The following is a 57,671-nucleotide window of genomic DNA, read 5'->3' on the forward strand; positions in this document are numbered from 1 at the left end:
ACTACATAACCTATTATAACAACGATAGAATAAAGTCGAATTTAAACAAAATGAGCCCGATAAAATATCGAGCTCACCATTATCAAATTTAATTGTAAATTTGTCTAAACTTTTGGGTGCAGTCTACTTCTAAGAGTTGCGTTTTTTTTATATTGATATTGGCTGCGATTCTATAATATTCAATTAGCAAAATTATTTAAGGTTTCTAAAATGCGATTAGCACTTTATTTGAAATTAAAAAAATTTAGTTATAGAAAAAAAATGTGGAGCCAAACAAAAATGACTAAAAAACCCTGTCTATTTGATATAAAAAAACAGGATTTTAACACATTTCTACTTCTTTTTATTTTCTTGATTAATTTGTCTTTGTTTTTGTTGTTCTTGGGCTTGCTCCATCATCTCTTGCATTTTTTGCTGAAATTTACTTTTTGGTTTCTCCTTGGTTTTGTTTTCCTGAATTTGAGCGTGAATTTTGTCTTCCTTGATAATGTAGTTTTTGATAACTAACATAATTCCGATGGTAATTGTATTAGAAATAAAATAATACAAACTCAAGCCTGACGCATTATTATTGAAGAAAATCATCATCATTAACGGCGAAATATAAATCATCATTTTCATGATTTTGCTCATATCCGGCATTCCTTCTTGTGGTGGAGCTGACATGGTTTGATCGCCAGTTGTCATTTTCATGTAGAAGAAAATGGCGATTGCCGCCAAAATTGGGAACAAACTGATATGGTTACCGTAGAACGATGAAATGACCGGAATGTGTTGTTTCCAGGAGAAAATGGCATCGAAGGACGACAAATCTTCTGCCCAAAGGAAGGATTTTTGACGAAGGTCGATGTTAGACGGGAAAAATTGGAACAATGCATAGAAAACCGGGATTTGCATCAATGCTGGAAGACATCCTGCCATTGGATTTACGCCAGCTTTGCTATACAACTTCATGGTTTCCTGTTGTTTTTTCATCGGGTCTTTCTTGAACTTTTCGTTCAATTCTTGAATTTCCGGACGTAAAACTTTCATTTTGGCCTGCGACAAATATGATTTATAGGTAATAGGCGACATGAGCAAACGCACCAAAATCGTGAAGACGATAATTGCGATTCCGTGTGCCAAAAATCCACCTAATAGGTTGTATAAAGGAATGAATAAAAAGCGGTTGATCCATCCAAAAATTCCCCAACCAAGCGGTACAATTTCGTCTAGATTTTTATCGTAATTATTTAAAACTTTATAATTCGTTGGACCGTAGTACCAATTCATGTTGTAATTGATTTCGCCTCCCTTGAAAGCCAATGGCATTGTCGCTTTGTAATGTTTGGTGAAAATGGTGTCCTTCTCAATGTCGTGAACCAAGTTGTCCGACTTTAATTCTGCAGTTGTAAAAGGCGTATCCGTCAATAAGATTGAAGTAAAAAAATGTTGTTTGAACGCAACATAGGTCACGTCTTTTGCATTTTCTACATCGTTGGATTGGTTCAGGTAATCATCTTTTCCATCTTCATATTCATAAACCAATTCCGAATAACGGTTTTCATACGAAACACTTTTTTCGTTTCGGTAGGTTTTCATTTCCCACTCTAAAGGAAGCGCTTCGGACGTATTTAAAATTTGAGCCAAACCTTGGGTTCTGATGGAAAAATCCATCATATAATCTTTTGGTTTGATCACATATCTGTATTCTAAAAACTGCTGATCGGCTGCTTTTAAACGCATCGTCAACACTTGGTTGCCATTTTCTGTGGTAAGATTTGGTTCGAAAAATAAATCTTTTGTATTTAAAACCAGATTGCCTTGTGTCTTTAATTGAAGATTTAATTTGGCGTTGTTGTCTTTGATGATTTTCACCAATTCGCCCGAACCTTTGCGGAATGCCTCAAAATTTTTCATTTGAGCATCCACAATGTAACCGCCTTTGTTGGAAAACACAAATTTTACCAAATCGTTTTCTACAGTTGTGGTAGTGGCTTTCGCCGAAGGAAGTGTTGCAGAATAAGCAAAGTTTCCTAAAGAGGATTTTAATTGTTGCAACTGAAGCGAATCTGGAACTTTAGGTGTCGCAGTTTGGCTTACAGCTGTTGTGGCTTGTTTTGGGTCTTGTTCTGTCTTAACCTTGTTTCCGGCTGCTTCGGGCGAAGGTTTGTTAATGAACATAATTCCCATTAAAATCAGGAATATCAATACAAATCCAATAATCGAATTGCGGTCGAACTTTTTTTCTTCCATTTGTTTGTTTTAAAAAAATACTTACTCTATTTTCCTGCAAAAATAATTTTACAAGAATTTATTTTCGTTTGAACAATTATTATTCTTACCTATCTATCTGTTTTTAAAATCCACTGCCGCTTTTACGAAATTTACGAATAATGGATGTGGATTTGCCACCGTACTTTTGTATTCCGGATGGTATTGCACTCCAATAAAAAACGGATGTTTTGGCACTTCAATAATTTCTACCAAATTCGTATCCGGATTTACTCCTGAAGCTTTTAAACCTGCATTTTCCAGAGCTTCTCGATATTCGCTGTTAAATTCATAACGATGGCGATGACGTTCTTCAATTTGTGTTTTACCGTAAATTTCATATGCAAGCGAATTTTCGCTTACGTCACATTTCCACGAACCTAAACGCATGGTTCCTCCTTTGTCAGTGATGTTTTTTTGTTCTTCCATCAAATTAATAACCGGATTTGCCGTTCCGGAATTCATTTCGGTAGAATTGGCATTTTTCAAGCCCAAAACATTTCGCGAATATTCAATCACCGCCATTTGCATTCCTAAACAAATCCCGAAAAAAGGAATATTATTTTCTCTTGCAAAACGAACGGTTTCAATTTTTCCTTCAATTCCTCTTTCTCCAAAACCTGGAGCAACCAAAATTCCATCCAAATCACGTAGCTTTTGCGACGCATTTTTTTCGTCTAAATATTCCGAATGAATGCTTACCACATTCACTTTGGTTTCGTTTGCGGCACCAGCATGGATAAACGCTTCCAAAATTGACTTGTACGAATCCTGCAATTCTACATACTTTCCTACCAATCCGATATTTACAATGTGCTTTGGGTTTTTATGCTTTTGCAAAAATTCATTCCATTGCTTTAAATCCGGGGTTGACTTTTCTGGTAAATCTAATTTTTTTAAAGCAACACGGTCTAAACCTTCTTCTAACATTAAATTAGGAACGTCATAAATGGTTGAAGCATCGATAGATTCTATCACGGCTTCTCTTTTTACGTTGCAGAACAAAGCCAATTTTTGCCGTAATTCGTCTGACAATTCGTGTTCGGTTCTACAAACTAAAATATCAGCTTTAATTCCACTTTCCATTAAGGTTTTTACCGAATGTTGTGTTGGTTTTGTTTTTAATTCTCCGGCTGCTGCCAAAAATGGAACCAGCGTCAGATGAATTACTATTCCGTTATTTTCGCCTAATTCCCAAACCAATTGCCGAACTGATTCAATATAAGGTAACGATTCAATATCACCAACTGTTCCGCCAATTTCGGTAATCACAATATCAAAATTGCCTGATTTTCCAAGCAATTGCATTCTCTCTTTAATTTCGTTAGTGATGTGAGGAACAACTTGTACGGTTTTTCCTAAAAATTCACCACGCCTTTCTTTTTCAATAACAGAAAGATAAACTCTTCCTGTGGTTACATTATTGGCTTGTGAGGTGGGAACGTTCAAAAATCTTTCATAATGACCAAGATCCAAATCAGTTTCTGCTCCATCATCCGTCACAAAACATTCTCCGTGTTCATAGGGATTCAATGTTCCGGGATCGACATTAATATAAGGATCAAATTTTTGTATTGTTGTCCTATAACCTCGTGCCTGTAATAATTTTGCTAAAGAAGCGGCAATAATTCCTTTCCCGAGAGAAGAACTCACACCTCCTGTAACAAAAATGTACTTTGTTTGATTCATTGTGTTGCGTTGTGTTGTTGTAGTTGTGTAAAAAACTCGGCAAAAGTACAAATTAATTACTCAATTTGCGAATTAGGAAATTAGATAATTTGGCAAGGCGACAATTTGGCAATGAGATCATTAAATAATCTAAAAATTAGCTGATTCGATAATTGATAAAATGCTAAACTTGATGGTCTTTAAAGTAAGATTTTTTTACACAGAAGAGTCATTTTCAAATTATCAAATTCGCTATTATCTCATTAAATAGGTTTTGGATATTGCTTTTTAATGTTTCTTATCAATTCTTCTAAACCATTTAATTTCAATTCATAAATTAATTGTAGTTGCTGTCCTAATTCTCCTTTCGGAAAACCTTTGCTTTGGTACCATACAATGTAAGGTTCGGGCAAGTCAATAAGAAAACGCCCCTCGAATTTTCCGAAGGGCATTTTGGTGTGAGCCAATTTTATGAGCTTTTTTTGTTCTGCTGTCATCACAATTATTTCCAGCTAAAATGAATTTCTTTTTCAATATCGGGATGAAGGCTTAAATGTACCGGGCAAGTTAAGGCTGTTCTTTCTAAAATCGTTCTGGTTTTTTCGTCCACCGAAATGGTCATCTCGAAATGAACTTCAATTTTATAAATTTTTCTTGGTTCGCTTTGCATGTGTTTGACTACGCTTGCGGTTGAACCTGTAAAATCTACTTTCAAATCTCGGGCTTTGATTGCCATTACAGTCATCATACAGCTCGCCAAAGCATTGGCAACTGTATCGGTTGGAGAGAAAGCCTCGCCTTTTCCGTTGTTGTCAGTTGGCGCATCTGAAATTATTTCGCTACCTGATTGAATGTGAATTGAAGATGTTCGTAAATCTCCTAAATAGGTTACTTTCGATGTCATTGTGCTACTTTTACTGTTAAATCGGTATCGTAATATAATATGTAAACACCTCTATTTGAATAGCCGTCAGCAGGATTTTTTACATAATTAAATTTATTTTCAACCTGTTCTGTGGCGTTGTCAAAAATGGTTTCTTCAAAACTTTTTTCTTGCGAAAGACGAAGCATCGCATCGAAAGTTACGTCAAATCCCCGAGTGGCATATTGATTAGGGTAGATATTATTTTTCTTTTTATAATTTTTGGCAAAAATTGCAGCTTCAGGCGTTTCATTTTCACGAGTTACTGATGGATAAAGCAAGTTTAATTTTGCCAAATTTGCGATAGAAATTTCGTCAGAATCTAATTTATCATTTGGTTCCATCAATACTAACTGTACATCATGAGTTGCTTTTGCGGCAGCTAAACCCGAAACAATATTTTTAAGCATTAATGTATTAGAAGTTTCTAGAATGACAAAATTTTTCCTGTCTTTTGCCAGCATTGCCTTTGCACTTTCTAAAGAAAAATCTGATATTTTTACGGTTGGGTGATTTTGCGCAATATAATTTTTTGCCGAAACTTTTTTGGGATCAATTACCGCAATTACATTGGCATTTTTAGAATACAGATAATCAAATAAAGTACCCCGAAGCGTTTCTGGACTTGGAACTGATTGATATAAATTACTGTAAACCATACTATTATCTTTAGATAATGGTGAAATTACAGGAATATTTTTGGCATTTAAAAACTGAGCCGTTTGTTCGGCATGAGATTGATAAAACGGACCGATTACCACATCTGAAGTCAGCAAATTTCTATCGGCGAATGTAGCATTAACCGCAGAAGAATTTTTATTTTCTTGTGAATCTAAAATTTTAATATCAATGTTTAATCCCAATGATTTAGCCGAATCGATTGCCATTAACGCTCCGGAATAAAAATCGAGTGTCATGTTGAGAAACGCATCTTTTTTCAGTCGCGTTGATAAATTTGCTGTTGAGTCGCTTTCTATTTTTGAAACATTGAAAGGCAATAACAAAGTCATTTGCTTACGGTCTTTTTTAGAAATGGTTTTAGCCAAATCGCTAAAATTTTTATTCAAAGGCGAATGCAAAACTTCTTTTGGTACTTTGAGCATCATGCCTTCTTTCAAACCGTTTTCTAACTCCGGATTTAAGGCAATCAAACCATTTTGGCTTAATCCAAATTGACGCGACAAACTATAAATTGTTTCCTTTGGGCGAACTTGATAGGTAGTATATTTTTCAGCTTCTTTTCCTGATAAAGTTGGTTTTACAATCGTTGCCGAATTGCTTTCAATTGAATTTGGAAAATCCTTTTGTCTAATCACCACTCTTTGTCCAATTCTCAAGCTATCTGTTTTTAGAATTGGATTAAATTTTTCAAGTTCTTCAACCGTGATGCCGTGTTTTTTAGCGATGCCGTATTTGGTATCTTTTGGCACCACTTCATATACCAAATTTCCTTTACTTGCTGGTTGATCTTGTTCTGAAACCACTTCTGTTATCACTTGTTTCATCGGAGCAATTTGAGAAGATTTCCCAGGAATTTGCAAAACCTGACCTATCTTCAATCCTTCTTTTATTTCAGGATTTAATTTTTCTAAATCTGCAACCGAAACGTTGTATTGTTTTGCCAAACCGTATATAGTTTCTTTTGGAGCAACAGTGTGTGTTTTTCCATTGGAAACTACTGTTTTTGGCGTGTTTTGAGTAATTTTATTTCCGCTTTTATTTGGAATTAACAAAATTGTGTTTTCTCCAATTCCGTTTCTCGCATCCGGATTTAAAGCGTAAATATCGGCTGGTGTAACTTTATATTTTTGCGAAATTTGGGTAATAGTTTCCCCTTTAGAAACAGTATGTTTTACCGCTTCTTGTGCAAATGCAGCTGCTGCAAGTAAAAATGCTGCAACCGAAATAAAAAGTTTTTTCATTCTATTAATATTTAATTTTTTGGCTATTAATGATTTATAAAAAATTGAAAAGCCGTTACTAATTTATGTAAAAGTAACGACTTTCATAGATAATATTGGTTTTTAAAAAAATTATTCCCATTCAATCGTAGCCGGTGGTTTCGAGCTGATATCGTACACTACTCTATTTACACCTTTGACTTTATTGATAATCTCGTTAGAAACACTCATCAAAAATTCGTATGGCAAATGAACCCAATCAGCCGTCATTCCATCGGTTGATTCTACGGCTCTAAGTGCGACTACTTTTTCATAGGTACGTTCGTCGCCCATAACGCCAACACTGTTTACCGGAAGCAAAATGGCTCCCGCTTGCCACACTTTGTCATACAGTCCGTGAGATTTTAATCCTTCCACAAAAATATAATCCACTTCTTGTAAAATTCTTACTTTTTCGGGAGTGATATCGCCTAAAATTCTGATGGAAAGTCCAGGTCCCGGAAATGGATGTCTTCCTAATAATTCTGCCGAAATTCCTAAACTTGCACCAACGCGTCTTACTTCGTCTTTAAAAAGCATTCTCAAAGGTTCTACCACTTTTAATTTCATAAAATCTGGCAAACCACCTACATTGTGATGCGATTTTATCGTTGCTGAAGGTCCTTTTACCGAAACAGATTCAATCACATCTGGATAAATCGTACCTTGGGCTAACCATTTTACGTCTTGTACCAAATGGGCTTCGTCGTCAAAAACTTCAATGAACACGCGACCGATGGTTTTCCTCTTGGTTTCAGGATCATCGATTCCCGCAAGTTGACTCAAAAATCGTTCCGAAGCGTCCACTCCTTTCACATTCAAGCCCATATCTTTATATTGTTCCAAAACATTTTCGAATTCATTTTTGCGTAGCAAACCGTTATTTACGAAAATACAATACAAGTTTTTTCCAATGGCTTTGTTTAGCAAAACCGCTGCAACTGTTGAATCTACGCCACCAGAAAGCCCGAGAACAACTTTATCATTGCCGATTTTTTCTTGCATTTCTGACACAATTTCTTCAACAAAAGCTTTGGGTGTAAAATTTTGAGGAACTTGAGCAATAGCCACTAAAAAATTCTCTAAAATTTGTTTTCCATCAATAGAATGGTAAACTTCAGGATGAAATTGAATGGCATAAGTATCTTCACCTTCAATTCTGTAAGCGGCATTTTGAACATCTTTGGTACTTGCCAAACATACGCCATTTACAGGAAGTTGCTTAATGGTATCGCTGTGACTCATCCAAACTTGGCTATTGAGATGTACGTTTTTAAAGAAATTTTCACCTTCTTTAATATAGGACAAATTAGCGCGACCATATTCTCTAATGTTGGAAGGAGCGACTTCGCCACCAAAAAAATGAGCCATGTATTGCGCTCCGTAACATACCGCAAGCATTGGCATTTTGCCACGAATCTGAGACAAATCCGGATGTGGGGCATTTTCTGCTCTAACCGAAAAAGGACTTCCGGATAGAATGACAGCTTTATAACTCGATAAATCACTCGGAATATGATTGTAGGGAAAAATTTCGCAAAAAATGTTAAGTTCACGAACCCTTCTCGCAATTAGTTGTGTGTATTGCGATCCGAAATCTAAAATAAGTACGTTGTGTTGCATGCGCAAAAGTAATACTTATATTTTATTTCAAAAAAAGTGTTTTTAGAAAAATTTCGTAAGAAAAATAATTTTAACGCAGAAATCGCCTTCATTAAAAACATAATTTTTTAAGTTTGATTAAAATTTATTTTGATAATGGTAAAGTCGTTGTTATTGGTCGGATTTGGTGGAGGTTTAGGGAGCATTGTTCGTTTTTTAGTTAGTGTTTTTTTAAAAAAAATAATGACCGAAAATCAGCTACAATTTCCATGGGCGACACTAACAGTCAATATTTTAGGCTGTTTTTTAATCGGATTGTTAATGGGGAATTTTTATCAGGAAAACGCAACTACACAATCCATGAAATTGCTTTTGGTGACCGGATTTTGTGGCGGATTTACTACATTTTCAGCTTTTGGCTTCGAAAATATTTCCTTTATTCAAAACCAGCAATACAGTTTAGCGATTCTTTACACGGCGTCGAGTTTACTCATGGGATTTTTAGCAGTTGCTTTTGGAATGTTTCTTACCAAATAATTATGACGAAACACAGGAATTTTGCGTAAATTCGCCCACTATGAAACAAGAAGAAATCAACGGCATTTTAGAACTTTTGGCAAGTCCAAAAAAAATTGCTATCATTCCACATCGAAGTCCAGACGGTGACGCAATGGGTTCAACTTTAGGGCTTTATCATTTTTTATTAAAATTAAATCACGAGCCAATTGTAGTTGCTCCAAATGAATTCCCAGAGTTTTTAGCGTGGCTTCCCGGTTCGGAAAATGTTTTGATTTTTGAAAAAAATAAAGACAATGTTTCCAAAGTTTTGCAAGAAGCTGAATTAATTTTTACGCTAGATTTCAATGCATTGCATCGTACCGGAGAAATGGAACACGTGTTGAACAAACTTACCGTGCCATTCATCATGATTGACCATCATCAAAGTCCGGATGATTACGCTTTGTACACTTATTCTGACACGAAATACGGTTCAACTTGCGAGATGATTTTTAATTTTATTTCTTATTTAGGAAAGAAAAATTTTATTGACAAAACCATTGCAAGCTGTCTTTACACCGGAATTGTAACGGATTCCGGCTCTTTTAGATTTCCAACCACCACAAGTACTACACATCGAGTTACCGCAGAACTTTTAGATTTTGGCGCTGAAAATGGAACGATTCACAATTCGCTTTTTGACAATAATTCTTATCACAGATTACAATTATTAGGCAGAGCTTTACAAAATATGAAAGTCATGCCTGAGTTTAAAACCTCTTACATTACGCTTACGCAAAAGGAACTCGACGATTTTAAATACGTAAAAGGCGATACTGAAGGAGTTGTAAATTACGGACTTACTATTAAAGGCATTATTTTTGCAGCCATTTTTATTGAAAATAAAGACGAAGGAATTATCAAGATTTCGTTTCGATCTCAAGGAAATTTTGATGTTAATAAATTTGCCAGAGATTATTTCAACGGAGGAGGACATATTAACGCGGCAGGAGGCAAATCGGGCAAAAGCTTAGAGGAAACCGTGGCCGACTTTGAAAAAATTGTTGCCCAACAAAATTTTAATGTTTAAAAAATGCAAATAAAAAATTATATAACCGCTGCAGTTATAACCGTTGTCCTTGCAGGATGCACACAACAACAGCCGCGCAAACCTATAAGTTATTCTTCAGGGACTTTTATGAAAGAATCTGTAGAACGAAATAAAAAAATGATTGCCGGAGAGGAAGCGAAAATTGATTCGCTTATCAAGAAAGATACGGCGTCAGATTACATTGCTTCGCCAAAGGGATATTGGTATAAATATGACGTAAAAAGTAGTTCTGTTGACACTTTAAAACCTGTGAAAGGTTATGTGGCTTATTTTGATTACGAAGTAAAAGATTTAGATGGTAATATGATTTATACCGAAGTTGAACTTCGTCCTCAAAAATATTTGGTGGACCGACAAAATATTATGATGGGACTTCGCGATGGAATTAAATTGATGAAAAAAGGCGAACGTATTACCTTTTTATTTCCATCTCACATGGGTTACGGTTATCATGGCGACAACCGCAGAATTGGTCATAACCAACCGTTAATGACCACAGTTTTTCTTCGAGATATCAAACCTGAAGACGTTGCCAGAAGTGAAGAAAAAAAACCTGTGTCCACAAATCCAAAACCTTTAACCCAAGAATAAAAACGACCTCTTTTTAACTATGAAAAAAATTAATTTTCTGCTTCTAATGTTAACCGTTGCATTATTTTCTTGCAATAAAAACAATGACCTTCCAGATGGAATGTATGCAGAAATCGATACTAACAAAGGTACCATTTTAGTAAAACTCGAATACAAAAAAACTCCAATCACTGTAGCCAATTTCGTTTCGCTTGCCGAGGGAAAAAATTCTCTGGTTAATGAAGAATATAAAGGCAAACCTTATTACAACGGATTAACATTCCATAGAGTTTTACCAAACTTTATGATTCAAGGTGGTGATCCAAATGGCGACGGAAGTGGCGGACCAGGATACCGTTTTAGCGATGAAATAGTACCAGAATTAAAACACAACAAAGGTGGAATTCTTTCTATGGCAAATGGAGGAAAAGCAACTAACGGAAGTCAATTTTTCATTACACATGTTCCCACACCTTGGTTGGATGGAATTCACACCATCTTTGGGCACGTTTTAAACGATGGTATGGAAATAGTAAACCAAATTGAACAAGATGATGTGATTAACAAAATTACCATCATCCGCAAAGGGGAAGAAGCAAAAAAATTCGACGCACCAAAAATCTTCAAAGATAATTTTGCCAAAGAAGCGGAAGCTCAAAAAAAATTAGAAGAACAACGCCAAGCACTTAGGGCAAAATACCAAAGCGTGATTGCAGACAAACTGACTTTTTTTAACGAAGCCAAAAAATCGGCTAAAAAAACACAATCAGGTTTAGAATATTTTGTCTCGGAAAAAGGCTCGGGCAAAAAACCAAATCCAGGTGAGGAAGTTTACATTAGTTATGCAGGCTATTTCCCTAATGGAGACTTATTTGACACTAACGTGGCTGAAATAGCAGAAAATTATGGAATGCTCGACGAGATGCGAATGGCGCAAAACGGTTATGTCCCGTTTCCTTTTGTTTATGGTACCAAAGAAGGCATGATTCCCGGCTTTATTGAAGGAATTGAACTCACCAATATTGATGGAAAAATCTTAGTTTTTATTCCAGCTTATTTAGGTTATGGCGAACGTGGAGCCGGAGATGTAATTCCGCCAAATACCAATCTGATTTTTGAAATTAAAATGACAACTACACAAAATTAATCATCCATGAAAACACGTTTAATCGCATTAATGTTTCTTGCATTTACCGCCGGAACTTTTGCTCAAACCAAAAAAGCGACTGCTAAAAAAGTAGCAAGCCAAACCGCACCAACTGAAAAAAAATTAGAAGGAATTTTTGCTACAATTGAAACCAACAAAGGCCGAATTGTTTTAGAACTTGAGTACAAAAAAACACCAATTACAGTGGCAAACTTCATGTCGCTTGCAGAAGGCACTAATAATTTTGTAACCCAAAAATATAAAGGAAAACCATTTTATACCGGATTAAAATTCCACCGCGTAATTGCCGACTTTATGATTCAAGGTGGTGATCCAGCCGGAAACGGAAGCGGTGATCCCGGATATAAATTTAAAGATGAAATCACCGATTTAAAACATTCGGGTCCTGGAATTTTGTCGATGGCCAATTCTGGTCCGGCAACTAACGGAAGCCAATTTTTTATCACACACAAAGCAACCCCTTGGCTTGACGGCAAACACACCGTTTTTGGTAAAGTAATTAGCGGTCAAGATGTTGTGAATGCCATTGCGCAAGACGATGTGATTATCGAAATTAAATTTGACAAAAAAGGTAGCGAAGCTAAAAAATTTGATGCCGGAAAAATTTTCAATGAATATTTTGCCAATAAAGACATCGAAGCTAAAAAAATTGCCGAAGCAATGGCAATCATTAAAAAAGAAAAAGTGGCAGAACATGCAAAACTTCGTGAAACTGCTACAAAATTACCGTCAGGATTGGCTTACGTAGTTACCAAAAAAGGCAGCGAAACCAAGCCCGTTGATGGTACACAAGTGTATGTTCACTATGCCGGATTTTTGGAAGATGGTTCTCTTTTCGACTCAAGTTACGAAGATGTCAGCAAAAAATTTGACAAATTCGACCAACGTCGTGCCGATGCAAACGGTTACCAACCTTTGCCGTCAACCGTTGGACAGCACCGTTTTGTGCCCGGTTTTACCGAAGGTTTGAACCAACTTAACATTGGCGACAAAGCCGTTTTATTCATTCCCGCCGCTTTGGGTTATGGCGAGAGAGGTGCCGGAAATGTGATTCCGCCGAATGCCAATATTATTTTTGAAGTAGAATTGCTCGACAAATTACCAGCGAAAGAATAAATTTTAAAAGTTTACAATTTGAAAAATCCTAACAGCGTTCAATTCTGTTAGGATTTTTTTTGGGGCGTTCCCCAATTTACAACTTTCTTGCAAAAAAGAAAAAAACCCAAAAATTGGGTCGCTCCCGAAGCTTCGGGACGCTGTATCTTTTATTAATTAGCTTGGTTTTTAACCCGAGGTAATTGATAAAAGGATGCCGCTTCACTCGAGCAAAGCGAACTGACGAAGTAATCGCTAACGCAAACGATTCTTCAATAAACAATTACAATAACAATTTTAATAGCAAGAAAAAATTTTCAATTTGTCAAATTGTCAAAACTTCCACTCAAATTCATCTTTGTGATTAAAAATCGCACCAACTTCAATTTCGGTAATGGCGCCAAATTCAGCATGTAAAAGCAACCAATTGTCTTCGTTAAAATACGTTTCAACGCCATCCGCAAAAGATTTTTCCCAAGATTTCAAACCTTTTTGCATCAGGAAATCGATTACTTTTTTGGTGTCTTCGCCAATAATTTTTTCATCAAAAATCATTAAATCAGCCGATGAAGAAACCAAATATCCCAATTTAAAATCTTCATCGCTATAAAAAGTAATCCGAATTTTTTGAGGATTAAATTCTACAATATCGTTGGCTTCTTCGTCTTTATAAGCTTTCGAACTTTTACCATAAATAGCTTCAACGTCAGCTTTTTTCATTCCAAAAACCAATTTGTCGATACCAACTGTTGGATTTATTTTCATTCGTAAATTTTTTAGAAATTAATATTCAAAAACGCCGTATTCGCTTTTAATCGTCAGTTTTTTTGTAGCCGAAGCTTCTACTCTACCCACAATTTTTGCATCTACATTAAACGATTTTGATATCGTAATAATTTCGTTTGCAATATTTTCCGGAACATAAAATTCCATTCTGTGTCCGCAATTAAAAACCTGGTACATTTCACGCCAATCGGTTTTTGATTGTTCCTGAATCAACTGGAAAAGTGGCGGCACTTCAAACAAATTATCTTTCACAATATGCAGATTATCAATAAAATGCAAGATTTTAGTTTGAGCACCACCGCTGCAATGAACCATTCCGTGAATGTCTTTAGCAGAAAATTTTTCAAATATTTTTTTGACGATTGGAGCGTAAGTTCTCGTTGGGGAAAGTACTAATTTTCCGGCATCAATCGGTGCATCTTCAACCAAATCTGTAAGGTTAATTTGACCTGAATAAACCAACTCATCCGGAACCGAAGCGTCAAAACTTTCGGGATATTTTTGCGCCAGATATTTTCCAAAAACATCATGTCGCGCAGAAGTCAATCCGTTGCTTCCCATTCCGCCGTTGTATTCTTTTTCGTAAATAGCCTGACCAAAAGATGCCAAACCGACAATCACATCGCCTTCCCGAATATTAGCATTATCCACTACATTTTCTTTTTTAATTCGGGCGGTTACGGTACTATCCACAATAATTGTTCGGACTAAATCACCCACATCAGCTGTTTCGCCACCCGTGGAATGAATCGTAACGCCAAAAGATTTTAACTCCGAAATTAATTCTTCGGTACCATTAATAATTGCCGAAATTACTTCTGCCGGAATGAGATTTTTATTTCTGCCAATTGTAGACGAAAGCAATATATTATCAGTAGCACCAACGCAAAGTAAATCGTCGATGTTCATAATTAAAGCATCTTGCGCAATTCCTTTCCATACCGAAATATCACCAGTTTCTTTCCAATACAAATAAGCAAGCGAAGATTTGGTACCTGCTCCATCGGCATGCATTATTAAACAATATTCATCGTCGTTGGTTAAATAATCAGGAATAATTTTGCAAAAAGCTTTAGGAAAAAGACCTTTATCGATGTTTTTTATTGCGTTGTGAACATCTTCTTTTGATGCCGAAACACCTCGTAAATTGTAGCGTTTACTGTTTTCAGAACTCATAAATGTGTGTTGTTGTTGCCACAAAGATAGGTAGATTTTTCAAAAAAAATATTTGATTTGGCAACAGAAAAAAACCATCAATTTGCAATAATTTCAATCTCAACCCTTCGGTTTGCGGCACGTTCTTCTTCGTTTTTTTCGGGAATTTTATAAAGCGGTTGCGATACCCCAAAACCTTTGAAGCTAACACGTTGTTTTTCAATACCATTCAACTCCAAAAATTTTTTGATTGCTTTGGCGCGTTGGGTTGAAAGATCTTGACGATCAGTTTGCATGCAACAAATGTGGCCTTGAATTTGAATAACCATTTGTGGATTTTGCTTCAAAACTTCGAGCAATTCGTACATTTTGGTACGAGAGTCTTTAGTTACCGCAAAGGTATTCAGGTGAAAATTTAAATTATCAAGTTTGAATTTTTCTCCGGGTTTTGCCAGCGTAATTTTTTTCATAAAATCGACATCTAGCATCAAATCGCTTCGGGTTCCGTCAGGATTGTCAATGACGATTTTTGTAGCATAAACCGGCATTTCGCGTGGTTCCAAAGGTTTTTTCAAACCTAAAATCTCTTCTTCTCTAGGAATATCTTCCGCATTTAAATAAAAAATATTTACCCTCCTATTTTCTGCTTTAATACTGGAATGTTCATGAGCTTTCCCGAAACTCAACGCTTTAAAATCTTCTCTTATTTTTAATCTTCCGTTGATAAAATTATAGACAAATCCTACTCTTTTTGCCGCCAAAGTATCGTTGTAACCAAAACTGCCGTCTTCATCAGTAAATCCATTGATGGCCACGATTTTTACGTCTTTATTTTGGTTAATAAAATTTTCCAGTCGCTGTTTTTCTGACGGTTTTAGTTCATACTTATCACTGTCGAAATATACGGCGAAATCCTCTTGTGCCTGAACAAAACCACACATCAAAACGAATGCAATACACGAAATTATTTTTTTCATAAGGATTGATTTTTACGAAGAAACAAAAAAATTTTCTAAAAACTATTCATTTGCCAAGATCATAATTTCCACTCGCCGATTTGCATTTCTTTCTTCCTCATTTTTTTCGGGAATGGGAAACACTGGCTGGGTATTTGAAAAACTTTTATAACGAAGCCTTTCCGAATTTATACCTTTGGAGATCAAATAATTATAAATACTTCGAGCTCGAAGATTTGCAATATCATAAATATCTTTGCCTTCAACGCAACATACATGACCTTGAATTTCTATTTTTAATTTTTGGTTCAAAACCAAAGTTTCCAGCAAATCAGTTAATGTTTTTTCGGACGATGGAACGGTTTGCCCAGACATATTGTAAAAATAAAGATTTGGTAACGCCAGTTTTTCTCCTACTTTTAACTGATTAATATTGTGGGAAAGCTTGTTTGGGAGAACTTGTTTTTCAGGCTTTAATTCAAAAAAAACAACCACTTTCCGCTGTGATTGTTGGTTTTCTGCGGAAGCAAATCGTTCACCGAAACCTTTTATTTCTAAATTTTCAGCAAAATTTACATTTTGTTTTTTTAAAAAATTTTCGACAAATTTTGCTCGTTTCAGCGAAAGCGTATCATTATAGGAATCACTTGCAGATTGGTCACAAAATCCGTAGATTTTAGTTACAATTGCTTTGGGATTTTCTGTTGAAAATTGATTTAAATTATTTCCGGAATTTGTTTTTTCGAAAATATCTGTGTCAAAATAAATTACGTAATGGCGTTCTTGAGCAAAAGTTGAAAGGCAAAAGATAAAGGCAATTAAAGAAAATTTCATTTTAGTAAATTTAGATAAAAACGATCTTTTCGGTAATTTATTACAAAAAAAATGGCTTCAGAATTGAAACCATTTTAATTCTAATTTTATTCGAAATCAGGCATTTCGGCATTTGTAAAAAGTGTCACTCTTGAGGTTGGAGTTCCTATTGTATATTTTTGTACTCGTCTTTCGCTTAAAAAATCGTTTGAGGTGTTTACAAAAATTAAGTCGGCTTCATTTGGCGAATATCGTACATCTATATCAACGGTTCCTGTTGGTTTTTCCACGTTAATTTCTGTGGTAGTATTTGTAGAAATAATATGTTGAAAAATTCTAGAATCAAGTTGTCGGTAATTTTGATTTTCAAATCCCGATATATCACGTGTAAAAATTAGTTTTTGTCCGGTTACAGAGAGGTTTAAACCACCAATTGCCCCATTTACTCCGGATATGACATTATTAATAATGTTTCCGTTTTGGTTGATTATATAAATTTCACATTCATATCCGGCAGCATTATTCACTTTTAGTGCTATTTTAGTTTCATCATAGCTCCAGTCCACTTCGGAGATAAATTTCCCATCTGGTGTTTGAAATATTTGGGTGAGACCACTTCCGTTAGCGTTGATTCGATATAGTTTATTAAAATTTGCGTAAAGCAAGCTACTTCCTGAATTATTCCATGAAAAATTGAGATAAGCTGAATTAAATCCAGCAATTGGTACTGCATTTGTCACTTTAAAAACTCCTGAACCATCAGGATTCATTGTGTAAATATGATTTTGAGACCCTAAAGCGCGAATAAATCCAATTTTGTTGGTTGCTACGTTTTTTCTTGGTCGCCAACTGTTGCTTTGTGGGGAAGTTAATTGTACTTGGCTTCCGGTTTCGTTTCCAGCATAAATTACATTATTTTCTCCTATTTTTTTAACAAAAAGATGTCGGGTTTGTGGAAAAGATGTAGTTTTGAAAGATCGAGTAGCACTTAATACAGGAGGGTTTGTACCGTCTGAAGATGTAACTTGCCAAAAGTATTTTGTTCCAAAAGAAAGATTGGTTAGTAGCAAAGTTTTTTCGGTTAAATCCGAGAAACGCAATACCTCATCATTTATGTCATTTCTAACAATAACTTCGTAGGTAAGCGAGTCGTTGTCAACATCTGTGGCTTCCCATTTCAAGGTTACTTCTAATGGAAGATTTTCGGCGTTGTCGTTTGGAGCGGTAAGAACCGGGGTGTCAGGAGGTCTGTTATTAGTGGCGGACAGCTCCATTTCAAAAACGACTTCAGTATTATTGTTAATAGTAACCGTAACCCCTTCATATTTAGTTATGTAACCATCTTTTTGAGCTTGAAAAGAATAATCTCCAGTCACAACACCTTGAATTACAAATCGCCCGTCATCATCAGTGAAAACTGTACTGGAATTTGGGCTGGAAAATACTTTTGCGTTAGCTAACGGCAAAAATGTATTGGCGGTTACCACACGGCCGGAAACAGAACCGTAGTCTAATCCTTCAATTTTTTCTTCGCTGCAACTCACTAAGAAAAACAGTAAAGAAAGTCCTAAAAATTGTGTAATATTTTTCATAGTTTATTGTTTTTTCGGCTGAGACTGTGGTTGTTGGTTCAGCGGATTTTCTTCGATAATATATTTGTCATATTCTTTTTCTTTTCTTTTTGGAAAATAATAGGTAAGTCCAAGTCCAAATTTAAAGTAAAAATCATCTCGAACACCTCGTTCAATGTAGTCGATATTATCACTAAAATTGATGTTATGTTCGGCGAAAATTTTTATCCCCACTTTTTGAGAAGCCATGTACTCCAATCCTGCTCCGTATTGAAATTTAAAATGTTCATTCTCGAATACTCGGTTAACACCTAAACCAAAACCTGTGTAAACAAAGGGACTTAGTTGGTCTTTTGGCAATAATGTATATTCTGAATTAAGGTCGAAAGTAATGTAACCTACATCTAATCGATTTTTATTTGCAAGGTTAACAACATTAGTTGATCCGCTTAAATTAAGAGCTGGAGTTAGAAAAAATTTCATTGCACCTCTCCCGAAAGGTCTAAAAGTTGCATTGCTATAGTCACCATCAATTAAGGTAGTTCCTCCTCCAACTTCAAGAGCAAATTTTGAGCGCTTGTTAACTAATTTACGATTGTAAATTTCGGTTGCCTCAGCGGTTTGTTTTTCTTCGGAATAATTTTGAAGTAATTCATCAACTTCTTCTTTTGGAGCATCGGCTAGCCATATATTGTCTTTAATCCCTTCTAAGATCAATGATTCGACAGCTTTTTCGATTGCTTCGGTCACGGCCATATGAACGGGTTCGTTAGTGGTATAGCCTGTTTCTATTTCTAGCAATCTTTTAAATTTCACATACCTAAAAAAACTTTGATCAACAGCTTGTGACAAAATCGTTTTCGAGACATACACTGATTTCAAAATTTTTCCGTTAGAAGTAGAAATCATTCTTAAATAAACCGTTACTCGATCTTGACGGTAGCGGGTTGAACCTCCCATAGCAAAATATCTTGCTCCAAAACCTCCCGTGATAATATTAGAGTCATACGATACGATGCCTCCTTCCAGTAAAACGCCCGCATATAAAAGTGGTGTTAATTGGGGTTCATTAGGGTTTGAATTTTTAGAATATTCTTGTCTGGTGGAACGAATAAGGTTTCGTTCTTGTAATAAATTTCCGATGTTTTCTCTTTCGATTGGGATAAACCATTTAGAATCTTCTAATGCTTTAATCAAAATAGAGGTTGCACCTTGAGTTACGGCAGTGCTAAAGGTCGACCCGTTTTCGGCAGCCTTATATTGTCCGGTTTGGTCTCGAAATTTATAAATTCCGACAACGACAGGTTCCTTAGGTTTTGGCAAATCTTTTAACAATGAGGTTGCGGGGGTAGATTCTCCTAAAATTGCTTTTTGAACTCCAGTTGGCTGATTATAATAGGCTCCACAACTGCATAGCAATACAAGCAGCAATGCTGATATAATAATTCTGTATGGCATAATTACTGAGGGATAATAACTTGAGTTTGTTCTCCTGTTGTAGTATCTAAAATATTGATTGTCAAACCTCCTTGTGAAGGATATACATCAATCGCGAGGGTTCCGAAAGTGTAAGTCCCTTCAGAAATACCTTCGGTACCAAATTGTTGTGTAAATAAAGACCTTGATACTTGATTAAGTAGCTGCGTATTTAGATTGTCAATAAATCTTTCGAGCTCTGTTTTTTGAGTTTGAGGTGCGGCATCGTCTTTTAATAAATTTTGTGATTCTGCAGAGCTCAAAAGCCAAGCATAGTTAAAGGTATCTCCTCCAAAGTTTGGGTTTCGGGGTTTGTAAACGAGGTCTTGGGCAATAAGTTGGGTAGTTGCCAAGACCAATATTGATGTGGTAAGAAATTTCATTTTTATGGGATTAGATTAGTACTGAGTGATTTGTTTGCTTTGTTTTTCAAGTTTTTTTAGTTGATTAATTGTGGCGTTTATTGATTCTTGTGCCATATATTTTAGAAATTCTTCGTCAGGTTTGGCTATGAATTCGAGCACAATATTATTTTCAACAGTTATAATTAATTTAGTTGTTCTTGCAAAACTTAATTCTTCACTAACAGTAACAATCTTTTTTGAATTGACTTTTTTATCATTGTACATATAATAATACATGTCGTAAAAGTCTTTTCCTATCTTCGTTTTCGTATCATCTGAAACGATTCCCGAAAGCATAAATCCGTCCTCAGGTAGCAATATTATTTCTTTTTTTTTTTCCGCTTCGCCTAGTACGATACGGTCTTTCGCTACGATTTCCTTGTCTTCATTGTAAAAAAGCAACATGACAATAATTTGATCATTTTTGCCAATATTTACCTGAGTTGTGGATAGATTTTTAATCTCGTTTGGCTCAAGAGAAAATAATCCCTCTTGCGCATTATTAGATTGATTGTTTGTATTACTATTTTTTTTTATAACCGAAAGTTTGTACGTCATACTCTGCATGATGTCTGAGAGGTTTTCAGCTGTTCCGGTAATTTTGATGTTATTTTCAATTTCTTCAACTATAATTTTAGCCCGTAGTTCACCTTCGGGAGCTTGTGCGAAAACGGTATTGATGAGCACAAGAGTTAAAATTAGAATTGAATTTTTCATTGTAAATACATTTTATTGGTTGATGATTATCACAGATGCTCCGTTTCCGGATTGTGTAACAGTCATGTTTTTTGAAAGCGAATTCGTTCCGTAATTTTGAATACTTTGATTTTCGCCATTTTGAATCAATTGCATATTAACATCGTAAGTTGTGTACAATGACAAGTCCGAAATGGTATTGTTGTTCCCATTTTGTAATATGGCTTGATTAATATTTTCGGCGGCTTTTGAAATTTCGGAAAAATTGCTGTTTCCATTTTGAACTAAGGAAAAATTAATTGTATTGGCAACCAAATTTGTTCGTGCTATATTATAATCGCCTATTTGTTCAATTAAAATTCCTGGATTTACAGTTAGCGTTTCAGATACGCCTGAAGGTTTGTTCATGTTTGAAACCAAATTTAGTGCGTTTTCTTTTTTATCAAAAACATCTGAACTGTATTGTTCAAAACCAGAATTTTCTCCTTCTTCCTGAGCTAAAATAGCCACTGGTAAAAGTAGAAACATTGTTAATATGGAATAAAATACTTTCATAATTTTGGATTTTTTTTAAACAAAAAATAAAGACGGGACGAAGAAATCCGTCCCATCATTATTGTAAAAATCCTTAGTTAGATTGTTGTACGTATGAGCTGTTTCCGTTTCCAACTTGGTTTACGGTACTCATATGGTTTTCACCTGTTTGAACGGTTAGTGCCCAGTTATTTTCTCCTAACTGATCGATAACTGAAGTATGATCTTCACCATTTTGGTAAGTTGCAGCCATATTATCGTTTCCAACTTGTACGTGGTTAGCATCGTTTCTGTCTCCAATTTGTAATTGTCCTGACATGTTTGATGTTCCACTTTGTTTTGAATAAGCTACGTTATCATCACCGTATTGTGCTTGTCCTGATACGTTATCTCCGTGATCGTAAAGTGTATATGGTGAACCTAAATAATTTTCGCCTTGATCAATAGTAGCCGAGTTTCTATCTCCTTCTTGGTATTGACCAGCAACATCACCTCCGTTAATAACTGGTTGTAATTCGTCTTGCCAAATTACAGCGTTGTTATCATCACCTATTTGAATTTGGTATGCTTGGTTGTCTTGGTTTGCTTGAGAGATAAATGCATCATTTCGTTCTCCGTCTTGGTCTTGCATCGCATAGTTGTTCATGGCTGTAGATACTGAAGGCATCATTCCTTGGTAAACATTTGCTACGTTATCATGTCCTACTTGTGTTTGTTCTGATACGTTGTCTTCACCATTTTGTTGAGCTAACGCATCGTTACCAGCAGATCCATCTGGTCCAGATCTTTGATCTTGGGTTGCTGAATTTCGGTCTCCAGTTTGCTCTACGACAGCATCATTATTATCAAAACGTTGTGTTTGACTTGAGTAGTTATCGTTTCCAGTTTGAGTTGAAGATGCGGTGTTTCCTTCTGCTTGTCCGGTTCCTTGGTCAATCCATGCTTCATTATCATTTCCTGATTGCATGATATCTGCCTCATTAAAATCTCCTCTTTGAGAAACATCGGCAAAATTTCGGTCACCAGCTTGGTCAACATAAGAGTCGTTTTCTTCACCGCTTGCAGCAGTTACATTTCCTCTTTGATTAACGTTAGACTCGTTGTCTTGTCCAGCTTGTAGAACAACTGAATTGTTGTTAGTACCATCTTGAGACACAGTGCTCTCGTTGTTTTGAGCAAAAATTGCTCCTGTAGCTAATAGAAAACCTACAGATAAAATCACTTTTTTCATAATAAAAATATTTAATTGGTTATAAATACAATTTAATATTTTGGGGTTCGAAAAAAGTCTTAAGGCAACTTCAAACTATTTTTTGAAGTGAAGTGTTTTTAGAAATTGATTTAACAATTGTGGTATATTGTTGAGTCAAAGTTATTTCTTTTTTTCAATGTTCAAAACCAAACGCTACATTTTTTTTACAAAAACGCCAATTTTTCTACCAAATGTTTACATTTATCGATGAACTGCATGATTAACTTTATCGGTTACTATTTCGATTTCGTACGCTTTACATTATATTGATTTTTACATAACATGGATACGTCATTTTTTTCTCACAAAAAGTAAAAAGCCTGTTCAAATAGAGATCAAACAGGCTTTTTGCAATATTTTCTACTTAATTATTATTTTGTAAATAATAACTCTCTATATTTCGTTAACGTCCACATTTCGTCATCAACTAATAGCTCTAATTTATCACAATGATTACGAATTTCGTCAAAAAATGGCTTTACGTTGAAACAGTAGGCATGTGCCATTTCTTCTGCAGTAGTTAGCTTATTTGCGTGTCGTCTTTGCTGAATCATTTCCTCAACTTTTGTATTGATTCCTTCTATATGGCTTGAAATTTCTTTAATTAAGATAAGTTGTTCTTTTGCAATTGATTCATAGTCTTTTCCAAAAATCTCTTTTAATCCTCGAACGTTTTCAATCAATAAATTTTGGTAACGAATAGCAGTTGGAACTACGTGATTACGGGCTATATCGCCTAATACTCTTCCTTCTATTTGTATTTTTTTGGCGTATTCTTCAACCTCAATTTCGTACCTTGCTTCCACTTCGGTGTGGTTCATTACTTTTAGCTCATCAAATAAGGCTAGGGATTTTTCCGAAATTTTAGCTTTTAAAGCTTCGGGCGTAGTTTTATGGTTACTTAACCCTCTTTTTTCCGCCTCTACTTGCCATGCGTCACTGTAACCATCGCCTTCGAAAAGAATATTTTTGGTCTCCTTAATATATTCTCTCAAAACATTAAAGATTGCGTCATCTTTTTTCATCCCTTTTTTGTCCACCAAAACATCAACTTCTTTTTTGAAATCAATTAATTGTTTGGCAACTATAGAATTTAACGTAGTCATTGCGTTAGCACAATTCGCCGATGACCCTACTGCTCTAAATTCAAATTTATTGCCAGTAAAGGCAAATGGCGAAGTTCTATTTCTATCAGTGTTGTCCAATAAAACGTCTGGAATTTTCCCTACTACGTTCAACTTTAATCCCGTTTTTTCCTCTGGTGAAAGTTTTCCGTCAGAAACACCTTCTAATGCTTCTAATACACGAGTTAATTGCTCGCCAATAAAAACGGAAATTATTGCCGGTGGTGCTTCGTTAGCTCCCAATCGGTGATCATTACTTGCCGTAGCAATTGACGCTCGCATTAATTCTTCATAAGTTTGAACGGCTTTAATTGAATTAATAAAGAATGTGAGAAACTGCAAATTGCTCATTGGTGTTTTTCCTGGCGAAAGTAAATTCACACCAGTATCAGTAGCCAGAGACCAATTGTTATGTTTACCCGAACCATTTACACCTTTAAAAGGTTTTTCATGAAAAAGCACTCTAAAATTATGTCTTTCAGCTACTTTTTGCATCACATCCATTAATAAAGAGTTGTGATCCACAGCAAGATTGGTTTCTTCAAAAATTGGAGCCAACTCAAACTGGTTTGGAGCAACTTCGTTATGACGCGTTTTTACAGGTATTCCCAAAAGCATACATTCATATTCCAATTCTCTCATATAATTAAGAACGCGTGTTGGAATCGATCCAAAATAATGATCATCTAATTGTTGTCCTTTTGCAGAAGAATGACCTAAAAGTGTTCTACCGGTCATTATTATATCTGGTCTTGAATTTGCCAAAGCCGCATCAATCAAGAAATATTCTTGTTCCCAACCTAAGGTGGCCGTTACTTTTTTTACATTTTTATCAAAATATTTACAAACATTAGTTGCGGCATTGTCCACAGCATTTAATGCTCGTAAAAGTGGTGCTTTGTAATCTAAAGCTTCACCTGTGTAACTTACAAAAACAGTTGGAATACAAAGTGTTGTCCCAAAAATAAATGCTGGCGATGTAGGATCCCAAGCTGTGTAACCTCGAGCCTCAAAAGTATTTCTAATTCCTCCATTAGGAAAACTTGAAGCATCTGGCTCTTGCTGTACTAATTGTCCTCCTCCAAATTTTTCTACCGGATCACTTCCATCGAAAGAAGTTTCAAAAAAAGCATCGTGTTTTTCTGCAGTAGTCCCTGTTAATGGTTGAAACCAGTGAGTATAATGGGTTACACCTTTTGAAAGCGCCCATTCTTTCATTCCCAAGGCTATATAATCTGCTAATTTTCTGTCAATTTTTTTTCCGTGGAGTATGGCATCTCGAACACCTTGATAAGCGTCTTGCGTAAGAAATTGACGCATAGATTTATCATTAAAAACATTGCTACCAAAAATGGCAGATTTTTTATCGGCTTCTTCGAAAGCAACAGGTTTTCTGTCTGCTGTTTGAGCCAATGCTTTAAACCGGACTGTTGACATAATTAGTTTTATTTTAAAATTATTATTCGAATACAAAAATACAAATTTTATTGTACAATGAACATTACCCCTATTTTTTTAGGGTAGCATTTATCAAAAAAATATTTTTTAACCGAAGTACCCCTAATAAAATAACAGCTGTTTCATATTTACTCAAAAATATCCAAATTCGAATCTCGAAATTATATAAAACCTGATTAAAATTGTATAATATTTAAAACATTGATGCTTTTATTGAATATCTTATCGCAAGACAACCATAAAATCGCATTATGTTAAACATTTTATAAGAACTTATCAAGATGAATTAGTTTTAATTAATTTAGTTGAACAATGATTTTAGAATAAATTATCAACACAAATAATTACTAATTATGAGCTCTAAAAAAATTATTTTGGGTGTAGCAGCGGGAGTTGCAGCCTTAGCAATCGTCGGAATATTGACAGCGAAAAATAAATCAAAGAAGAAAAGATTTTTAGAAAAAGCAGAAAATGCAAAAGATCAGTTCAAAGGAAAGTTGAGTGAATTACAGCGAAAAGCGCAAAAAGAATTGAGTCAACATGCTGAAACGGGTGACAATTTAATTAATCAAGCTAAGAATAGAGCGAACGATTGGATTGCGAAAAACACAAACTAATATTTAGCTGAACTGAACCCTAATCGGAAAAAATTGAAACATGAAGTCGAAAAAAACCAATACGCAAACCCCGGAAACATCGAAAAACGTTTTTCCATCAAAAGCCAACTACTTACTTTCTGACGAGATTGATTTGCCAGAAATTTTATTTATAACCTCATATCCACCGCGTGAATGTGGTATCGCAACTTATTCACAGGATTTAATGAGAGCATTGAATAAGCAGTTTGTAAGTTCATTTAAGGTATCGGTTTGTGCTTTGGAAAACAACAATGAGCGTCATTTATATCATGAATCTGACGTGAAATATACATTAAATACTTCGGAATCGAGTTCCTATGACGCCGTTTCGGAGGCAATTAATGCGAATGACAATGTGAAGGTTGTAGTACTTCAACATGAATTTGGATTATTTGCGGAAAATTTTGATCGATTTCATCAATTTATTACAGAAATTAAAAAACCGCTTGTTGTGGCATTTCACACGGTTTTGCCACGTCCTGATGAAGTTTTCAAGGTGCGTGTTCAACACATATTAGATCGAGCAAATCATTTAATTGTGATGACAGATCGTTCTGCAGAAATTCTTCAGGAGGATTATATTGTCGATGCTGAAAAAATTGCCATAATTCCTCACGGAACTCATCTTGTTCCTTATGCGGACAAAAATGTTTTGAAAACAAAGTATGGGGTGAAAGGACGAAAAATTTTGTCCACATTTGGATTATTAAGTCGTGGAAAATCAATTGAAACTACCCTTGAAGCATTGCCAAAGATAGTCGATAAAAGTCCGGAGGTATTATTTCTAATTATAGGAAAAACGCATCCAGGAGTGATAATCAACGAAGGTGAATCTTATCGGGAGTCGCTTGAAGCAAAAATTAAGGAATTGAAGTTGGAGAACAACGTGCAATTTGTCAACAAATACCTTCCGCTGAATGAATTGTTGGATTATTTACAATTAACCGATATTTATCTTTTTACTTCAAAAGACCCAAATCAAGCGGTTTCCGGAACTTTTAGTTATGCCATGAGTTGTGGTTGCGCCATTGTTTCCACACCAATTCCTCACGCAAAAGAAATGCTAAAAGATGGTTCGGGATTGACCTTTGACTTTGGAAATTCAGTACAGTTAGCAGAAGCAGTGAACCAATTGATTTTTGATGTAGGATTACGCAAAAATATGATGATGAACGGTTTGCACAAAATTATGCCAACGGCCTGGGAAAATTCGGCGGTAGCCCACGCAATTTTGTTCCAAAAAGCGTCGAATAATTCTATTCATTTACATTATAGAAATCCCGAAGTAAATTCTCGCCATATTAAGAAAATGACGGATAATTTCGGGATGTTTCAATTTTGCAAAATCAATAAGCCAGATCCAAATTCTGGTTATACATTAGATGATAATGCAAGAGCATTAATAGCATTTTGCCAAAATTACAAATACGATAAAAATATCGAGGATTTACAATACATTTCTCTTTATCTGAACTTTATAGAATTTTGCCAACAGCGAAACGGAATGTTTTTAAATTATGTAGATGTAAACAAAAATTTCACACCACAAAATAACGCTGTAAATCTTGAAGACAGTTGCGGTAGAGCCATTTGGGCTTTGGGATATTTAATTTCGCTTTCGCCAATGTTACCCTCTCCATTTGTAAAAAGAGCCACTACAATGTTTGAAAAAGCAATTGAAAATTTAGAAAAAATTCACTCACCAAGAGCTATAGCGTTTACTATCAAAGGTTTGTATTACTATAACCGTCAAACGAAAGATATGAATAATGCTATCAGTATCAAGATTTTAGCTGATAAATTGATAGCCATCTATGATAAAGAAGCACACGAAGGTTGGAATTGGTTCGAAAGCTATCTTACGTATGCCAACAGCGTTTTACCGGAAAGTTTGCTTTGTGCTTATGCTGTTACAAACGAAGAAAAATATGGAATGATCGCTAAAAAATCTTTTAAATTTTTATTAGATAATATTTTTACCGAGAATCAAATCAGGGTGATTTCTAATAAATCTTGGCATGTAAAAGGTCAAGAAAAAGAATTATACGGCGAACAACCAATTGATGTAGCTTATACAATCTTAGCTCTAAGAAAATTTCATGATATTTTCAAAGATGAAGATTATTTAAACAAAATGGAGATAGCATTCAACTGGTTCTTAGGAAACAATCATTTGAAACAAATTATTTACAATCCTTGTACTGGTGGCTGTTTTGACGGTTTAGAAGAAAAAAATGTAAACCTCAACCAAGGTGCTGAATCTACCTTGAGTTACTTTATTGCAAGATTGACCATTTCAAAATATTTTGGAAATGCCAATACTGTTTATTTCAGAAAAAAATTAAAAGCCGCAAAGCAAATTTTACTTAAAGCTTAGTTATTAATTCAAATTAAAAAGCCGGAATTCAATATGAATTCCGGCTTTTTTTAAATAAATTTATCTATTAATTTGATTATCTTTTGATCAATTGTGTAGGATTTTTATCATTTATTCCGTAAAAATCGATAACTGATTGATAATTACTTGCATCAAATGAATTTCCACCTCTATTTGACAAAAATCCTGGAACAATGACTACTCTAAATAATTGATTTTGAGTAAATTCTGGTACAGATGCAAGGTCTAAAGTTCCAGACATATAAATGCGAATATCTTGCGTTGTGAAATCAAAATTATAATCTAACTCAGTTCCGTCATTAAAATAAACCGTTTTAGGCAACAGTTCCCAAACATCACGACCATTTTCTACTGCAGCCAAGCGATATACTAAAATCATATCAGAATCAAAAATTGGAAATTGCCCGAATTCGTAAAAAATTTCATATCCGGAAGATCCCATAAAGTTTACATTTCTAATTTCAAAAACTTCAGCAATGGTGTCGTTATCCTGAAAATTAACATTGTCATCATTGTTACAACTTGTAAAAAAAGCGGAGGCAACAACTGTAAGAAGTAAAAATATCTTTTTCATAATTTAAATTTTTAAGGTTGATAAATATATTCCAAAAATAGAGCCAAAAAAAATTATCACACTATTTTTTCTGACAAATTTATGTTTTAAAAGTTGAAGTGAAATTTTATTCAGGTAACAGGAATTTCGACAAATCAATTTTATGTAATTTTGCTTTTACATTTATAAACGGCTGAATTTCAAGTTTTTCGTTCGTAAAATAAAACCATTTTCCGTCAGTTGACGCAATACCTTCTACTTGATGAAACGGCAATTTTAGTTTTATTTTTTTTGTTTTACAATCACTAAAATTTTCATCAAAATCATACACAAAAAATAAAAACGGTTTTACCTTTTTGTTATAACCACACAAAACTAAAGTTTTATTTACCAAAGTTGCCCCTGTAATCAAGCCTTCCACATTAATTTCCCCCATTCGTTTCGCCACAAAATTTCCGGGTGTTTTAGGCAACTGATAGACAGCAGTTTTTTTCGACTTCCATTGTTTGGTGAAAATAAAAATATTATTTGCCGTTACTACGAAAGCTTCTCCGTCAAAGTCAGTTTTATTGGATTTAACTACCAAAAAGTTTTCTTGATTGGAATATTGAAAAGCAATTGTATCAATTTTTTTAGATATTTTATCCACCCGAAGCACTTGCAAATTACGCCGATTTCCTCTAACATTATTGCCAAAATCCCCAACGTAGAAATAATTTTCGTCCGCATCAATTTCCTCCCAATCTTTGTTTTTTACATTTGGCAAAAAAATAAAGTCGGTAATTTTTCCAGTAACAGTATCGAGCTGGTAAAGATTAGTATCAGCATCGTCATTATGGGTCCACAAACCGCCATTTGTGTAAACCAAACCCGAAGTTTCGTGAATCTTTTCGGACAAAATCACAGAAAATTCAGGCTTCAGTTTTTGAGCTTGTACTATTGCAGTTGAAAAAATGAGTAGCCAACAGAATTTCAAAATTAAATATTTTTTTCGCCCGCTTTTTCCTTCCGAATCCTTTCTATATCTTCTAATGTGGCGCATTTAGTATGGATTTTTTCTCCGTCAACCGTAAATGGTAAATGAACAGTTTCGACCTCGGTTAAACTTTCTTCTAGATAATCTTCCATATCTTTTAAATCGTAAAACCAAATTTTATCAAATTGCACTTTTTTGACAGATGCATCTTTTAGCAGTATTTCTTCTTTTAATTTCTTTTTCATCGTTTCAAAATTAATCAATTATACTAAATAAAAAAGAGGTTCCAAAGTTGGAACCTCTCTTTACCCATACATTTCGTATCTTACAAACTTAAAAGCCCCCCAGCTCGTAAATTCTTTTACAAACTTACGCCTGAAAAAGGAGTGTTTACTTACACTATTTTGCTAAAAGTTTACAGCATTTTATTTTTACAAAAAAATATATCTTTTTTGGCTTCTACATTCCTTTGATTTTTTTTTCTAAAGGGAAATAAAAAAATGCTTCAAAAAATTAAGAGACAAAAGGACCTCTTCTAAAAGGTCCTTTCTCTTTACTCTTATATCTTGCTTCTAAAAACTACATATTCCTTCTATACTGTCCACCAACTTCAAACAATGAAGCTGTGATTTCTCCTAACGAACAAATCTTAGTGGCTTCCATCAATTGCTCAAAAATATTTTGATTATTAATCGCAACATCTTGAATTACAGACAATTGTTCCTTTGTTTTATCGCCATAAAATTGATGCAAATTGTCTAACATATCAATCTGGAACTGTTTTTCTTCTTCAGTAGCACGAATCACTTCGGCAGGAATCACCGTTGGCGAACCTTTTGAACTCAAGAACGTATTCACACCGATAATCGGGAATTCGCCCGTGTGTTTCAGCATTTCATAATACATACTTTCCTCTTGAATTTTCGAACGTTGGTACATGGTTTCCATCGCACCCAAAACGCCACCTCTTTCGGTAATTCTGTCAAATTCTTGCAAAACGGCTTCTTCCACTAAATCTGTCAATTCTTCAATGATGAACGAACCTTGAATTGGGTTTTCATTTTTCGCCAAACCTAATTCCTTATTGATAATCAACTGAATGGCCATGGCACGACGAACCGATTCTTCTGTTGGCGTTGTAATGGCTTCATCATAAGCATTGGTATGCAACGAGTTACAATTGTCATAAATCGCATACAAAGCTTGTAAAGTCGTTCGAATATCATTGAAATCAATTTCTTGAGCGTGTAATGAACGACCCGAAGTTTGAATATGATATTTCAACATTTGAGCTCTTTCGTTGGCTCCATATTTATTTTTTAAGGCTTTCGCCCAAATTTTTCTCGCTACACGACCAATCACAGCATATTCCGGATCGATTCCGTTGGAGAAGAAAAACGACAAGTTGGGTCCGAAATCATTAATATCCATTCCACGGCTCAAATAATATTCCACATACGTGAAACCATTTGCCAAAGTAAACGCCAATTGCGTGATTGGATTGGCACCTGCTTCTGCGATATGATACCCCGAAATGGAAACGGAATAGAAGTTTCTAACATTATTTTTGATAAAATATTCCTGAACGTCACCCATTAATCGCAAAGCAAATTCGGTAGAAAAAATACAAGTGTTTTGAGCCTGATCTTCTTTTAAAATATCCGCTTGAACCGTTCCACGAACTTGTGAAAGTGTTCTTACTTTGATTTGTTCGTAAACTTCTTTTGGCAACACCAAATCTCCCGTAACGCCAAGAAGCATCAAACCTAAACCATCATTTCCAGCTGGTAAATCGCCGTTGTATCTTGGTCTTTCCAACCCTTTTTTCTTGTAAATTTCGTTGATTTTAGCTTCAACTTCTTCCACCAAATTATTTTCTTTGATGTAGATCTCACATTGCTGATCGATTGCCGCATTCATAAAAAACCCAAGTAACATTGGAGCCGGACCATTAATGGTCATTGAAACCGAAGTCAACGGATGTGCTAAATTAAAACCTGAATATAATTTTTTAGCATCGTCCAAACAACAAATAGAAACTCCAGCATTACCTATTTTTCCGTAAATATCCGGACGAAGATGCGGGTCGTTTCCGTATAAAGTCACACTGTCAAAAGCCGTTGATAAACGTTTTGCAGGTAAACCAGCACTTACATAATGAAAACGCTTGTTGGTTCGTTCCGGACCACCTTCACCAGCAAACATTCTCGATGGATCTTCGCCTTCTCTTTTAAAAGGATACAATCCAGAAGTGAACGGAAATTCTCCTGGAACATTTTCTTGAAGACACCATTTTAAAATATCGCCCCAAGCTTCATATTTCGGCAAAGCTACTTTCGGAATTTGCGAATGCGATAACGATTCGGTGTGGGTGGCAATCTTGATTTCCTTATCTCTTACTTTAAACGTATAAACCGGATTTTTATATTTGTTTACTTTTTCGTCCCAAGTCAGGATGATTTCCCAGTTGTAAGGATCCAAATCCATTTTCACTTTATCGAATTGATTCAGAAGTAAATTCAGGAAGATTCTGTTTTCATCTTTTTCATCCAAAGCACTTGGCAAAACCGAATCATCATTGATTCCAGCTTTTGTTATTTCTGGTGTTTTGCCCGAAACCGATTCGATGGTTTTGAAAATTCCGTATAATTTTTGGGCAACTTTTTGCTGAGAAAGCGCATTTTCATCATACTTGCGATTGTTTTCGGCAATTTCAGAAAGATAACGTGTTCTGTGAGGCGGAATCACGAAGATTTTTTCGCTCATTTCACGTGTGATTTCGAAAGTAGATTTCAAGTCAGATGCTGTCTTTTCTACAATCTTATCCATAATAGCTTTGTAGAGCGTGTTCATTCCTGGATCGTTGAACTGCGAAGCAATCGTCCCGAAAACCGGCAAATCATCTGGATTGGCATCCCAAAGATTATGGTTTCTCTGGAATTGTTTTTTGACATCACGCAAAGCATCAAGTGAACCTCTTTTGTCAAATTTATTGATAGCAACCAAATCGGCAAAATCAAGCATATCGATTTTTTCCAACTGTGTTGCAGCACCAAATTCTGGCGTCATAACATATAAAGAAACATCAGAATGGTCCATGATTTCGGTATCCGATTGCCCGATTCCTGAAGTTTCAAGGATGATAATATCGTATTTTGCTGCTTTTAAAACCTGAATGGCTTCGGCAACATATTTTGATAAAGCCAAATTCGATTGACGTGTTGCCAACGATCTCATGTAAACACGAGGATTGTTGATGGCATTCATTCGGATTCTATCGCCTAACAAAGCACCACCTGTTTTTCTTTTTGATGGATCGACAGAAATCAATCCAATGGTTTTTTCTGGAAAATCGATTAAAAATCTTCTAACTAATTCATCAACCAAAGACGATTTTCCCGCTCCACCCGTTCCTGTAATTCCTAGAACTGGTACAGCCGCCCCCGAAGGGGGAGCTACTAATGATTGCGTGAAAACTTCATGAAAATTTTCAGGATTGTTTTCTGCAAGCGATATTAATCGTGCAATTGTATTAACCTCTTTTTTTTGAAGATTTTCCGCAATCATGGAAACTCCCCCTTTGGGGGTTGGGGGGCTGGCATCGGCCTTTTGTACCAAATCATTGATCATTCCTTGCAAACCTAATTCACGTCCGTCATCTGGAGCATAAATTCTTGTAATTCCGTAGTCCTGCAATTCCTTGATTTCGTCTGGAAGAATGACACCTCCGCCTCCACCAAAAATCTTGATGTGTCCCGCTCCTTTTTCATGAAGCAAGTCATACATATATTTGAAATATTCGTTGTGACCGCCTTGGTACGAAGTCATTGCAATCGCATTTGCATCTTCCTGAATAGCTGTATTTACTACTTCTTCCACGCTTCTATCATGGCCCAAATGGATTACTTCTACACCCGTAGATTGGATGATTCTTCGCATAATGTTGATAGCAGCGTCGTGTCCGTCAAAAAGTGCTGCAGCGGTTACAATTCTTACTTTATTTTTAGGAATATAAGGTTTTGCTTGTTCCATGTTGAAATATCTGTCAATTTTAGGTGTGCAATTTACGAATTTATTAAAAAACTTTAAAGAGAATGCAACCCCAAATAGGTTGTGTTTTCAGAAAAATTTTCAACAAATTAATTTTGGCTCAAACTTTGTTATCTTTGGTTTTATCAAATTTTAAATTCATGAAAAAAATTATCCTCCTTTCAGCGGCTTTTGCATTAATGGGTTGTGCAGAATTACAGCAAGTAGCCAGTCAATATCCGGGAATCGGTACAACTTTGGGAAACCCAGACATCGCAGCCGGATTAAAAGAAGCACTTAACAACGGGATTGATAAAGAAGTTTCAAAACTTACTGCCACTGATGGTTTTTTTAAAAATCAGTTGGTGAAAATTTTATTACCTGCCGAACTTCAAAAAGTAGATAAAACCCTTCGAGATATTGGATTATCTAGTTTGGCAGATGAGGGATTAAAGGTGCTAAATCGTGCGGCTGAAGATGCCGTGAAAGAAGCAACACCTATTTTTATATCCGCCGTAAAAAATATGACGTTTACTGACGCCAAAAATATTTTGTTAGGCAATCAAGATGCGGCAACGAATTATTTACAAAGAACGACTTCAACGGCTTTGTATAGTAAATTTAATCCGGTGGTAAAAAACTCGCTTGGAAAAGTTGGTGCCGATAAAGTTTGGAACAACATTATCACAAAATACAATGCCGTTCCATTAACTAAAGATGTTAATCCAGATTTGACAGATTATGTAACGAACGAAGCTATGAAAGGTGTTTTTACGATGATTGCTGTTGAGGAAAAAGACATCAGAACGAATCTTTCGGCACGTACATCTGATTTACTGAAAAAAGTATTTGCAATGCAAGACAAAAGATAACATTTGTAAATGTAAAAAATTAATTTTCAGCTACATAAATAACATTACCTTAACATTACAAACCAAAAAAAAGTTGCAACTTTGCAAAGAGATTAATGGTTTTCTCATTTGGTTAGGGTTAGTTAGAAAAAAAACGCCGGTGCTTTTTTAAAAAGTTCCGGCTTTTTTAGTTTATAAGTTTTGATGAATTTTTTTGAAATAATCAAACGATTTCAACAACCGCGAACCATACCAAGAAAACATTTCACCATCTACAAAAATGGTTTTCGCGTGATGTGTAAATCTTCCTAATTCAAAAGCGTCTTCGTCTTTAAACGGAAAAGGTTCGGACGATAAAAATACAATTTCCGGATCACCTTGAATACGCATTTTTTGCACAACAACTTCTGGATATCGACCCGGAAACTTTTCTTGATTGTCGTAAATATTTTCAAACTTGTTGAGTTTCAACATCTCATTAATAAAATTATCCGAACCCGCAACCATGTATGGGTTTTTCCAAATAAAATAAGCCACTCGTTGAGATGTCTTATTTTGCATAAATTGCTGAAAATCATTATAAGCAAACTTTAATTTGTCGTTCCATTTTTGTGCTTCGGTTCTTCGGTTGAAGATTTGCCCAAAGTCGGAAATCATTTGCAAAACATCTTCAAAAGTGATAATATTAGTGACCCAAACTGGCGCAATTTCTTGTAATCGAGCCACAATTTCGGGCGTATTTTCTTCTTTATTGGCGATGATAATATCGGGTTGGAGTAGCTTTATTTTTTCAAAATGTATTTTTTTGGTACCGCCAATCATTTTTTTGGTTGATTTTAAGCGATACGGATGCACACAAAACTTAGTAATTCCCACAATATTTTCTTCCAAATCCATATCGCAAAGTAACTCAGTTTGCGATGGTACCAATGAAATAATGCGTTGCGGAACTTTCTCGAATTGATGCTGGTTTCCTATTTGGTCTTGGAGGGTTTTCATCTATTTTTTAGAATAATTTTTAGCACGAATTCTCGAATTTTAAATTTTAAAAAAGAAAATTCTTGAATTCTTGGCCATCATTTTAGCTCAATATTTCCGCCATTTCCTGCTGAATTTTTAAGGCTTCTTCCCTCGCTTTTTCGGGAAAATTTTCGTCACTTGAAGCGTAAATAATGCCGCGAGATGAATTAATGAGCAATCCAACATTTTCTGACATTCCGTTTTTGCAAACTTCAGAAAGGCTTCCTCCTTGAGCTCCAACTCCGGGAACAAGCAAGAAATTTTCGGGCACAATTTTTCTAATTTCTGTAAAATATTCCGCTTTAGTGGCGCCAACAACGTACATCAAATTTTCAGCATTTTCCCAAGTTTTTGAGGTTTCAATCACTTGTTTATATAGTTCTTTTCCGTTGGAATCTTTCGTTTGAAAATCGAAAGCGCCTTCGTTGGATGTTAACGCTAATAAAATGGTAAATTTATTTTTTACGGCCAAAAATGGTTCGACAGAATCTTTACCCATGTAAGGCGCGACCGTCACAGAATCAAATGCTAAATCCTCTAGAAATGCTTTGGCGTACATGGCGGAAGTATTGCCAATATCGCCACGTTTGGCATCGGCGATGGTAAAAATTTCCGGGTGTTTTTGATTGAGGTAATTGATAGTTTTTTCTAATGCCATCCAGCCTTTTAGTCCGTATGCTTCGTAAAAGGCGGTATTGGGTTTATAGGCGACAGTCAAATCATGCGTGGCATCAATAATGGCTTTGTTGAATTCGAAAATTGGGTCTTCTGTTGCCAAAAGATGATTTGGAATTTTGTTTAAATCTACATCCAGACCAATGCAGAGAAAGGATTTTTTAGCAAAAATTTGTTGTGTGAGTTGTTGTGTAGTCATGTAGTTGATGGCCGATTTAGGATTTCAGATTTATGATTTATCATGTCCGAAATTGTTGTATTCTGACAAAGTTCGGAAAAAAATGATGCATTAGAAAATTAATAGTGTATGGTTTTGGTTTTTGAATTGACGGATGAAAATAATTTGTAAAAAAAATGCCAAACTAAATTGTCTGGCATCTATTTTCTATTTTCAAGATTAAAAAACTTCGCTGGCTTCTTTGAGTTTTTCGGTGTTGGAAACGAGTTGGAGTTCGTCAATCATTTTGTGAAGATTTCCGTTCATGAAACCGTCAAGGTCGAAAATGCTTACGCCAATTCTGTGATCTGTAATTCTTCCTTGTGCATAATTATAGGTTCGAATTTTTGCGGAACGGTCTCCTGAACTTACTTGTGAATTTCGTTTTTTAGCATCTTCTTCCTGCTTTTTTGCCAATTCTTGCTCATACAAACGTGAACGCAAAACGGTGAACGCTTTGTCTTTGTTTTTATGCTGCGATTTTTCGTCTTGACATTGTGCTACCAATCCTGTTGGAACGTGAGTAAGACGAACGGCGGATTTTGTGGTATTAACCGATTGACCTCCAGGGCCTGACGAACAAAAATAATCAATACGAACATCGTTCATGTCGATATGCACATCAAATTCTTCGGCTTCTGGCAAGACCATCACGGTTGCTGCAGAGGTGTGAACACGACCTTGAGTTTCAGTTTGTGGAACGCGTTGAACACGATGCACTCCGGCTTCAAATTTTAAAGTTCCGTAAACGTCTTCGCCGGTAACTTCAAAAATAACCTCTTTAAAACCACCTGAAGTTCCTTCATTTAAATCTACCACAGAAGTTCTCCAACCTTTGCTCTCGCAGTATTTGGTGTACATTCTAAACAAATCTCCGGCAAATATACTGGCTTCGTCACCACCGGTTCCGGCACGAATTTCCACCATTACGTTTTTCGCATCTTCGGGATCTTTTGGGATGAGCATGAATTTAATTTCTTCCTCTAATTCTGGAAGACGAGCCTTTGCTTCATCGAGTTGCATTTTGGCCATTTCGGTCATTTCGGGATCGCTTCCGTCTGCAATTATTTCGTTTGCCTCGTCGATATTGCCCATTAAATTTACGTATTCGTCGCGTTTTTCGGCAAGCGCTTTAAGGTCTTTGTATTCTTTATTAAGTTGAACGTAACGTTTTTGATCGGCAATTACATCGGGTTGGATAATTAAATCCGACACCTCATCAAAACGCTGTTTCACAATTTGCAATCTATCTAACATCTCTCTTCCTTTATTTTGGAGTGCAAATTTACGAAAATATTTTCTATTTACGACAGGTTTGAGAATTGACAATTTATGATAAATTGCATCACATTTTTTTAATTTTTATCAGAATGAAAACAGAAATTAAATTTTTCGCATGTTGCTTATTGTTAGGGCTTTTTTCTTGCAAAGAAGCACACGATGCGCAACGTGATAAACCAGAAATGTCTGATGGAAAATATTTTGCTTTGACGAATGTTGAATGGTTATTAGGTCGTTGGGAAAACAATTCGCCGGAAGGCAATTTATCTGAAATTTGGAAAAAGGAAAACGATTCTACTTTATTAGGAGAAAGTTATTTTGTGATTAAAAATGATACAGTTTTTGGAGAGAAAGTAAAATTATTTCAATCCGGAACTCAATTGGTTTACGAAGTAAATGTTGCCAACCAAAACGATGGAAAAGCAGTGGCATTTGAATCTACGTTTTTCAATAATAAAACGGCTATTTTTGAAAATAAAAACCACGATTATCCTAACAAAATTATCTACAACAAAGTTTCTGACGATAGTTTAGTGGTGACAATTTCCGGACTAAAAAAAGGAATTCCGGCTGATGAAACTTTTAAAATGAAAAAAATCAACTAACAAATATTGAAAAACAATGGCACAAATTAATCCTTATTTAAGCTTCAACGGGAATTGCGAAGAAGTATTTTTATTTTACAAATCTGTTTTTGGCGGAGAATTTTCTTACATCGGAAGATTTAAAGACATGCCTGCCGACGAAAACAAAGGTCCGATGCCGGACGAAATTGGCAATTTGATTATGCACGTGAGTTTGCCAATCGGGAAAGATTCGGTTTTAATGGGAAGTGACACTCACAAAGCTTTTAGTCCGCCGGTTAAAGCGGGAACCAATATTTCTATTTCTATTAACGCTGAAAATGAAGCCGAAGCACAAAAATTATTTGACGGTTTGAGCGAAAATGGTCATATCATCATGCCTTTGGAAAATACATTTTGGGGTGCTCTTTTCGGAATGTTTGTGGATCAATTTGGCATTCAATGGATGGTAAATTATGATTATGAGCAAAAGTAAAAATCGTTATTAAACGCAAAAACCTCCGGATTGGAGGTTTTTTTATGAATTTTTTGAAAGAAATTTTATTTTTCTTCAGCAGAAGTTTCAGCGGTTTCAACCGGAGTCTCTTCTGTAGTAAATCCTTTTGCCTGTAACATATTGTACCAATGCAACACTTTTTTAATATCAGAAATATAAACTCTTTCTTGATCGTAATCTGGTAAAATTTCTTGGAAATAAGCAGTTAATTTTGCTGCATCTTCTTTATGAGATGGAGCCGGACCGTTATTTTCTTTTTCGGCAATGGCTTGCATTACTTCGCGCAAAGGTTTTTCTTTTTCGTAAGTATAAATCGAAATTTCTGATAACAAACTTACGTTGCTTCTTAAACCTACGGTTACTTTTTTCCCGTCTAAAAGTGACTCTGCCACAAATCCGGTTCTGGTTTGCATTTTTAGAAGATAAAGCCCTGGTTTTCCAGAAATTGCTAATATTTTGTCGATGTTCATTTTATAAATTTTTATTTATTTAAAATATTTTTTTCAAAAATAATTAACGCCCTTTTTTGTTGGCAAATTTCATGCGGTAATCCGGTCTTGCTTTACCTTCCATGATGTTTTGCAACTTCTTTTTAATGAGCTGTTTTTTTAATGTCGAAATTTTATCGGTAAACAAAATTCCTTCGATATGATCATATTCGTGCTGAATTACGCGAGCGATTAATCCATCATATTCTTCTGTTTTTTTATTAAAATTTTCATCAAAATATTCGATGGTAATTTTTTCTTTTCGGTAAACATCTTCGCGAACTTCAGGAATACTCAGGCAACCTTCGTTAAAACCCCATTCTTCGCCTTCTTCCTTAACTATTTTAGGATTAATGAAGGTTTTTTTGAAGTTTTTTAGTTGCTCTTGTTCTTCTTTTTCCAATTCATCATCTTCGCCAAAAGGAGCTGTATCAACCACGAAAAGGCGGATACTTATGCCAACTTGTGGTGCTGCAAGACCAACTCCGTAAGCATTGTACATGGTTTCGTACATATTTGCGATTGTTTCGGACAAGTTAGGATAATCTTGTGGAATTTCGCTTCCTACTTTTCTCAAAACTGGATCTCCATATCCTACAATTGGTAAAATCATTGTGTTTTTTTGGTATTGAAACTTATACATTAGAGGTTTTTCCTCAAAAACCGGAGGGCAAAAATAATGAAAAAATTGTTAAGCTATGCCAAAGTTTTGCAAAGACAACTCATTAAAAATTTTATTTTTTTTTAATGTTAAAAAAATTACCAATGGTTATCTTTGCGTATCATCGCTGCCATTATGATTCAAAAAATCCGCGACTTTACCACAACCACTAATTTCACCAATGCTCTGCAAGTGACGTTTGCAGCGGTTTTGCCTGTACTTTTATTTTCTTATTTCGGGAATTTCCAGATTGGTTTTAACATTGCAATTGGTGCTTTTTTAACGTATCCGAGTGACATTCCCAGTATTTTAAAACACAAAATAAAAGGACTTTTAGTCGCTTCGGCAATAGTTGCCGGATGTAACTTAGTAGTCAATTTACTTTTCCCACATTCGTTTATCTTGTTTCCGGTTTTGGCGTTGCTGTTTTTTTTCTTTTCGATGATTTCCGTTTATGGTCAACGGGCTACATTTGTTTCCTTCTCGGCATTATTATCACTTTGTTTGGCATTTGGGCACATACACGAAGATTACCCGGAAATTTTTCAATATTCCGCTTTAATGTTGGCCGGAGGTTTATTTTACACTTGTGTCTCATTGGTTTTTTATTTTTTTCAACCTCACAAATATGTCGAATTACAATTAGCGGAATGCTTAAAACTCACAGCGAAATACATGAAATTTCGCGGTGACTTGTGGAATGAAACGTCAAATCGCGAAAAAATTATCGAAAAACAATTGTACTTGCAGGTAGAATTAAATACCATCCACGAAAATCTTCGGGAAATTTTAATTCGTCATAGAACAAACACCAGCGGGACTTCCACACAAACCCGCAGACATACAATAGCCTTCATTGCTTTGGTAGAAATTCTAGAATTGGCGCTTTCCACCTCGTTCGATCATGACAAACTTCACAAAAAATTTGAAGAACATCCTAAAGTGTTGGCAACCTATCAAAATTTAGCATATAATTTGGCTTCCTCTTTAAAATCGGTTGCAAAAATCATTTCTAACAAAAGTAAAAAATATGTTGCCAAACACAAGCTTATCGAGGATTTGGCATCTTTAGAAAACTCCATTACTGATTATGAAAAAATTCTGGGCAAAGAGCAAGCGGCTGAAGGGGTTTATATGCTGGGAAATATGTTGCATTATGCTCAAAAACAAATTGAAAAAATAAAAAATATTGAACGTGCTTTGTTGCCTAATTCCGACTTGAAATCGCTTCTTTCCGGCGAGAGAAATGTGGGTAGAATTTTGGCACCTCAATATTATTCTTGGAGTACTTTTAAAGAAAACTTAAGTTTTTCATCGACCATTTTTAGACACTCGCTTCGATTGACGGCGACGATTTTGCTGGCTTTTTTAATCGGAAATATTTTTGCTTTAGAAAATGTGTATTGGATTTTGTTAACGGTTGTGGTGATTATGCGTCCGGGTTACGGACTCACGAAATCTCGATCTTATCAAAGAATTATTGGTACTGTTGCCGGCGGAATTATTGCTTTTGCCATTTTACTTTTTGTGCAAAACAATATTATTTTGGGTGGTTTGGCCATTTGTGCAATGATATTAGGCTTTACTTTTACCAGCATAAATTACAAAATTGGCGCAACATTTGTCACCATTTATGTGGTTTTTATCTACGGAATTATTACGCCAAATATCAACGATGTGATTCAATACAGAATTTTAGATACGGTTGTAGGCGCAACTTTGGCTTTTATTGCCAATTATTTTTTCTGGCCTTCATGGGAATTTATGACACAACCGGCTTATATTAAAAAATCGATTGAAGCCAATAGGGATTATTTGACAGAAATTTCTGAGTTGTACAATAATAAAAATGAAGCACCAGCCAGTTACCGAATTGCCCGAAAAAATGCCTTTATTGAAATTGGAAATTTGATGGCTTCGTTTCAAAGGATGACACAGGAGCCTAAATCAAAGCAAAAACAAGTGCAGCAAGTTTACAAATTGGCAGTTTTAAATCACACCTTACTTTCATCTTTAGCGTCACTAGGAACTTATGTTCAGACCCACAAAACGTACAAAGCGTCTGAAGCGTTTAATGCTGTAGTGCAAACCGTGATTAAAAACTTAAATTACGCCATAACCTTTGCTGATCTTGAGATTACAGATACACTTGCTAATGCTGGCAATCAGAAAGAATTAGCAATGAGATTTACAGAATTAAAAAATATTAGAGCCAAAGAATTACGAGAAATTCATCTGCAAGGCGATGATGAATTTTTGCTCAAAATGCAAGAAGCACAATTAGTGATTGAGCAACTCGTTTGGCTTACCAATTTATCAGAAAGTATCATCAACGCTGCTAAACAATTGCATCAAACGCAATAAATAAGTCCGCAATTGAAGCGGACGTTTTATTGGAGTGAATTTTTTAAAAAAGTTTCAAAACCTTTGCAGTATGATTGCGAATTTGTTTTAAAAATTCTTCGTCATCGTTAAGGTTTTTTCCAAAAGATGGAATCATTTCTTTCAACTTTTGCTGCCATTCGGCGGATTGTTCTTTTTCAGAGAAACATTTTTGTATCAAATCTATCATGATGGAAACGGCTGTTGATGCTCCAGGCGAAGCTCCCAACAATACCGCAAGCGAACCATCTCCGGCAGTTACCACTTCGGTTCCAAATTCTAAAACACCTCCACCTGATTCACTTTTTTTAATCACCTGAACGCGTTGTCCAGCTGTTTCCAAAACCCAATCTTCGAGTTTGGCTTCAGGTAAATATTCTTGTAATGCCTCAATTCTATCTTCTGGTGACTGGCGGACTTGCTCAATTAAATATTTGGTTAAAGGCAAATTATTAAAACCTGCCGAAAGCATTGGAATTAAATTGTTCGGTTTAATGGAAAGTGGTAAATCTAAATACGAACCATTTTTTAAAAATTTAGTCGAAAAACCAGCATACGGCCCGAAAAGTAAGGCTTTTTTTCCGTCAATCATTCGGGTATCTATGTGTGGAACTGACATTGGTGGCGCTCCAACTGAAGCTTTTCCGTACACTTTTGCATTGTGTTTTTCAATAATTTCGGGGTTAATGCATTTCAACCATTGACCACTTACTGGAAATCCACCAAAACCTTTTCCTTCCGGAATTCCAGATTTTTCAAGCAATGGCAATGAACCTCCACCAGCTCCAATGAATACAAATGGCGTGTATGCTTTTATTTTTTCGCCTGAAGATAAATTGGTAATTTTTAATCGCCATTTACCATCACGCTGGTGTTTTAATTTTCGAACTTCGTGGTGAAAATGCATGTTTACGCCATCGAGCGTTTGCAAATAATTAAAAATAGCTCTGGTTAATGCGCCAAAATTCACATCGGTTCCGATTGGCATATTGGTTGCGGCAAATGAACTTTGGGAATCTCTACCTTCCATAACCAATGGCATCCATTGTGAAATTTGCGTAGCATCTTCTGAATATTGCATTCCTTTAAAAAGATTGTATTGCTGCAATGCTTCAAATCGTTTTTTAAGAAAATTGACATTATTTTCACCCCAAACAAAACTCATGTGGGGAATACTTTTGATAAAATTTTCTGGGTTATTAATGAGATTTTTCTCTACCAAATATGCCCAAAACTGTCGGGAAACTTCGAAAGATTCGGCGATTTTAACCGCTTTTTTTGTATCGATTTTTCCGTTTGGCAATTCTGGTGTATAGTTTAATTCGCAAAAAGCGGAATGTCCCGTTCCTGCATTGTTCCAAGCATCGGAACTTTCGGCAGCAGCAACATCCAGGCGTTCGTAAATTTCTATTTTTAAGGAAGGTTCCAGTTCTTTTAGCAACAAACCAAGGGTGGCACTCATGATTCCGGCACCAATTAAAACTACATCGGTTTGTGTTTTTGAAGTAGTATTCATCACAATTTTTTTGAACTGCAAAGATACTTTTTATGATTTACTTTTTTAATTATTTATAATAATCTTAAATAAGAATTTTGGCAATTGTTATCGTTTCTGTTGCAGATAATCCTGAAGCAAGATAGTAGCGGAAATTTCGTCTATTAATGCTTTGTTTTGACGCTGTTTCTTTTTCATGCCACTGTCAATCATAGTTTGAAATGCCATTTTTGAAGTAAATCTTTCATCCACTCTTTTTACCGGCATTTCGGGAAATTTTTTTTGGAATTTTTCTACAAACTTATCAATAATTTCGGCACTTTCAGAAGGCGAATAGTCCATCTGTTTAGGTTCGCCAATTAACACTAAGGATACTTTTTCTTTGGCGAAATAATCTTCGAGAAATTGTAGTGCTGTTTCGGAAGCAATGGTGGTTAAACCTGAAGCGATGATTTGCATTTCATCAGTAACGGCAATACCGGTGCGTTTTTTTCCGTAGTCGATGGCGAGGATTCTGGGCATTCTTTTTTTTGTAAAGATAATTGGTTTTTTTAAAATATTTTTTTCATTTATTTTTTAAACATTGAGAAGTTAAGGTTTTGTTGTATTTACCAATCATCAGTTGAAACTCTGAAACTTTGGTTTTTTTTTACATTCATAAGGTAAGGAAAGTTAAGGTATGCTTTGCGGAGTCTCAAAGGCGCAAAACTGTTGCTATTTTCGAAACTTTGAAACTCTGAAAACTTTGATTTTTTTTCAACATTTAGAAGTTAAGAAAAGTTAAGGTTTTTCTCGCAGAGGCGCGAAGGCGCAAAACTGTTGCTATTTTCGAGACTTTGAAACTTGAAGCTTGAAACTTTGAAACTTGAAACCTGAAATTTGAAACTTTTTAAAAAACAACCTTTCCAAAAAAGCAGCAAGATAACTTTTTAGCCCCGTCCTGAAGTTTCGGGAGAAGCGGGAATTGCCTTTCCTGAAAATGCCTGATGATTCGCTTCTGAAAAAAATATATCTTTGCGCAAAATTATTTTTTATGACTGCTTTACAAACTACTATTGAAAATGCTTGGGAAAACCGCGCTTTGTTACAAGAAGAATCTACTACGAAGGCTATTCGGGAAGTAATTGAACTTTTGGATTTAGGAAAACTTCGTGTGGCTGAACCGTTGGAAAATGGCGGTTGGCAAGTGAATGAATGGGTAAAAAAAGCGGTGGTGATGTATTTTCCTATTCAGAAAATGGAAACTTTGGAAGCGGGAATTTTTGAATACCACGATAAAATGCCGTTGAAACGCAATTATGCCGAAAAAGGAATTCGTGTGGTTCCAAATGCGGTGGCGCGACATGGTGCTTATATTTCGAGTGGTGTAATTTTGATGCCAAGCTACGTAAATATCGGGGCTTTTGTGGATGAAGGGACGATGGTGGACACTTGGGCTACGGTGGGAAGTTGTGCTCAAATTGGAAAAAATGTTCACTTGAGTGGTGGTGTTGGAATTGGTGGCGTTTTGGAACCGCTTCAAGCAGCTCCTGTAATTATAGAAGATGGCGCATTTATTGGTTCGAGATGTATAGTGGTGGAAGGCGTTCGCGTGGAAACAGAAGCGGTTTTGGGGGCGAATGTTTGCTTAACAGCTTCAACGAAAATTATTGATGTTACGGGTGACGAACCTGTTGAAATGAAAGGTGTTGTTCCTGCGAGATCGGTTGTGATTCCTGGAAGTTACACGAAAAAATTTGCCGCTGGAGAATACCAAGTGCCCTGTGCATTAATCATCGGAAAAAGAAAACCTTCGACTGATTTAAAAACTTCTCTGAACAATGCGTTGAGAGAATATGATGTGGCGGTTTAGATATTTAGGATTTTAGATATAGGATTGATGACTTTAGAATTTTGCTACTTTACAACTCTGAAACTTTTGCAACTCTAAAAGAATATGAAAATACTTGTAATCCAGATGAAGATGATTGGTGATGTTTTGGTGAGTTCTATAATTTGCAATAATTTAAAAAGTGAATATCCAAATGCGCAAATCGATTATTTGATTTACCCGTTCACAGTTCCAGTTGTGGAAAATAATCCTAACATTGACAATTTAATTTTATTTGAAGAAAAATATTCAAAAAGTAAGTGGCAACTGTTGCAATTTATCCTGAAAATTAGAAAGCAAAAATACGATATTGTAATTGATGCTTATGGCAAACTTGAAAGTGCTATTATCACAAAGTTTTCAGGTGCATCAAAAAGAATTGGTTATCGACAGAAAGAAAAACTGAATGCGTATAATATAGCTGTAGATCATCATGATTTTCCAAAAAGTTATGCTGGCTTGGCAATTGAAAGGAGAGAAAATCTTTTTAAAGATCTGATGACCGAGCCTATCGAAAATCATCCGAAACTTTTTGTTACCGCAAAAGAAAAACAAGATGCTTACAATATTTTCTTGTCTAACGGAATAAATCCGGAGAAAGAAAACGTATTGATGCTAAGCATATTAGGAAGCGATTTGGATAAAACCTACCCTGAAAAATATTTGGTAAAACTTATTGAATTAATAGCAAAGCAGGAAAACATAAAACTGCTTTTCAATTACATGCCTAAGCAATTTTCTCAAGCCAAAGCTATTTATGACCAATGCTCTCAAGAAGCGAGAGATAAAATTAAACTAGAAATCATCGGTGAAAATCTTCGCTCATTTATGGGACTTATGTGGCATTGTAAAATGATGATTGGCAACGATGGTGGCGCAGTAAATATGGCAAAAGCCTTGAATAAACCCACATTTACGATATTCTCACCTTGGATTCAAAAAGAAAGCTGGAGTATTTTTGAAGATGGAAATTTTCACAAAGCGGTACATCTAAAGGATTTTGCACCACAACTTTTTTCTAACGTGAATAGGAAGACACTCAGAAAAAACTATCAAGATTATTACAAACGTTTTGAGCCCTTATTGATACAAGATAGCTTGATTACATTTTTAAACACTCATTTACCCCAACACAATGTATAAGTTTTTAATTTATATTTCGCATCCTTATAGCATCCCGATTGGAAAACCGCTTCAAATGGAGATTGAAAAACGCGGTTACCAAGTCTTTTGGTTTTCAGAATTAGAATATACCAAAGATTATTTTGTAGGTGATGAAAAAATATTAAACAGCGTTGAAGAGGTGTTAAATTACCAGCCACATATTGTTTTAACCGCTACTGATAGCGTTGCTGATTTTTTTTCGGGCATAAAAGTTCAAATTTTTCACGGATTTTCAGCTAATAAGCGACCTTTAATGAGTGACCACTTTAAAATTAGAGGGTTTTTTGATTTATATACCACTCAAGGTCCTTCTACGACCGAAATTTTTCAACAGCAGGCAAAAAAGTATGGTTTTTTTGAGGTGGTTGAAACCGGATGGTCAAAGGTGGATCCTCTTTTTCCGATTGAAAAAAAATCCGAAACAGAAAAACCTATAATTCTAATCTCTTCAACTTTTACTACCAGGTTAAGCTTGGCAAAAATTGACGAAGTTTATACCGAAATTAAGCGACTGTCTTTAACTGGAAAATATCAGTTTTTGTGCGTATTGCATCCAAAATTAGACCCTGAAACTAAAGCAAAATTTCAGGATTTAGAAGGCGAATTTTTTCAGTATTTTGACACCACTGATTTAGTTCCATTGTATAAAAAAGCCGATATGATGTTGTCCGACACTACCTCAGCTATAATTGAATTTTTGTTACAAGAAAAACCCGTAGTTACTTTTAGAACTAACAAGCCGGATGAACATTTAATAGATGTTACTGAGGTTTCCGAAATTGAAAATGCCATTGCTTTAGCCTTAACAAAGCCCGAAAAAACAATGACCGCAATTAGAGATTATATTACTTGGACACATCCTTATCATGACGGAAAATCCAGTGGTAGAGTGATTGACGCCGCTATCAATTTTTTAAACAAAGATAAATCACATCTCAAATCTAAACCGCTGAATCTAATTCGGAAATGGAAAATGAGAAAACGCTTGAAGTATTTTACTTTAAAATCTTACAATAAGCCCATTACCTTAAAATTATAAGATAATTTAGTTCTATAATTGTTCTATCCCATTTGGGATTTTAATTATTTTATGCTTTTCATTATAACTTCTAATCGCATTATTATTGGCCCAATTTTCGGGGCTGGAATATCCACGAGCGTGATCTAGGTGAATGCATATTGAACTGTATCTTACCTGTTTCGATAACAAGCCATAATTAAATAGTCGTTCTCCTAACTCTCGGTCTAATCCGCCATATTTCATATCGTGATTAAATCCGTTCACGGCAATAATATCTTTTTTAAATCCAGACGAATTATGCCCGTTCCATGAACGTTTTGTGGGTGTTACCCAATTCATAAACATCGCAAAAATCTTGTTATGTGTGAGCTTGGTATTTTTAAACCCTAGTTTTAAACCATTTTTTCTTAACCAAGATAATTGGAAACAATTTTGCGAAATAATATCTGTTTCGGAAATAAGTTCGGAAATATTCATAGGAAGTTTAAAGTAGCCTCCCGAAAGAAAGTAACCTTCTTGTTTTACTTTAAGATGTGAGGCCACGAAATCTTTTCGGGGAATACAATCTCCATCAGTAAACAACAAGTAATCAGAACCCGAAACTAAAATGGCTTTATTTAAAATCTTTGATTTTTGAAATCCGTTGTCTTCGTGCCACACATGAACAATGGGATGCTTAAATTGAGAAGAAAAACTATCGACTAATTCTTTAGTTTTTGATGTTGAACCATCATCGGCAATAATAATTTCAAAGTCAGTTTCGGTTTGAACGCTATAGCCAATTAAAACTTTGCGTAGCCATTCTTCTGCATTGTAAGTGGTGATGATGATGGATATTTTCATTGAAATTATTGAGAAGCGAAAAATACTATTTTTTACCAAATATTATTTCCAAAACTTCAATTTCTTTTTTAATCTTTTTTTTCTTTGAAAACGATATTGAAAATCAGCTGTATGTTTCCAAAGAGAATCAAAAATCACCTCTTCTTTTTCGCCTGAAACTTTAGCATATTCATTGCTCATGATGGCTATCATTTCCTTTTTAGGTGTTAATCTGCGGAGATTTTTCATCCGAAGGTCAAAGTCCATTTTCTTGTGAAATTTCATTCGGTTTAAATCCACCAAATAAAAATTGTAAAGAGCGCTTTCGTTCTTTTTTATCAGCGTGTTTCCGGGAGAATGGTCTAAAAATTCTATTCCTTTTTGATGCAATTGGTAGCAAAAGCGTGTAAATTGTCTCAGAATAATTTCATTTTCCGGGAATTCAGGGTTTTGCACTAGTTCTCTAAAAGTTAAATCGCAATTTAAATGTTCGCTTAAATAATAACTCTCTTTTAATCCTATAATATCATAATTTTCAAAAAAAGCGATGGGTTGCGGAGTTCCTATTCCGTTTTCTATCAAATAATTTGCAAATTCAAATGAACGTCTTGCTTTCGATTTTCTGAAATAACGGTACACAAATTTGTTTACCAAATTAGGCTTTTTGAAAGACTTGATGTTAATGGTTTTTCCCTCAAAATCAAAAAGTTTAATTTGATTTCTTTTTCGATCATCAAATTTTTTTCCTGATGTTGCAAAATTTTTAATTAGGTTTTGCAATAGGGCTTTCTTTCCTTTGAAATCAGGGTGTAACTTTAAATTCATTTGGTACTTTTATAAAATGTAAAACTAAATAAATTTAACGACTTAAATATTGATGTACTCCATTTTCAATCCGAATTGTTTTTTCTAGAATTGTTTTTTGTTCAATAGCGTTGTTGAGTTCGAGATTATGTTTAGAATTTGTTTTATGAAAAATATGGAAAACAATTCCGGCATACCGAAGTCTTTTGGCTAAAACTCCTTTGTTTCCCATTCTAATTACCAAGTCAGAATCTTCCCTGCCCCAACCTTCAAAATCTTCATTGTAACCATTTATTTCTATGAAATCTTTCCTCCAATAAGACACGTTGCAACCTCTAAATTTTTTAGAAATTCCTTGATGAGGTTTGTATAATTGTGCCAAAAATGGAAAGTATAAGGTTCTGGTTTTGTTTTTAATTTCTTTAGAAAAAAGGTTAAATGTAATTTTCTTTTTTCGAAAAATTTCATTTACAAAATCAGGCAAAATATTAACTCGAGAGCCATATAAATAAACGTTTGACTTTGCGTTAGTAATATGATCTTTTACAAAATTTTTATCGAGAATACAATCTCCATCCGCTTGAATTATGTAGTCAGCATCGGTTTCTGCAATAGCTTTATTTAGAATTTTAGACTTCCTAAATCCTTTGTCGTCCTGCCAGAAATGTTTAACTGAGGTATCTATTTTTTTTGAAAAAATATCAATCAATGCTTTGGTTTCTTTTGTTGAACCATCATCTGCAATAAGAATCTCATTTGGCAACTGAGTTTGATTTTGAACGCTTTTGAGGACCAATTCTAAAGCATTAGGCCAATTGTATGTGGAAATTAAAAGTGCCGTTTTCATTTAGAAATTCTTTTATAAAGGTTGAGCGTTTTTAAAGCACAATGTTGAGTGGTGTAGTTTTTGGTAAATAAATCATAAGCTTTTTGCGCAAATTTATTTTTTAAATCTTCATTAAAAATCAGTTGGTTTATTTTTTCCGCCAATGATTTATAATCTTTTACTTCTGTTAAAAAGCCATTTTCTCCATCGATTAAAATTTCGGGAATACCACCTGCAGCGGTAGAAACAACAGGCGTTTTTTTATAAAAAGATTCGTAGATTGTTAAAGGAAATCCCTCTCTTTCTGAACTCATCACGTACAGCTCAAATTCGGAAATAAAGCTTGATGCATTTTCTAAAAACCCAACTAAGGAAATATTATTTTGAAGTTGATATTGCTCGATTAATGCTGTAATTTCCGGTGTAATTTTTGGGTTAATACTTCCTAATTGAATCAGATGAACGTTTCTGATATTTTTAATATTTATCAATTCATTCATTGCCAAAATAAGCGTCGGCAAATCTTTCGCTTTAACATGATTAGCAATATTACCAATTATAAACTTAGATTGCTCAATTTTTAAAAAGTCTTTTAACTTATAGTTGGGCTCTTTTATCCTAGAAACTGATATCCCGTCATATATTACCTCTAACTTTCGATGGTTTTTAGGGCTTAAAATTTGCGAAAATTCATTTTTAACTTTTTTAGAAACGCAAATTACCGCTGATATATTTTTGTAATTATACTTCAGTTTACTTAACACGCTACTACTGTTTCCCATTCCTTTTTTTGAAAAAACCGTAGGCGTTTTTAAACTGTAAAGAATATCTGACAATGTAAAAACCGTCAGAGAATCACTCGTATGTAAGTGAATTACATCTGGCAGTTCTTGTTTGACAATCTTTTTTATCAATTTATAATTAGAAAATTTATTTAGTTTTTTTTGATCAGAAGTCAAAAACTTAATATTGTGTCTTCCACATTCACTCTCGAGAGGACTATTTTTAACGCCAAAAACTACGCTTGCCACATTCAGTAATTCTAATTCCGAAATTAAATCGATTAACTGCTGCTCATTACCTCCCCAACTACGAGCTCCTGAAATATGCAAGACTTTCATAAAATTTATTTGTTTCTTTGCAAATATAACTCCAATTTTAAAATACTGATGCAAGAGATTAACCAAGAAATCCATAACGCATTTGAAGTTATCCAAAAAGGCGGAATCATTCTCTATCCCACAGAAACTGTTTGGGGAATTGGCTGTGATGCTACAAATGCAGAGGCTGTTGCCAAAATTTATGCCTTGAAGAAACGCGAGGAAACCAAGTCGATGATTGCTTTGGTCAACGGCGAACGCATGATTTACAATATTTTTAAAGAAATTCCTTCGGTGGCCTGGGATATTCTAGACTTGTCAGAAAAACCTACCACGCTTATTTTAGACAATCCTAGAAACGTGGCCGAAAATTTAATTTCTCCAGATAAAACTTTGGGAATTAGAATCATAAAAGAACCATTTGCGTATAAACTTTTGGAACGAATGAAAAAACCACTCGTTTCTACTTCGGCAAATATTTCGGGAATGCCCACTCCTGTTTCCTTTAAAGAAATTAGCGAAGAGATTTTAAAAGGTGTTGACTATGTTGTAAATTTGCCCAACGAAAAAATGACCGGAAAACCATCCGCCATTATCAAACTTACTAATGATTGCCAAGTGAAAATTATTAGAAAGTAGGTTTTATTTTTCAGTTTTTTGCCACTGATTCACTGATTTTTTTATGATTCAAATCAGCGGCTAAAACAATTAGCCACGAATAAAAAATGAATTACACCGAATCCTTACAGCATCCCATTTTCAACATTATCTCCAAAGCCGCAAACGAACTTGGTATAGAAACCTACGTTATTGGTGGTTTTGTAAGGGATTTGATTTTGAAACGAGATTTTAAAAAAGACATTGACATTGTGGCTGTGGGAAGCGGAATTGAGCTTGCGTTAAAAGTTTCGGAATTATTGCCAAACAAACCCAAAGTTCAAGTTTTTAAAAATTATGGGACTGCAATGTTGCGTTACTTTGACACCGAAATTGAATTTGTTGGCGCCAGAAAAGAATCCTATAATTTTAATAGCCGAAATCCAGAAGTGGCTCCCGGAACATTAAAAGATGACCAAGACAGGCGCGATTTTACCATCAACGCTTTGGCTATTTCTCTTAACGAAAATAATTTTGGAGAACTCATTGACCCGTTCAACGGATTGCAAGATTTGGAAGAAAAAATCATCCGAACGCCTTTAGATCCTAACATCACATTTTCTGATGATCCGTTGCGAATGATGCGTGGCATCCGGTTTGCCGCTCAATTGAATTTTGAAATTGAAAAAAATTCCTTCGAAGCCATCGCTAATAATAAAGACCGAATTAAGATTATTTCTGGCGAAAGAATTGTGGACGAACTCAACAAAATTTTAATGACCGCAAAACCTTCGGTTGGATTTTTGTTGCTTTACCAATCAGGTTTGCTCGATATTATTTTACCAGAATTAACGGCTTTGCAAGGCGTTGACGAATCCGAAGGACAAACGCATAAAGATAATTTTTACCATACTTTAGAAGTCGTTGATAATATTGCCCCAAACACCGAAGATGTTTGGTTGCGTTGGGCTGCATTACTTCATGACATTGGAAAAGCTCCTACCAAAAGACATCATCCTAAAAACGGCTGGTCGTTTCACGGGCATGAATTTGTAGGCGGCAAGATGGTAAAAAAATTATTTACCAGATTACACATGCCACTCAATCATAAGCTGAAATACGTGGCTAAAATGGTCATGATGAGTTCACGTCCCATAGTTTTGTCACAAGATTTGGTTACGGATTCTGCCGTAAGACGATTGGTTTTTGACGCTGGCGAAGACATCGAAGATTTGATGATTTTGTGCGAAGCCGATATCACTACCAAAAATCCAAATAAGTTTAAAAAATACCATAACAATTTTAAAATTGTCCGCCAAAAAATCGTGGAAGTGGAAGAACGTGACCACGTTAGAAATTTCCAACCGCCAATTACAGGTGAAGAAATTATGGAAACTTTCAACCTAAAACCAGGACGCGAAATTGGTGTGTTGAAAGAAGCCATTAAAGAAGCCATTCTCGAAGGAGAAATCCCGAACGAGTATAATGCCGCATACGAATTTATGATGCAAAAAGCGAAAAAAATGGGGTTGGAAAAAGTTGCTAAATAAAAAAGTTTCAAAGTGGCAGAGTTGCAAAATAGCAAAGTAATAAAGTTTTAAATTGGCAAAATTTCAATGTCTCATTTCAAAAGTAAAATTATAAAATCCATTATAATGAATACATTCCGAGATTTACTCATTTGGCAGAAAGCAATGCTTTTAGTAACAAAAACTTATACAACTACCTCAAATATTCCAAAAGAAGAACTTTTTGGACTCACTTCTCAATTACGAAGATGCGCTATTTCAATTCCAAGCAATATTTCAGAAGGCTTTGGAAGAGGCTCAAACAAAGATTATCATCGCTTTCTAACCATTTCGATGGGCTCTTTATCCGAATTCCAAACACAAATAGAAATCGCCTTAAATCTAAAATATATTTCCGTTGAAAATTTTGACCAGATTTTTGAGGAAAGTCGAGAACTTGAAAGAATGTTAAGTTCTTTTATCAAAAAAGTCAAAGAGACTATATAAATTAAAAGTTTTCACTTAATAACTTCAAACTTTGAAACTTTGAAACTAAAAAATAAACGATGAAAAAAAATTTCCCTATCATCACCAAAATTGCGCTAATTTTAGTCTATTTAGTGATTGTGGCTGGAGCCGTAGTTAGAATGTCAGGTTCAGGAATGGGTTGCCCGGATTGGCCAAAATGTTTTGGGTATTACATTCCACCAACTAATATTTCGGAGTTGACTTGGGAACCTTCGCATGAATATTTAAAGGGACAAGTCATCATCAGAGGCGAAAAATTATTCGTGGCGCAAAACGATTTTGTTTCAACAGAAAATTTCGACGAAAAAAACTGGACCGTTTACACCAAACACGATTATGCCGAATTTAATCCCACTCACACTTGGGTCGAATACATTAATCGATTATTTGGCGCTCTAGCAGGATTGGCTTGCCTTGTAATGGCAATCGCCTCTTTTTCGTTTTGGAAAAAAAACAAAAAAATTACTTTACTTTCTTGGTTAGTGGTTTTCTTAATGGGATTTCAGGCATGGCTTGGCGCAACAGTCGTATATTCGGTATTAAATCCTGTAAAAATTACAATTCACATGGTCATGGCATTAGTGATTGTATGCGTGATTCTTTACATTTTACATGCGGCAACCGAAAAAATTTCTATCAAACGAAAGTTCGACAAAGTTTTTGACAGCCTTTTAATAATCGCTTTAATTTTATCGCTTACGCAAATTATACTCGGGACTCAAGTACGCCAGTTTGTAGATGAACAAGTGAAACTTTTAGGATACAATCGCATGGCCGAAATACTGCAAGACCCGATAATTGGCTTTTACATTCACCGAACCTTCTCGTTTGTAATATTGGCAGTAAATATAATTCTCATTAGCCGAAACCGTAAATTACAATTAGGTTATAAAAAAATCAATTGGGTTTTATGGTTTTTAGGATTAGAAATTCTTTCGGGAATTTCAATGTATTGGTACGATTTCCCATTTGGTTCACAATCGATTCATTTGGTAATGGCATCACTACTTTTCGGAACACAATTTTATTTAATCTTAGAAAGTAAAAGCGCCGAAAAAAATACGTTTGAAGAAATCATGTAATTTTTTTGAAAAAAGCTATAACAGATTTTGCTTGTTGAGAGTGTAATTTTACCATACAAATAAATTACTAATCAACTAAAATTATATAGTTATGCCAAATTCAACCGAAATTAAAGGAAACTGGAACGAACTAAAAGGAAAACTGAAACAAAAATTCGCCGATCTTACAGACGATGATTTACTTTACGAAGAAGGTAAAGAAGACGAAATGTGGGGACGCGTACAGAAAAAAGTAGGGAAAACCGAAAAAGAAATTCGTTCTTTATTAGACTAATCAACCATTATATAATAGAGTCCACTTTTTTTGAACAATTTTGCCGTATCTCAATTTAATACATAATTGATTTCCTGCAAGAAAACTAAAAAAAATTGCATTCTCTCCAAAAGCTGTTTCAAAATTTTCACTTGTATTTTGAAACAGCTTTTTTATTCTAACCAATTTTTAAAATCGGAAACCCTTTCCCGACTCACAATAATTTCTTCGGTTTTATAAGTTGGCAAAATAACCTTCAACCGTGAGTTGCTGTACACTACAATATCTTTGATAGATTGCATAGGCACGATAAATTTTCTGCTTACGCGAAAAAAATCCTTGGGGTTCAATTCCGCTTCTAATTGTTCTAAAGTAACATCTAACAAATAATCCCTATTGTCTAAAGTGTGAAGGTAAGTGCCTTTATTTTCACTAAAAATACATTCTACTTCATCCATATTCACCATTTTAAGATGCGTTCCGGTTTTGATGGTAAATCGTTTTTTGTAAGATTTTTCATCAGGATTAGCAAACATTTTTTTGATAGTTTCAAAATCTAAAGAAATTGATTCACTAATTGGTTGTCTCGACTTAAATTTTGCTACCGCAATTTCTAAATCGTCATCATCAATTGGTTTGAGCAAATAATCGATACTGTTCAGTTTAAAAGCCCGAAGCGCATATTCGTCATAAGCTGTTGTAAAAATTATAGCACTTTTAATCTTGATAGTTTCAAAAATTTCGAAAGACAATCCGTCTGACAATTGAATGTCGAGAAAAATTAAATCCGGATGATTATTGTTTTGAAAATAAGCAATCGATTCTTCAACCGAATGCAACAATTTTTCTATTGATAATCCTAATTTTTCAACTTTGCGTTGCAACAATCTTGCGGAAGGCTTTTCGTCTTCAATGATGATTACTTTCATGTTTCAAGGTTTAAAGATTGAAAGTTTAAAGTTTAAAGTTTAAAGTTTAAAGTTTAAAAAACTCGAACTTAAAACGCTTAAACCTCAAGAGTAACAATTACTCCCATTTGCTATTTTTTTCCTTATCCATAATTTCTCTTATTTTCCTTTCTTCCCAATTGTTTCCTAAAAATGCACTAGTTCCAAAAACGCCCAAGGCATGAAACGCTAGACCAATTCCCCAGAAAAATGCAGTGGAAAAGGTTGAAAATTCAAAAAATTGATCTCCTTTATCTAGGTTAAAATATTTTAATGAAATTAAAAAAAGATTCACTAAAATGTACACCAGTAAATGTCGGTAAAAGCCTGCGATTTTTTTTACTCTTTGTGAGGCACGCTCATATCTTTGTTGTTCTAATTGAGTTAAATTTTCCATTTTGTAATAAAGTTAAAGTTGATTATTGTTTTTTTGTTTGACTCTTTCTTCTTCCATGAATTTGGAAATCTTTTTTTCTTCCCATTCTCTTGAGAAAAAAAATGTCAGTTGAAAAGCTTCAAGTCCGTGAACCAAAAGTCCAGTTCCCCAACCTAACATTGAAAACCAAAACCATTGAAATTGCGGAACAAATTTGAGGTTTATAAAAATCAAAATTGGGATTACGATGCAGTAACACGTTAAATTACAGTAGAAACTTTTAATGTTTTGAGCTTTTTTTTTGGCTTGTTCGTAACGCATTTCTTCGGTTATAAAATTTTCCATAACTAATTCCATTTTTCAAATTTATCTTTATTGAGCAACTCTTGAATTTTTCGTTCTTCCCATTTGCTACCCAAAAAAGGCAAGTAATTAAAAACTGTCATTGCGTGAATGAGCACTCCAATTCCCCAGCCTAAAGCAGGAAATAAAAACCATAGATATTTTGGATAAGTTACTAAATTTAAAATAGCCAAACCTAAAATTACAATCACATATACTGTAAGATGACTGTAAAATCCTTTGATATCTTCTACCCTTTTTTGTGCTTTTAAATAGATGTTTTGTTCCGAAGTGTTGTTAGTTTCCATAAATAAAATTTGTTTTGTGAGCATCGGCAAAGCCACTCTAAAAATCGCTTTATCTTGCTCGATTAATACTTTTCTGTTGGTAATAATGGCGTATCGGTTGATGATATTTTGCAAGCCAACGCCTCGCCTATCTTGCAAAACTTCTTTTTTTTGATAATCGTTTTCCACCATTAAATATTGGTCTTGTTCGTAAATCCGAATGTGTAATGGTTTAGCTTCACTGGCAACATTGTGTTTTACGGTATTTTCTAACAAAAGCTGCAAAGAAAGCGGCACCACTTTGGCTTCTGGATTGGCAATTGTATCAGGCAATTCGTAAAAAACGCT

56 protein-coding genes (1 of these 56 running past the window's edge) are annotated in these 57,671 nt (G+C 35.0%); 20 read left to right on the plus strand and 36 right to left on the minus strand.

Annotated elements, in window-relative coordinates:
* Positions 1–5: 5 nt before the first annotated feature.
* Complete coding sequence (locus tag GV828_RS13320) at positions 6–92, plus strand: IS3 family transposase (protein WP_394350645.1); 87 nt, start codon at positions 6–8, stop codon at positions 90–92.
* A 241-nt stretch (positions 93–333) separates the two neighbouring features.
* On the opposite strand, the gene yidC is transcribed toward GV828_RS13320, so the two are convergent.
* The 6 genes from yidC to guaA all read right to left on the minus strand — a co-directional run bounded on the left by yidC (position 334) and on the right by guaA (position 8,406).
* Positions 334–2,235: a membrane protein insertase YidC gene (gene yidC, locus GV828_RS08475; protein WP_166537055.1), complete on the minus strand. Its 1,902-nt coding sequence runs from the start codon at positions 2,233–2,235 to the stop codon at positions 334–336.
* Positions 2,236–2,328: 93 nt separating this feature from the next.
* The gene (locus tag GV828_RS08480; RefSeq protein WP_166537056.1) at positions 2,329–3,942 is read right to left on the minus strand and encodes a CTP synthase; all 1,614 of its coding nucleotides are present in this window, start codon (positions 3,940–3,942) and stop codon (positions 2,329–2,331) included.
* Between the two features lie 242 nt (positions 3,943–4,184).
* On the minus strand, positions 4,185–4,418 hold the full coding sequence (locus GV828_RS08485) for a DUF3820 family protein (RefSeq protein WP_166537057.1): 234 nt from the start codon (positions 4,416–4,418) through the stop codon (positions 4,185–4,187).
* 5 nt (positions 4,419–4,423) lie between these two features.
* A complete protein-coding gene (locus tag GV828_RS08490) occupies positions 4,424–4,825 on the minus strand; it encodes an OsmC family protein (protein WP_166537058.1) in 402 nt (133 codons plus the stop codon).
* On the minus strand, positions 4,822–6,765 hold the full coding sequence (locus GV828_RS08495) for a LysM peptidoglycan-binding domain-containing protein (protein ID WP_166537059.1): 1,944 nt from the start codon (positions 6,763–6,765) through the stop codon (positions 4,822–4,824). Before GV828_RS08495 ends, GV828_RS08490 begins: the two co-directional genes overlap by 4 nt.
* A gap of 111 nt (positions 6,766–6,876) precedes the next feature.
* A complete protein-coding gene (gene guaA / locus GV828_RS08500) occupies positions 6,877–8,406 on the minus strand; it encodes a glutamine-hydrolyzing GMP synthase (protein WP_166537060.1) in 1,530 nt (509 codons plus the stop codon).
* Positions 8,407–8,541: 135 nt separating this feature from the next.
* Between guaA and crcB the strand changes: the two genes are divergently transcribed.
* From crcB to GV828_RS08525, 5 genes are read left to right on the plus strand one after another with little or no spacing between them, the layout of a single operon-like run.
* Positions 8,542–8,922 (plus strand): fluoride efflux transporter CrcB, encoded by a 381-nt coding sequence (gene crcB, locus GV828_RS08505; protein WP_166537061.1) that lies wholly within the window; start codon positions 8,542–8,544, stop codon positions 8,920–8,922.
* Positions 8,923–8,962: 40 nt separating this feature from the next.
* Positions 8,963–9,973, plus strand: a complete 1,011-nt coding sequence (locus GV828_RS08510) for a DHH family phosphoesterase (RefSeq protein ID WP_166537062.1) — start codon at positions 8,963–8,965, stop codon at positions 9,971–9,973.
* A 3-nt stretch (positions 9,974–9,976) separates the two neighbouring features.
* On the plus strand, positions 9,977–10,585 hold the full coding sequence (gene gldI, locus GV828_RS08515) for a gliding motility-associated peptidyl-prolyl isomerase GldI (protein WP_166537063.1): 609 nt from the start codon (positions 9,977–9,979) through the stop codon (positions 10,583–10,585).
* A gap of 19 nt (positions 10,586–10,604) precedes the next feature.
* Entirely contained in the window at positions 10,605–11,711 is a 1,107-nt protein-coding gene (locus GV828_RS08520; RefSeq protein WP_166537064.1) for a peptidylprolyl isomerase, read from the plus strand.
* A gap of 6 nt (positions 11,712–11,717) precedes the next feature.
* On the plus strand, positions 11,718–12,848 hold the full coding sequence (locus GV828_RS08525; protein WP_166537065.1) for a peptidylprolyl isomerase: 1,131 nt from the start codon (positions 11,718–11,720) through the stop codon (positions 12,846–12,848).
* A gap of 312 nt (positions 12,849–13,160) precedes the next feature.
* On the opposite strand, the gene GV828_RS08530 is transcribed toward GV828_RS08525, so the two are convergent.
* From GV828_RS08530 to GV828_RS08585, 11 genes are all read right to left on the minus strand, one after another.
* A complete protein-coding gene (locus tag GV828_RS08530; protein ID WP_166537066.1) occupies positions 13,161–13,592 on the minus strand; it encodes a hypothetical protein in 432 nt (143 codons plus the stop codon).
* A gap of 18 nt (positions 13,593–13,610) precedes the next feature.
* Positions 13,611–14,789: an AIR synthase related protein gene (locus tag GV828_RS08535; RefSeq protein ID WP_166537067.1), complete on the minus strand. Its 1,179-nt coding sequence runs from the start codon at positions 14,787–14,789 to the stop codon at positions 13,611–13,613.
* A gap of 77 nt (positions 14,790–14,866) precedes the next feature.
* A complete protein-coding gene (locus GV828_RS08540; RefSeq protein WP_166537068.1) occupies positions 14,867–15,745 on the minus strand; it encodes an OmpA family protein in 879 nt (292 codons plus the stop codon).
* Positions 15,746–15,787: 42 nt separating this feature from the next.
* Positions 15,788–16,558 carry an OmpA family protein gene (locus GV828_RS08545; RefSeq protein WP_166537069.1) on the minus strand — a complete coding sequence of 257 codons (771 nt, stop codon included), beginning with the start codon at positions 16,556–16,558 and terminating at the stop codon, positions 15,788–15,790.
* A gap of 86 nt (positions 16,559–16,644) precedes the next feature.
* Complete coding sequence (locus GV828_RS08550) at positions 16,645–18,129, minus strand: carboxypeptidase regulatory-like domain-containing protein (RefSeq protein ID WP_166537070.1); 1,485 nt, start codon at positions 18,127–18,129, stop codon at positions 16,645–16,647.
* 3 nt (positions 18,130–18,132) lie between these two features.
* The gene (locus tag GV828_RS08555) at positions 18,133–19,566 is read right to left on the minus strand and encodes a CsgG/HfaB family protein (RefSeq protein WP_166537071.1); all 1,434 of its coding nucleotides are present in this window, start codon (positions 19,564–19,566) and stop codon (positions 18,133–18,135) included.
* A 2-nt stretch (positions 19,567–19,568) separates the two neighbouring features.
* The gene (locus tag GV828_RS08560) at positions 19,569–19,967 is read right to left on the minus strand and encodes a curli production assembly/transport component CsgF (protein WP_166537072.1); all 399 of its coding nucleotides are present in this window, start codon (positions 19,965–19,967) and stop codon (positions 19,569–19,571) included.
* Between the two features lie 15 nt (positions 19,968–19,982).
* A complete protein-coding gene (locus GV828_RS13190; protein WP_235935441.1) occupies positions 19,983–20,705 on the minus strand; it encodes a CsgE family curli-type amyloid fiber assembly protein in 723 nt (240 codons plus the stop codon).
* 12 nt (positions 20,706–20,717) lie between these two features.
* Entirely contained in the window at positions 20,718–21,239 is a 522-nt protein-coding gene (locus tag GV828_RS08575) for a hypothetical protein (protein WP_166537073.1), read from the minus strand.
* 73 nt (positions 21,240–21,312) lie between these two features.
* Positions 21,313–22,449, minus strand: coding sequence for a hypothetical protein (locus tag GV828_RS08580; RefSeq protein ID WP_166537074.1), 1,137 nt, complete (start codon positions 22,447–22,449; stop codon positions 21,313–21,315).
* Positions 22,450–22,841: 392 nt separating this feature from the next.
* The gene (locus GV828_RS08585; RefSeq protein WP_166537075.1) at positions 22,842–25,031 is read right to left on the minus strand and encodes a glutamine synthetase III family protein; all 2,190 of its coding nucleotides are present in this window, start codon (positions 25,029–25,031) and stop codon (positions 22,842–22,844) included.
* A 374-nt stretch (positions 25,032–25,405) separates the two neighbouring features.
* On the opposite strand from GV828_RS08585, the gene GV828_RS08590 reads away from it, so the two are divergent.
* Positions 25,406–25,669, plus strand: coding sequence for a hypothetical protein (locus tag GV828_RS08590; protein WP_166537076.1), 264 nt, complete (start codon positions 25,406–25,408; stop codon positions 25,667–25,669).
* A gap of 40 nt (positions 25,670–25,709) precedes the next feature.
* Positions 25,710–28,067: a glycosyltransferase gene (locus GV828_RS08595; protein ID WP_208103166.1), complete on the plus strand. Its 2,358-nt coding sequence runs from the start codon at positions 25,710–25,712 to the stop codon at positions 28,065–28,067.
* Between the two features lie 76 nt (positions 28,068–28,143).
* Here the strand turns inward: GV828_RS08595 and GV828_RS08600 are convergent, their stop codons facing one another.
* The 4 genes from GV828_RS08600 to GV828_RS08615 all read right to left on the minus strand — a co-directional run bounded on the left by GV828_RS08600 (position 28,144) and on the right by GV828_RS08615 (position 33,649).
* Positions 28,144–28,662, minus strand: a complete 519-nt coding sequence (locus GV828_RS08600; RefSeq protein ID WP_166537077.1) for a hypothetical protein — start codon at positions 28,660–28,662, stop codon at positions 28,144–28,146.
* Between the two features lie 106 nt (positions 28,663–28,768).
* A complete protein-coding gene (locus GV828_RS08605) occupies positions 28,769–29,617 on the minus strand; it encodes a T9SS C-terminal target domain-containing protein (RefSeq protein ID WP_166537078.1) in 849 nt (282 codons plus the stop codon).
* A 2-nt stretch (positions 29,618–29,619) separates the two neighbouring features.
* Positions 29,620–29,862 (minus strand): hypothetical protein, encoded by a 243-nt coding sequence (locus tag GV828_RS08610; RefSeq protein ID WP_166537079.1) that lies wholly within the window; start codon positions 29,860–29,862, stop codon positions 29,620–29,622.
* Positions 29,863–30,196: 334 nt separating this feature from the next.
* Positions 30,197–33,649 carry a methylmalonyl-CoA mutase family protein gene (locus GV828_RS08615; protein ID WP_166537080.1) on the minus strand — a complete coding sequence of 1,151 codons (3,453 nt, stop codon included), beginning with the start codon at positions 33,647–33,649 and terminating at the stop codon, positions 30,197–30,199.
* Positions 33,650–33,807: 158 nt separating this feature from the next.
* On the opposite strand from GV828_RS08615, the gene GV828_RS08620 reads away from it, so the two are divergent.
* Positions 33,808–34,518 (plus strand): DUF4197 domain-containing protein, encoded by a 711-nt coding sequence (locus GV828_RS08620; protein WP_166537081.1) that lies wholly within the window; start codon positions 33,808–33,810, stop codon positions 34,516–34,518.
* Between the two features lie 171 nt (positions 34,519–34,689).
* Here GV828_RS08620 and GV828_RS08625 read toward each other — a convergent pair whose 3' ends face one another.
* The 3 genes from GV828_RS08625 to prfA form a co-directional block, all read right to left on the minus strand.
* On the minus strand, positions 34,690–35,496 hold the full coding sequence (locus tag GV828_RS08625) for an ABC transporter substrate-binding protein (RefSeq protein WP_166537082.1): 807 nt from the start codon (positions 35,494–35,496) through the stop codon (positions 34,690–34,692).
* A gap of 82 nt (positions 35,497–35,578) precedes the next feature.
* Positions 35,579–36,391, minus strand: coding sequence for an orotidine-5'-phosphate decarboxylase (gene pyrF / locus GV828_RS08630; RefSeq protein WP_166537083.1), 813 nt, complete (start codon positions 36,389–36,391; stop codon positions 35,579–35,581).
* Positions 36,392–36,589: 198 nt separating this feature from the next.
* On the minus strand, positions 36,590–37,666 hold the full coding sequence (gene prfA / locus GV828_RS08635; RefSeq protein ID WP_166537084.1) for a peptide chain release factor 1: 1,077 nt from the start codon (positions 37,664–37,666) through the stop codon (positions 36,590–36,592).
* A gap of 113 nt (positions 37,667–37,779) precedes the next feature.
* Here prfA and GV828_RS08640 point away from each other — a divergent pair, with 113 nt between their 5' ends.
* Positions 37,780–38,295: a DUF6265 family protein gene (locus GV828_RS08640; RefSeq protein ID WP_166537085.1), complete on the plus strand. Its 516-nt coding sequence runs from the start codon at positions 37,780–37,782 to the stop codon at positions 38,293–38,295.
* A gap of 16 nt (positions 38,296–38,311) precedes the next feature.
* Positions 38,312–38,749, plus strand: a complete 438-nt coding sequence (locus GV828_RS08645; protein WP_166537086.1) for a VOC family protein — start codon at positions 38,312–38,314, stop codon at positions 38,747–38,749.
* 65 nt (positions 38,750–38,814) lie between these two features.
* Here GV828_RS08645 and GV828_RS08650 read toward each other — a convergent pair whose 3' ends face one another.
* Positions 38,815–39,240, minus strand: a complete 426-nt coding sequence (locus tag GV828_RS08650) for a DUF5606 family protein (RefSeq protein ID WP_166537087.1) — start codon at positions 39,238–39,240, stop codon at positions 38,815–38,817.
* A 43-nt stretch (positions 39,241–39,283) separates the two neighbouring features.
* Positions 39,284–39,871, minus strand: coding sequence for a peptide deformylase (def, locus tag GV828_RS08655; RefSeq protein ID WP_166537188.1), 588 nt, complete (start codon positions 39,869–39,871; stop codon positions 39,284–39,286).
* Between the two features lie 183 nt (positions 39,872–40,054).
* Between def and GV828_RS08660 the strand changes: the two genes are divergently transcribed.
* A complete protein-coding gene (locus GV828_RS08660; protein WP_166537088.1) occupies positions 40,055–42,283 on the plus strand; it encodes an FUSC family protein in 2,229 nt (742 codons plus the stop codon).
* Between the two features lie 43 nt (positions 42,284–42,326).
* Here the strand turns inward: GV828_RS08660 and GV828_RS08665 are convergent, their stop codons facing one another.
* Together GV828_RS08665 and ruvX are read right to left on the minus strand one after the other, a co-directional pair.
* Entirely contained in the window at positions 42,327–43,817 is a 1,491-nt protein-coding gene (locus GV828_RS08665) for a malate:quinone oxidoreductase (RefSeq protein ID WP_166537089.1), read from the minus strand.
* An 87-nt stretch (positions 43,818–43,904) separates the two neighbouring features.
* Positions 43,905–44,318 carry a Holliday junction resolvase RuvX gene (gene ruvX / locus GV828_RS08670; RefSeq protein WP_166537090.1) on the minus strand — a complete coding sequence of 138 codons (414 nt, stop codon included), beginning with the start codon at positions 44,316–44,318 and terminating at the stop codon, positions 43,905–43,907.
* Positions 44,319–44,829: 511 nt separating this feature from the next.
* Here ruvX and GV828_RS08675 point away from each other — a divergent pair.
* From GV828_RS08675 to GV828_RS08685, 3 genes are all read left to right on the plus strand, one after another.
* Positions 44,830–45,648 carry a 2,3,4,5-tetrahydropyridine-2,6-dicarboxylate N-succinyltransferase gene (locus GV828_RS08675; protein WP_166537091.1) on the plus strand — a complete coding sequence of 273 codons (819 nt, stop codon included), beginning with the start codon at positions 44,830–44,832 and terminating at the stop codon, positions 45,646–45,648.
* An 84-nt stretch (positions 45,649–45,732) separates the two neighbouring features.
* Positions 45,733–46,809, plus strand: coding sequence for a glycosyltransferase family 9 protein (locus GV828_RS08680; RefSeq protein ID WP_166537092.1), 1,077 nt, complete (start codon positions 45,733–45,735; stop codon positions 46,807–46,809).
* Complete coding sequence (locus GV828_RS08685) at positions 46,802–47,869, plus strand: CDP-glycerol glycerophosphotransferase family protein (protein ID WP_166537093.1); 1,068 nt, start codon at positions 46,802–46,804, stop codon at positions 47,867–47,869. The genes GV828_RS08680 and GV828_RS08685 overlap by 8 nt, the downstream gene beginning before the upstream one ends.
* A 12-nt stretch (positions 47,870–47,881) precedes the next feature.
* Here GV828_RS08685 and GV828_RS08690 read toward each other — a convergent pair whose 3' ends face one another.
* From GV828_RS08690 to GV828_RS08705, 4 genes are read right to left on the minus strand one after another with little or no spacing between them, the layout of a single operon-like run.
* Positions 47,882–48,694 carry a glycosyltransferase family 2 protein gene (locus GV828_RS08690; protein ID WP_166537094.1) on the minus strand — a complete coding sequence of 271 codons (813 nt, stop codon included), beginning with the start codon at positions 48,692–48,694 and terminating at the stop codon, positions 47,882–47,884.
* A gap of 42 nt (positions 48,695–48,736) precedes the next feature.
* Positions 48,737–49,498, minus strand: coding sequence for a lipopolysaccharide kinase InaA family protein (locus GV828_RS08695; RefSeq protein ID WP_166537095.1), 762 nt, complete (start codon positions 49,496–49,498; stop codon positions 48,737–48,739).
* A gap of 34 nt (positions 49,499–49,532) precedes the next feature.
* Positions 49,533–50,324 carry a glycosyltransferase family 2 protein gene (locus tag GV828_RS08700; RefSeq protein WP_166537096.1) on the minus strand — a complete coding sequence of 264 codons (792 nt, stop codon included), beginning with the start codon at positions 50,322–50,324 and terminating at the stop codon, positions 49,533–49,535.
* On the minus strand, positions 50,321–51,424 hold the full coding sequence (locus tag GV828_RS08705) for a glycosyltransferase family 4 protein (protein ID WP_166537097.1): 1,104 nt from the start codon (positions 51,422–51,424) through the stop codon (positions 50,321–50,323). Before GV828_RS08705 ends, GV828_RS08700 begins: the two co-directional genes overlap by 4 nt.
* 48 nt (positions 51,425–51,472) lie before the next feature.
* On the opposite strand from GV828_RS08705, the gene GV828_RS08710 reads away from it, so the two are divergent.
* The 5 genes from GV828_RS08710 to GV828_RS08730 all read left to right on the plus strand — a co-directional run bounded on the left by GV828_RS08710 (position 51,473) and on the right by GV828_RS08730 (position 55,392).
* Entirely contained in the window at positions 51,473–52,042 is a 570-nt protein-coding gene (locus GV828_RS08710) for an L-threonylcarbamoyladenylate synthase (RefSeq protein WP_166537098.1), read from the plus strand.
* A gap of 86 nt (positions 52,043–52,128) precedes the next feature.
* Entirely contained in the window at positions 52,129–53,550 is a 1,422-nt protein-coding gene (locus tag GV828_RS08715) for a CCA tRNA nucleotidyltransferase (protein WP_166537099.1), read from the plus strand.
* Positions 53,551–53,616: 66 nt separating this feature from the next.
* The gene (locus GV828_RS08720) at positions 53,617–54,015 is read left to right on the plus strand and encodes a four helix bundle protein (protein WP_317163819.1); all 399 of its coding nucleotides are present in this window, start codon (positions 53,617–53,619) and stop codon (positions 54,013–54,015) included.
* Between the two features lie 59 nt (positions 54,016–54,074).
* Positions 54,075–55,118 carry a COX15/CtaA family protein gene (locus tag GV828_RS08725; protein ID WP_166537101.1) on the plus strand — a complete coding sequence of 348 codons (1,044 nt, stop codon included), beginning with the start codon at positions 54,075–54,077 and terminating at the stop codon, positions 55,116–55,118.
* Positions 55,119–55,209: 91 nt separating this feature from the next.
* On the plus strand, positions 55,210–55,392 hold the full coding sequence (locus GV828_RS08730) for a CsbD family protein (protein ID WP_166537102.1): 183 nt from the start codon (positions 55,210–55,212) through the stop codon (positions 55,390–55,392).
* Positions 55,393–55,544: 152 nt separating this feature from the next.
* Here GV828_RS08730 and GV828_RS08735 read toward each other — a convergent pair whose 3' ends face one another.
* The 4 genes from GV828_RS08735 to GV828_RS08750 form a co-directional block, all read right to left on the minus strand.
* Positions 55,545–56,300: a LytR/AlgR family response regulator transcription factor gene (locus tag GV828_RS08735; RefSeq protein WP_166537103.1), complete on the minus strand. Its 756-nt coding sequence runs from the start codon at positions 56,298–56,300 to the stop codon at positions 55,545–55,547.
* Positions 56,301–56,397: 97 nt separating this feature from the next.
* The gene (locus GV828_RS08740; RefSeq protein ID WP_166537104.1) at positions 56,398–56,715 is read right to left on the minus strand and encodes a 2TM domain-containing protein; all 318 of its coding nucleotides are present in this window, start codon (positions 56,713–56,715) and stop codon (positions 56,398–56,400) included.
* Positions 56,716–56,727: 12 nt separating this feature from the next.
* Positions 56,728–57,039, minus strand: coding sequence for a 2TM domain-containing protein (locus tag GV828_RS08745; protein ID WP_166537105.1), 312 nt, complete (start codon positions 57,037–57,039; stop codon positions 56,728–56,730).
* Positions 57,040–57,041: 2 nt separating this feature from the next.
* Positions 57,042–57,671 carry the end of a 2TM domain-containing protein gene (locus tag GV828_RS08750; protein WP_166537106.1) on the minus strand. The gene runs 717 nt beyond the window's last position, so the window shows 630 of its 1,347 coding nt (coding positions 718–1,347); its start codon lies beyond the right edge, outside the window — the gene reads right to left on this strand; the stop codon is at positions 57,042–57,044.

The organism is Flavobacterium ichthyis, from assembly GCF_009915155.1.
GTDB lineage: Bacteria > Bacteroidota > Bacteroidia > Flavobacteriales > Flavobacteriaceae > Flavobacterium > Flavobacterium ichthyis.

Coding starts and splice junctions, on each gene's coding strand:
- GV828_RS08580 (WP_166537074.1), bottom strand. CDS start 22,449: ATGAAAAAAGTGATTTTATCTGTAGGTTTTCTATTAGCTACAGGAGCA.
- GV828_RS08585 (WP_166537075.1), bottom strand. CDS start 25,031: ATGTCAACAGTCCGGTTTAAAGCATTGGCTCAAACAGCAGACAGAAAA.
- prfA (WP_166537084.1), bottom strand. CDS start 37,666: ATGTTAGATAGATTGCAAATTGTGAAACAGCGTTTTGATGAGGTGTCG.
- GV828_RS08685 (WP_166537093.1), top strand. CDS start 46,802: ATGTATAAGTTTTTAATTTATATTTCGCATCCTTATAGCATCCCGATT.
- GV828_RS08710 (WP_166537098.1), top strand. CDS start 51,473: ATGCAAGAGATTAACCAAGAAATCCATAACGCATTTGAAGTTATCCAA.
- GV828_RS08600 (WP_166537077.1), bottom strand. CDS start 28,662: ATGAAAAAGATATTTTTACTTCTTACAGTTGTTGCCTCCGCTTTTTTT.
- GV828_RS08610 (WP_166537079.1), bottom strand. CDS start 29,862: ATGAAAAAGAAATTAAAAGAAGAAATACTGCTAAAAGATGCATCTGTC.
- GV828_RS08730 (WP_166537102.1), top strand. CDS start 55,210: ATGCCAAATTCAACCGAAATTAAAGGAAACTGGAACGAACTAAAAGGA.
- GV828_RS08650 (WP_166537087.1), bottom strand. CDS start 39,240: ATGAACATCGACAAAATATTAGCAATTTCTGGAAAACCAGGGCTTTAT.
- GV828_RS08590 (WP_166537076.1), top strand. CDS start 25,406: ATGAGCTCTAAAAAAATTATTTTGGGTGTAGCAGCGGGAGTTGCAGCC.
- pyrF (WP_166537083.1), bottom strand. CDS start 36,391: ATGACTACACAACAACTCACACAACAAATTTTTGCTAAAAAATCCTTT.
- GV828_RS08680 (WP_166537092.1), top strand. CDS start 45,733: ATGAAAATACTTGTAATCCAGATGAAGATGATTGGTGATGTTTTGGTG.
- GV828_RS08495 (WP_166537059.1), bottom strand. CDS start 6,765: ATGAAAAAACTTTTTATTTCGGTTGCAGCATTTTTACTTGCAGCAGCT.
- GV828_RS08720 (WP_317163819.1), top strand. CDS start 53,617: ATGTCTCATTTCAAAAGTAAAATTATAAAATCCATTATAATGAATACA.
- GV828_RS08520 (WP_166537064.1), top strand. CDS start 10,605: ATGAAAAAAATTAATTTTCTGCTTCTAATGTTAACCGTTGCATTATTT.
- GV828_RS08675 (WP_166537091.1), top strand. CDS start 44,830: ATGACTGCTTTACAAACTACTATTGAAAATGCTTGGGAAAACCGCGCT.
- GV828_RS08660 (WP_166537088.1), top strand. CDS start 40,055: ATGATTCAAAAAATCCGCGACTTTACCACAACCACTAATTTCACCAAT.
- GV828_RS08575 (WP_166537073.1), bottom strand. CDS start 21,239: ATGAAAGTATTTTATTCCATATTAACAATGTTTCTACTTTTACCAGTG.
- GV828_RS08645 (WP_166537086.1), top strand. CDS start 38,312: ATGGCACAAATTAATCCTTATTTAAGCTTCAACGGGAATTGCGAAGAA.
- GV828_RS08480 (WP_166537056.1), bottom strand. CDS start 3,942: ATGAATCAAACAAAGTACATTTTTGTTACAGGAGGTGTGAGTTCTTCT.
- GV828_RS08665 (WP_166537089.1), bottom strand. CDS start 43,817: ATGAATACTACTTCAAAAACACAAACCGATGTAGTTTTAATTGGTGCC.
- GV828_RS08705 (WP_166537097.1), bottom strand. CDS start 51,424: ATGAAAGTCTTGCATATTTCAGGAGCTCGTAGTTGGGGAGGTAATGAG.
- gldI (WP_166537063.1), top strand. CDS start 9,977: ATGCAAATAAAAAATTATATAACCGCTGCAGTTATAACCGTTGTCCTT.
- GV828_RS08545 (WP_166537069.1), bottom strand. CDS start 16,558: ATGAAATTTTCTTTAATTGCCTTTATCTTTTGCCTTTCAACTTTTGCT.
- yidC (WP_166537055.1), bottom strand. CDS start 2,235: ATGGAAGAAAAAAAGTTCGACCGCAATTCGATTATTGGATTTGTATTG.
- crcB (WP_166537061.1), top strand. CDS start 8,542: ATGGTAAAGTCGTTGTTATTGGTCGGATTTGGTGGAGGTTTAGGGAGC.
- GV828_RS08525 (WP_166537065.1), top strand. CDS start 11,718: ATGAAAACACGTTTAATCGCATTAATGTTTCTTGCATTTACCGCCGGA.
- GV828_RS08540 (WP_166537068.1), bottom strand. CDS start 15,745: ATGAAAAAAATAATTTCGTGTATTGCATTCGTTTTGATGTGTGGTTTT.
- GV828_RS08740 (WP_166537104.1), bottom strand. CDS start 56,715: ATGGAAAATTTAACTCAATTAGAACAACAAAGATATGAGCGTGCCTCA.
- GV828_RS08535 (WP_166537067.1), bottom strand. CDS start 14,789: ATGAGTTCTGAAAACAGTAAACGCTACAATTTACGAGGTGTTTCGGCA.
- GV828_RS08625 (WP_166537082.1), bottom strand. CDS start 35,496: ATGAAAACCCTCCAAGACCAAATAGGAAACCAGCATCAATTCGAGAAA.
- GV828_RS08725 (WP_166537101.1), top strand. CDS start 54,075: ATGAAAAAAAATTTCCCTATCATCACCAAAATTGCGCTAATTTTAGTC.
- GV828_RS08550 (WP_166537070.1), bottom strand. CDS start 18,129: ATGAAAAATATTACACAATTTTTAGGACTTTCTTTACTGTTTTTCTTA.
- GV828_RS08490 (WP_166537058.1), bottom strand. CDS start 4,825: ATGACATCGAAAGTAACCTATTTAGGAGATTTACGAACATCTTCAATT.
- GV828_RS08485 (WP_166537057.1), bottom strand. CDS start 4,418: ATGACAGCAGAACAAAAAAAGCTCATAAAATTGGCTCACACCAAAATG.
- GV828_RS08695 (WP_166537095.1), bottom strand. CDS start 49,498: ATGAATTTAAAGTTACACCCTGATTTCAAAGGAAAGAAAGCCCTATTG.
- GV828_RS08690 (WP_166537094.1), bottom strand. CDS start 48,694: ATGAAAATATCCATCATCATCACCACTTACAATGCAGAAGAATGGCTA.
- GV828_RS08700 (WP_166537096.1), bottom strand. CDS start 50,324: ATGAAAACGGCACTTTTAATTTCCACATACAATTGGCCTAATGCTTTA.
- GV828_RS08745 (WP_166537105.1), bottom strand. CDS start 57,039: ATGGAAAATTTTATAACCGAAGAAATGCGTTACGAACAAGCCAAAAAA.
- GV828_RS08715 (WP_166537099.1), top strand. CDS start 52,129: ATGAATTACACCGAATCCTTACAGCATCCCATTTTCAACATTATCTCC.
- GV828_RS08595 (WP_208103166.1), top strand. CDS start 25,710: ATGAAGTCGAAAAAAACCAATACGCAAACCCCGGAAACATCGAAAAAC.
- def (WP_166537188.1), bottom strand. CDS start 39,871: ATGATTTTACCAATTGTAGGATATGGAGATCCAGTTTTGAGAAAAGTA.
- ruvX (WP_166537090.1), bottom strand. CDS start 44,318: ATGCCCAGAATCCTCGCCATCGACTACGGAAAAAAACGCACCGGTATT.
- guaA (WP_166537060.1), bottom strand. CDS start 8,406: ATGCAACACAACGTACTTATTTTAGATTTCGGATCGCAATACACACAA.
- GV828_RS08735 (WP_166537103.1), bottom strand. CDS start 56,300: ATGAAAGTAATCATCATTGAAGACGAAAAGCCTTCCGCAAGATTGTTG.
- GV828_RS08640 (WP_166537085.1), top strand. CDS start 37,780: ATGAAAACAGAAATTAAATTTTTCGCATGTTGCTTATTGTTAGGGCTT.
- GV828_RS08510 (WP_166537062.1), top strand. CDS start 8,963: ATGAAACAAGAAGAAATCAACGGCATTTTAGAACTTTTGGCAAGTCCA.
- GV828_RS08555 (WP_166537071.1), bottom strand. CDS start 19,566: ATGCCATACAGAATTATTATATCAGCATTGCTGCTTGTATTGCTATGC.
- GV828_RS08530 (WP_166537066.1), bottom strand. CDS start 13,592: ATGAAAATAAATCCAACAGTTGGTATCGACAAATTGGTTTTTGGAATG.
- GV828_RS08615 (WP_166537080.1), bottom strand. CDS start 33,649: ATGGAACAAGCAAAACCTTATATTCCTAAAAATAAAGTAAGAATTGTA.
- GV828_RS08560 (WP_166537072.1), bottom strand. CDS start 19,967: ATGAAATTTCTTACCACATCAATATTGGTCTTGGCAACTACCCAACTT.
- GV828_RS08620 (WP_166537081.1), top strand. CDS start 33,808: ATGAAAAAAATTATCCTCCTTTCAGCGGCTTTTGCATTAATGGGTTGT.
- GV828_RS13190 (WP_235935441.1), bottom strand. CDS start 20,705: ATGAAAAATTCAATTCTAATTTTAACTCTTGTGCTCATCAATACCGTT.